A 57,671-nucleotide genomic window follows, 5' to 3' on the forward strand; every position below is an offset into this window, starting at 1 on the left:
AGCAAACTCTCTCACCAATCCATATTCAAAGTAGTTGGTGTCAGAACAAGGCGACAAGTTCATTCATTGCCATGAGCATTGTCAACTATGTGATTGGTGTGAATTAACGCAGTCAACGCAGTTATCACACCAAATACGAAGAATATCAGTGTTCGCGAGTCGCGCGGAACACCACATCAGGAAAACGCTCTTGAGCTAAATTCAAGTTCACCATTGTTGGCGCGATGTACGTGAGGTTATCACCACCATCTAATGCTAGGTTTGCTTGGTTCTTACGTTGGAAGTCGTCCATCTTCTTACCATCAGTACAGTCGACCCAACGTGCTGTTGCTACGTTTACGCCTTCGTAGATCGCTTCTACGTTGTATTCTGATTTCAAGCGAGCTACTACTACGTCAAACTGAAGCACACCAACTGCGCCAACAATTAGATCGTTGTTTTGCAATGGGCGGAATACTTGCACTGCACCTTCTTCTGAAAGCTGAACTAAGCCTTTTAGTAGCTGTTTCTGCTTTAGAGGATCGCGTAGACGAATACGACGGAACAATTCTGGAGCGAAGTTTGGTATACCAGAGAACTTCAATGATTCACCTTGTGTGAACGTATCACCAATTTGAATTGTACCGTGGTTGTGTAGACCGATGATGTCACCTGCGTATGCATTCTCAGCACGAGAACGGTCACCGGCCATGAAAGTTACAGCGTCAGAGATACTAACTTGCTTACCTAGACGCACATGGTTCATTTTCATACCTTGGGTATAAGTACCCGATACGATACGCATGAACGCGATACGGTCGCGGTGCTTTGGATCCATGTTTGCTTGGATTTTGAAAACGAAACCTGAGAATTTTTCTTCTGTCGCTTCAACTTCACGCTCAACTGCTTGACGAGTTTTTGGCATTGGAGCCCACTCAGTCAAACCATCTAGCATGTGGTCAACACCAAAGTTACCTAGTGCAGTACCGAAGTAAACTGGTGTTAATTCACCAACAAGGAAAGATTCTAGATCAAATTCAGGACAAGCGCCCATTACAAGCTCAAGCTCTTCACGCACGCTTGCGGCCAGATCTGCACCCACTTTCTCATCCAACTCTGGGTTGTCTAAGCCTTTGATGATGCGAACTTCTTGAATCTCATGACCATGACCTGATTCATAAAGAATCGTTTCATCACGGTGAATGTGATAAACACCTTTAAACTCTTTACCACAGCCGATTGGCCATGTAATTGGTGCACACATCATACCCAGTTCGTTTTCGACTTCGTCAAGAACTTCCATCGGGTCACGAACATCACGGTCAAGTTTGTTCATAAACGTAACGATTGGCGTATCACGCAGACGAGTAACTTCCATCAGTTTACGTGTACGGTCTTCGACACCTTTTGCCGCATCGATCACCATCAGACATGAGTCAACCGCGGTTAGAGTACGATAAGTATCTTCCGAGAAGTCTTCGTGTCCTGGAGTATCAAGTAGGTTTACAAGACAACCATTGTACGGGAACTGCATTACCGAGGTCGTTACCGAAATGCCACGTTCTTTTTCCATTTCCATCCAGTCTGATTTTGCATGCTGGTTAGAACCACGGCCTTTTACTGTACCCGCTTTTTGGATCGCGTTTCCGAATAACAGAACTTTTTCTGTAATGGTGGTTTTACCCGCATCTGGGTGCGAGATAATAGCGAAAGTTCTACGTTTAGAAACTTCGCCAATAAATGGTGTATTTGACATGAACTGGTCTTCTTTGATGGCAGATGGCCTTAATTAAGAAGGCAATCTTTTTTCGATTCAATTTTGTGCGGTATTTTCGCTTATTATTGACCAATGGGCAACTTTCAAGACAAGATGGGCTGATGAAAGTCACCTTAGTGAGCTTAAGATGTCCACTCTTCTACACCGTTAAGCCCCCAGGCTCTCTCTGCACAAGAAATCTGATCTCGTCCGTTATGTTTAGCGCAATACAATGCGTTGTCAGCTCGCTTCATCCATAATTCAGGTTTGTCGCTTGCCTGGCATTCCGCGACACCAATACTTAGAGTCACTTTGGCATTAGGTGGGCAATTAAGCATCTGGGCTTTACGTGTTATATGATTAAGAATTCGATACGCTGAAGTCGCATCTGTTCCCTCAAAGAGAATCAAAAACTCATCTCCTCCGAGGCGAAACAATCGGTCTAGTTTTCGGGTATTACGTTCAATCAATGCGACCAGCTGATTAATGACTTCATCGCCGATGTCATGTCCGTACAAATCATTAACTTGTTTAAAATGGTCAATATCAATAATCGCAATCGTTGAGCTTACACCCTGATTATCAATTGCACGCTCGAGCAAGATATCGAGCTGACTTCGATTTAACGCTCCCGTCATGGCATCTCTAATGGATAATTCACGTAATCGCTCTTGAAGTTGAGCTATTTTATAAACCGCAAGGTGTGCAATCGCAGTACAAAATATCATAGCCAAGATAAAACGCATTGCCACATCCCAATCCATATGTAATAGGGAAATGGATGCACAACTCATCACAATTGTACCATTGGCCAAAATGGCATCTTTAAACGGAATGATAAGCGCAAGAGCGATAACGATAGGAAAGACCCAAAAAGTACTCATTATCCCTAAGCCCCACACATTGAGAGTCAAAGAGATCACTAACAGCATTAATGGGATTCGGTAACCAATAAGGCTGCGTCTTAAGTAAAATAGCCCGCTTAACTCAGTAATAAAACTCAATTCAAAAATGAGTAATGATGCACCAAGTAATGGTTCACCAATAACGAAGTTCTTGATACCGAAGGGAACAAACGTCACTAAAGTTATCGCCATCATCAGCTTTAATAAACTGTCGCGACTTTGTTCATCAAATAATTGAGCTATGGATGAATCAAAGTTATGACGATAATCGCTCATCACGCCTCCACTTAGTGGTCGCAGTATGGTTCTTTTTAGATTAAATATGAAAGACTGCTAACCACATGTCTTATGTATTATAGATAGCTTTATCAGTATTGCGAATGAATCCTCCAAATGAACGATTCAACCATAGGTAATTTTTAGCGTTGTGAGACAAGGATCGCCTGAAATAAAAAACCTCTCAAAATGAGAGGCTTACTAGTACAGATATATGCGGCATTAATGAAAGATATTAACCAAAAAAGAAGTAACTCATGATAATGGCATCTTCACGCCCTTGAGCAGAGGGGTAATAATTAATACGACGATCAACTTCGTTAAAACCAGAATTTAGATAAAGTTGATGAGCTACTGTATTGCTTGCTCGAACCTCTAACCACGCACTTTCAGCACTGGCTTGTTCGCATAAAGTAACAAACTCCTCTAACAGAAACTTACCATAACCTTTACCTTGCTGGCCTGGATCAATGGCAATATTCAGTAGTGTCACTTCACCTACAATATTCTGCGCATAAAAGTATCCAACCACATGATTATCGATGATTAATACGTAATGCATCGCACCTCGGCTTTTAACATTGCGAATCATCGTTTCCGACCAAGGGTGGGTATGCGCTAGTTGTTCAATGCGCCAAACTGAGTCTAAATGCTCAGTGGATAAAGCTGTAATTTGTTGAGTCATAATTTATCAATAAGAACAAATCTGTTGCCACAATGCACGGCGATAATCATTATTACCGCCAATCTCAATCAACGCTGGTGAAGTTAATTTCTTTTTAACACTCACCATTTGCTCTACGCAACCCGCAAACCAAATCCACTCTAATTGGTGTTCACCAAGAAGTGGTAATTGCTCAGGTGTAATATGTAAAGCTTGATCAAGTGTTAATTGAATGCTTTTTAAAACACGCTCTAACAAGATTGCGCTCTCTCCCATTGGGATATCGTCGGCAATAAGTAGGAGTTTACACTGAGTGGGTAACGTCAATGTGGTCTGTTCAATACCCGTTAGTCGTTCTGGATGAAGTAACTGGTAGCATTGAATTCCCATCTCTTGAAGGTAGCTAATTTGATTGTGTGGCATAAAATAAACGCTAGAAAAAGAACACTGCCATTCTAGCATAGGATAATGAAATGAGAAAAAGGGGAGAGCTTTTCTCACCTTTTTCTCATTCAATTGGCTGGTCCTGAAGAGGTTTAATCAAGACTCTTATAGTTCAAGAAATTCGGCGCAGTACTCTATCGTTCCCTCTCTTTCAGAGAACTCACCATCTACTAAGGCCTTAACTTGGAATGCACCTTCTGGCACTTCCCATTGGCAACGCATTTGATGTTGTTCAGCAGCCACAAAACCTAAACGACCATAATAATTAGGATCTCCTAGCACAACACATGCTGGGTAACCAAACATTGCAAGGGACTCAAAACCTTCTTTTACCAGATCAGAGCCAATTCCCTGATTGCGGTATTCTTCTTTGACCACCAGTGGTGCAAGCCCCTGCCAATTATAATCCTGGCCATCTAACGTTACAGGGCTAAACATAACGTGAGCAATCACTTCTCCCTCGTCAGTACAAGCGACTAACGATAGCGTTAAATGTCCATTTTCCCTTAATTTCATTACCAAGTTAGCTTCCGCTTCCGTTGGAAATGTATTTTTCAATAATCTATCTATCGCTAACAGATCAGCGGGGGCTTCAGTTCGAATAAGCATGGGCTACCTCATTTTGCACTGGCGAAGATTGTACGCCTTTGTGCACAAAATCAGCTAGATGATTAAGCAACATTTGCAACGGCTTTGGCAAAAGATCCAAATCAACACTATCCATTAAGTTTTTAATTTCCAAACCTAATTCAGTATCCCCTTCAATGGAAAGTCGGCGTTGGAAGAACAACGTATCTGGATCTTCTTTACGTCCAGCAATCAGCACTAAGTCGTTCAAGTTGCCGCTAAAAGAGACATCTTCTTGCATTGGCATATCTGCGACAACTAATTTGTCGTCTTCGTAACTGATATACCAACACAACTGCATATCACTTATTTCAACTTTCAACCATTTCCCGTCAAGGAACTCAAAATCACCATCTTCTAGTGCTTCTTGAAAGACCATTTTCAGCCCATCAAGCAAGGCTTTTTTTTGTACAGAACGAGGCAATAAGTGGACTGGAGATCGCAAAATTGATGCCGCATTTTGAACTAATTGAGTGCGAATCTTGTTTATCACGCGTGTTATCCGTTACTTTGTTAAATCAATGGTTCATCATAAGGGATGAATATTCTACGATTACTGTTATGTATCAAAAAACTTCGTAAAGCCTCGACTCTTTTATCTCATAACAATCACGGCTATAGTAGTCACCTAACAGCGACGACTATGTAGACGGACTCTACAGCTCTTTGGAGACTTGGAAAACTGATGCCATCGCAACAACTACAGCACTGGTTTACAAAGATTACGGCTCATGGCCCATTCTTTTCAGCAATTTTGGATAACCAACACAAATATGTGATGGTCAATCAACGTTATTGTGAAATTGCCGGATTAAGTGAATCAGAATTGATAGGCATGAGCGATAGCCAGATCCTTGGACAGCAGTTTTATCATCATTTAAAGCCTTACTATGAGCGAGCTCTGCTTGGTGAAACGATTGAAGCAGAGATCATACTAAGTGAAATTAACCTCGAAACCAGTCTGCATATTAGCTTGAGCCCTCTTGAGGCAGAAGACAGCATTAAACATGTCGTCTTTCATGCTATTGATACGTCAGAAAAACATATTCTTATCCGGTCACTTGAAGAGTCCGAGGGGAAGTTTTCAACTCTGACATCATTACTTCCTGATGGGTTACTGCTTGTTGAAGATGACTGCATCATCTCTGCGAACCAATCTGCAGTGCGTCTACTTGGTTTTGAGTCCAACACAGACTTACTTGGTGAAGAGCTTTCTCGTTTGTTTGTGGATGAGAAAACAAAGACAGTATTCAATAACAAACTTGGACCAATTTTAACCGAATCTCCTATTGTTTGTTTAACAGGCCCTCGTTGTGGGTTTGAGCGTAGAGTTCAACTCCAAGCTGATAACACCTTACTACTTGGGCAGAACTCGCAACTCATCTTAATTCTCAACGCAGAAGACACACCGAAAAATCTATCCAACAAAACTCACGAAGACTCTCACATTGATTCGTTAACCGGTTTGTATAATCGCTTCGGATTTACTAAACGACTTGAACAACTCATTCACAATGAAACACCTCTGATTCTTCTTTATTTAGATATCGACAACTTTAAAAACATTAATGACTCACTTGGCCACCATATCGGTGACAAAGTCATCAAAGAAGTAGCATCTCGCCTTAAGCGCCTTTTACCACAACAAGCGGTTTTAGGGCATTTAGGAGGAGATGAATTTGGTGTTATTCTGCCTGAGCCAGAAAACAACCGAATGGCTGAAGTCTTATCTGAGCGAATTATTGGTTTAATAAACCAACCTTTTGATTTACATCATTTCAGCAAGCGCTTGGCTTGTTCTATTGGTAGTGTTATCTACCCTGGAGATGGTAACGACGCACGTATTTTATTGCAAAATGCAGATACAGCGATGTATGAAGCGAAAGACCGTGGCCGTAATCGCCTAATCAAATTCAATGATCAAATGAACAAAGAAGCGCGTATGCGCTTATGGTTGGAAATTGAGTTACAAAAAGCACTACAACAAAATGGTTTAGAAGTTTGGTATCAACCTAAAGTTAACGCACGTGATTTCAGCATTAATGGTGCAGAAGCTCTTATTCGCTGGAAGCATCCTGTTGAGGGTTACATAAGCCCAGGAGCTTTCATTCCTGTCGCTGAACGCGCTGGCTTAATTGAACATTTAGGTCGTGTCGTCATGCGCGAAGTTTTTTCGACAGTAAAGCGTTGGAAACTTCAGGGGATCTTACCGGGTCGTGTCGCTATTAACTTATCTCCAGAACAGTTTGGTAATCCAAAACTGATTGATTACATGGAAAAGCTGTTGCGTACCACTGAGCTTGACCCTAATTGCATTACTTTCGAACTGACTGAAAGTGCAGTAATGAGCGACAGTGAACACACTTTACAAATGCTTAATGCGATTAAAAAACTCGGGTTTTCACTATCGATTGATGACTTTGGTACTGGCTATTCTTCACTCTCTTATTTGGCAAGATTTCCATTAGATGAGCTCAAAATTGACCGTGCCTTTATTAATGAAATTGATATTCTGCCAAAGCAAATAACGGTTATCGAGAACATTATCAACCTAGGTAAATCTCTGAACTTATCTGTAGTTGCTGAGGGGGTAGAAACTCAACGTCAAGCAACCCTGTTATCAAATCTCAACTGTAACTCTATCCAAGGTTTCCATTTTTATCGCCCGCAACCGAAACAAGAAGTCGAAGAGCTATTTGTTCAAAATCGTCGCCATAAAAACTAAAATCAAGCTGATGTTATGATTTCACTCGCGTAAACCACTACTCCTGAATGGGTAAATCACGATTAACTCACTCAAACCTGCCTTACATCAAATTCCCCGTTCACATCTCTTCATAAAATACAGGACAACTTTGAAACAATTGCTTTAAGTGTCCTATGGAACTTTTGTGTCCAGCAGGTAATTTACCTGCTCTAAAAACAGCGATCGATTGTGGCGCTGATGCCGTTTATATTGGTTTTAAAGATGATACCAATGCTCGCCACTTTGCTGGTCTAAACTTCAACGGTAAAAAACTCGACAAGGCCGTACAATACGTCCACGACCATAAAAAAAAGATTCACGTTGCGTTGAATACTTTTGCTCATCCTGATGGATTTGAGCGTTGGACTAATGCTGTCGATTGCGCTGCTGATGTTGGCGTTGACGCGCTGATTGTCGCAGACATTGCTGTTCTTGATTATGCCGCGCGCAAATATCCAAATATGGAATTGCACTTATCGGTACAAGCTTCTGCAACCAATGTGGCAGCGGTAGAGTTTTACAAAAGTAACTTCAATATCAAACGTGTCGTTCTTCCTCGCGTGTTATCCATTCATCAAGTTAAACAACTTTCTCGTAATATGGTTGATGATGTTGAGTTGGAAGTTTTTGCGTTTGGTAGTTTATGTATCATGTCAGAGGGGCGTTGTTACCTTTCTTCCTACATGACTGGCGAATCTCCAAATACTGTGGGTGCTTGCTCTCCTGCAAAATATGTTCGCTGGCAAGAAACACCACAAGGGCTAGAGTCTCGCCTAAATGATATTCTAATTGATCGTTATAGTGCTGGAGAAAACGCAGGATATCCTACACTTTGTAAAGGTCGCTTTATTGCGGATATCGAAGGGGAGCCAAAACGCTATCATGCGTTAGAAGAGCCAACGAGCCTAAATACCCTTTCAATGCTTCCTGAACTCTTTGCTGCCAATGTAGCTTCGGTAAAAATCGAAGGTCGTCAACGTAGCCCAGCTTATGTCGAGCAAGTGACTCGGACTTGGCGCGCTGCGATTGACCGCTACCAAGCGAACCCTGAAGCATATCGTGTTGAAGCTGCCTGGGATGCCACTTTGGCGAACGTCTCAGAGGGTACTCAAACAACATTAGGTGCGTATCATCGCAAATGGCAATAGAGGTTCGAATGGACAATAAAATCAAATATGCATTAGGACCATTACTTTACTTTTGGCCTAAGCAAGACCTAGAAGCTTTTTACAAACAAGCTCAACAAAGCTCTGCGGACATTATCTACCTTGGCGAGTCGGTGTGCTCAAAACGCCGGGAAATGAAAACTCAGCATTGGCTAGATATCGCGAAAGAGCTTTCTTCAACTGGCAAACAAGTGGTGCTATCGACCATGGCGTTATTAGAGGCGCCAAGTGAAGTCACCATTTTGAAAAAGTACATCGACAATGGTGACTTTGCCATTGAAGCTAATGATGTATCAGCAATTCAACTGGCTGCAGAGCGAAAAGTACCATTTGTTGTTGGCCCAGCAGTCAATACCTACAACGCGCATACGCTAAACCTATTTCTAAAACAAGGGATGACTCGTTGGTGTATGCCTGTTGAGCTATCACGTGAATGGCTTAGCAATGTACTGACTCAGTGTGAAGAAGTGGGTATCCGGGGTCAATTCGAAGTAGAAGTGTTCAGTCATGGGTACTTACCTCTTGCTTACTCCGCTCGCTGTTTTACAGCCCGCGCTGAAAACAAAGCAAAAGATGATTGCGAGACTTGTTGTATTAAGTATCCGACAGGTATTCAAGTTCGTAGCCAAGAAGGACAAGAAGTCTTTAACCTTAACGGTATTCAGACACAGTCTGGTTACTGCTACAACTTAATCAATGACTTACCTAGCATGAATGGACTTGTAGATGTTGTTCGACTCAGTCCACTTGGCCTAGACACTTTCTCTGAGCTTGATAAGTTCCGCGCTAATGAATCTGGTAATAATCCAGAAAAAATCGCGGATCGCCAATGCAATGGCTATTGGCATCAACTTGCTGGATTAGCCGTTAAGCAAGACTAGCGACTATCAAAATAGAAAAAGCGAGGGTTTCCCTCGCTTTTTTATTCTTTATGTTAATGAACCGGTTATATCAATGAACTGATACCGGTTGATCTGGTGCCAAAATAATTTTCTTGGTATCGCGCCAAAGCATCCACATAACCACGACACTCAGTGCGATATTAGACAACGGATAAGCAATCCAGATTCCAGGAACGCCCATCAATTTTGGCATAATTAACAAAAACGGTAGCTGAATCAGCATATTTCCGATCGTCACAAACATAGCCTTGCTGCCTTTATTGACCGATTGATAATATGCCCCAGCAACAACTAAGAAACCATCAAGGAACATCGCGAACATATGTAAGCGGACACCAATGATGGCATTCTCAATCAACTGTTCATCACTAGAGTTGAATACCGATACAAATTCTCGAGGGAATAGATTCAGTAATACGACAAAAGCAATACCACCAAGCACTGCACTACCCATCGCGACTTTAAGTAACTTTCGGATATTATCCGTATTGCGAGCGCCATGGTTATAGCTCACCAAAGGCTGCATACCATTCGCAATCCCCTCAACCACTAAATAGTAGACCGTTACGATATAACCTAAAATTGCGTACGCACCAATTAGCAATGCATCACCATAGTCTGCAAACAAGTTGTTATGTAGCGCGACCATCATCGAACCATACGCATACATAAAGAAACTAGAAGCACCGATTACAACAATCTGAGGTACTACTGCAAACTGTATACGCATATCAGAGAAAGTTAATCGCATACTGGCTTTAGAAGAAAAGAAGTATCCAACACCCAGTAAAGTCACGACAAACTGAGCAATTGCAGTAGCAATAGCTGCGCCTCTCAACTCCCAACCCAACCAAGCAATAAAAATATAGTCCAGTACGATATTAATAATCGCACCGATGATCATAAGGATCGTTGCTAAGTTTGGACTACCATCATTACGCAATAAAAACGGAACTGCGATTGAACCTAACGAAAAGACACACGCATAAATTAAGATATGGAGGTACTGGGTCCCTAATTCATAAATACGCCCCGTCGCACCTTGCCACAATAAAAAGCTATCGGAGAACAAGAACAGAATGGTAGCCACAATCGGGGCAAGGACCGCGAGCAAAACCAAACCTGTCGCAAGAATACTTTTTGCTTCAGACTCTTTTTGCTCACCTTGCTTAATGGAAGCAAGCGCTCCGGTTCCGACACCAACTAACATACCAATACCGAGAATCGAGCCGATCACTGGCCACGACACATTGATACCTGCTAATCCCTCAGCTCCTACGTAGCGGCCGATAAAAATACCATCGACCACTTGATATAAACCATTGACGAGCATCGCCGCTACGGTTGGAATTGCGTATTTCCAAAACTGTTTATAAATGGATGTTTGCATGACTCTTACCAAAGTTAGCAAGGCTAACTAAATAATTAAATTTTTTAATCGTGAAGGGCTTTTTCTAGTAATAACACTAACTGCTTTGCTTCTTCTTCATTCAATCGACTTGTCATCTGAGCCGCCATATCCTTATATACGACTGTTTCTAATGACATATTTTTCATTGCACTCTCACTCAAAACAACACGCTTTGAACGAGCATCATCCTCACAAGCAATACGATTAACTAAACCTTTTTTCTCAAGTCTAACCACCATATTTGAAGCCGATGGTTTCGTTACGCGTAACTCTTCCGCTAGATCGGTAATTCGAATACCGCCCTCGCTATCTTGGATTACTTTCAGATAATCGTATTCATTAAAACTGAGTAAACACAATGGATCCTCTTTCCCATGAACACGCCATGCTTTATAAGAAAACCGCTCTAAATTACTCAAACTTTTGGCTAGCATTGCTTTTCCGCAAAAATAGTTAGTCAAGCTAACTATTTTACGGAAAGTACATTGAGATGCAATAAAAAAACCGCTGTGAAAAACAGCGGTTTTTATTCATTTGAAAGCCTCAACACTATTGTATTTTTGCCTGAGCGATACGCTCTGCTTGTACTTGCTCAAAAATGCGTCCTAATTCAAGGAAAGCATAGCGATGTTCTACATACTCATAGACGTTAAACGAAATGGCTAATTTGTACATAGCGATTGCACTAGAAAACTCACCAGCTCGTTGATAACGCTTACCTAGATAAAAATACGTTTCCGTTAATCTTTGCGCCAATAACGTATTATCACCACGAGACTCAGTGAGAATAAAGCGGAACGCTTCTTCTTCAGATATTTGTCCTAAGCTTATTCCAACTAACATCCAACCCCACTGCGTATCACGCGCTTGGTATTGTTGTGTTAACGTCTTAGTCGCTTGCTCTGGTTCCTTTTCGTATTGAATGATATAAGTCCATAACGCTCGAAAAGGATCGCTTGGGGAATCAGAGTAATGCGTGTTGATCTCTTCCAACGCTAAATCAATTCGATCGCCATAGTATAAAGCTATCGCTCGATTTCTCGCGGCATAGGAGTTCTCTGGATCAAGCTCTAGCGTAGAATCAAATGCTTCATAAGCTAAGTCATACTCTCCAACCTCGGTGTAATACACACCCAGTAGATTAAATAATTCTGGTTGTGCGGGGTCGAAAGAGAGTGATTGATTATAGTCGAGTCTTGCTAGGCTTCTCATGCCTAAGCTATCGTAATAATTGCCTCGTTCGAACAACATTTTTGCTCGTACTTCATCGGACAAATTAGGACGAAGCAAAAGTTGACTCAAGCGTGCAATTTGCACTTCTTGCTGTGGATTGGCTTGTAATGGCACAGCCATCGGGGGATATAACCATCGACCATCTTGATTAAAAGTTGAAGCACACCCAGAGGTAAGCAAAATAGTGAGGCCTAATGTCGCGGTTTGAAACCATTTCACAAATAATTACTCCTGTTAACAAACTAGAGTCTAGTCGGTTTTGTCCGCAGTCGTACCACTTTGCACAAACAATCCTGTAAATTTGTTCTTGCCGTTGTCTATAAGCGGAAAATGAATTTCATGATGCAATAAAATCACTAAATAACATTTTCAAAATGGTATAAAAAAGGGAGCTTAATGCTCCCTTTATATCATGCTTTGCCTAGATTAGGCGAATAAAGCCAGTAATACAAATTACTCAGCGTCAGCCGCTGGTTTTGCTTCAGCTTCAGCTTCCGCTGGTTGCTCTACTGCTTCTTTCATGCTTAGACGTACACGGCCTTGACGGTCGATTTCAAGAACTTTAACTTGAACTTCTTGACCTTCAGTCAGGTAGTCAGACACTTTCTCAACACGCTTGTCAGCGATTTGAGAGATGTGAACTAGACCATCTTTACCAGGAAGAATTGTTACGAACGCACCGAAATCAGCTAGACGTGCAACTTTACCAGTGTAGATACGACCTACTTCAACTTCAGCAGTGATCTCTTCGATACGACGAATAGCTTCTTTCGCTGCAGCGCCTTCAGTTGCTGCAATCTTGATTGTGCCGTCATCTTCGATTTCGATTGTAGTACCCGTCTCTTCAGTTAGAGCACGAATAACTGCGCCGCCTTTACCGATAACATCTTTGATCTTCTCAGAGCTGATCTTCATCATGTAAATACGTGGAGCGAATTCAGAAATTTCTTCACGAGCACCAGAGATAGCTTCATCCATTACAGAAAGGATGTGCTTACGTGCACCTTGCGCTTGGTTAAGAGCAATTTGCATGATTTCTTTAGTGATACCTTCGATTTTGATGTCCATTTGAAGTGCAGTGATACCAGCATTAGTACCCGCTACTTTAAAGTCCATGTCACCTAGGTGGTCTTCGTCGCCAAGGATGTCAGAAAGAACAACGAAATCGTCGCCTTCTTTAACAAGACCCATTGCGATACCCGCAACAGATGCTTTGATTGGTACACCAGCATCCATAAGTGCTAGAGAAGTACCACATACAGAAGCCATTGAAGATGAACCGTTAGATTCAGTGATTTCTGATACTACGCGTACAGTGTATGGGAACTCTTCAACAGATGGCATTACAGCAGCAATACCACGCTTAGCCAGTTTACCATGGCCGATTTCACGACGCTTAGGTGAACCTACAAAACCAGTTTCACCAACACAGTATGGAGGGAAGTTGTAGTGTAGTAGGAAGTGATCTTTACGCTCACCAGTTAGCTCATCGATGATTTGAGCATCACGTTGAGTACCTAGAGTTGCTGTTACGATTGCTTGCGTTTCACCACGAGTGAACAATGCAGAACCGTGTGTACGAGGAAGAACACCAGTACGTACGTCTAGTGCACGAACCATGTCTTTTTCACGGCCATCGATACGTGGGTGACCAGCGATAATACGGCTACGTACTACTTTCTTCTCTAGAGAACCAAGCATGCCACGGATTTCGCGTTCTGCTAGGTTTTCATCTTGTGCTAGTAGTGCAGCAACAACGTCGTTCTTGATTGCGCCAACTTGCTCGTAACGAGCCATTTTCTCAGTGATTTGGTATGCATCAGCAAGACGAGTTTCAGCTAGGTCAGCAACTAGAGCTTTAAGCTCAGCGTTTACTACTGGAGCTTCCCAGTTCCAAGCTGGAGTTGCAACTTCAGCTGCAAACTCGTTAATTGCTTTGATAACAACTTGCTGTTGTTCGTGACCAAATACTACTGCAGAAAGCATTTCTTCTTCAGTTAGGTTATCTGCTTCAGATTCAACCATTAGTACTGCGTTTTCAGTACCAGAAACCACTAGGTCTAGTTTAGACGTAGCTAGTTCAGTCATGCTTGGGTTAAGTACTAGTTGACCATCGATATGACCAACACGCGCAGCACCGATAGGACCATTGAATGGTAGACCAGAGATAGCAAGTGCCGCAGAAGTACCAATCATTGTTACCATGTCTGGTTGAACGTTAGGGTTCACAGACATAACTGTAGCGATGATTTGCACTTCGTTTTTGAATGCAGATGGGAATAGTGGGCGAATCGGACGGTCGATTAGACGAGCAGTCAGAGTTTCACCTTCAGAAGGACGACCTTCACGCTTGAAGAAACCACCAGGGATTTTACCTGCAGCGTAAGTACGCTCTTGGTAGTTCACTGTTAATGGGAAGAAGTCTTGACCTTCAACTGCTTCTTTCTTACCTACTACAGATACGAATACAGCAGTATCGTCCATAGTAACCATTACAGCAGCAGTAGCTTGACGTGCGATTACGCCGGTTTCTAGAGTAACGGTGTGGTTACCGTACTGAAACGTTTTAACAACTGGTTTTTCGAACATTATTATTCCTTGTACTAGGTAGTAATACCCAGACTAAGTTAAGTAAAAATCCAAAACATTACGAATCGCGACTAGTGAAAAGACACTGTTTAAACGTGCAGTGACCTTTGAATAGTCGCGACCTGTTGGCCGACATCGGTGACTGTAATGAGATGAATCATCATGATTTTATTTGGCGTCAACAAGAACAACTGTTTTAGCCGGACAGTAGTATAAACTACTTAGAGGGAATTGGGGGATTTTCACCAATAAAAAAAGGGGCATAAGCCCCTTTTTTACAAACTGTTCTATGCAATCACTAATTAGCGACGTAGGCCTAGACGTTTGATTAGGTCTTGGTAACGAGCAAGGTTTTTACCTTTCAAGTAATCAAGAAGCTTACGACGGCTAGAAACCATACGTAGAAGACCACGACGGCTGTGGTGATCGCCTTTGTGAGCTTTGAAGTGACCTTGAAGGTGGTTGATAGAAGCAGTAAGTAGTGCTACTTGTACTTCTGGTGAACCAGTATCGTTTTCACATTGCGCGTATTCTGCAACGATTGCTGCTTTAGTTTCTGCATTCAGAGACATAATGCTCTCCTAATAAGAGTAGGTTTATAATTTGTAGCAGCCAATCTCTGATTCAGCCGCTACGCGAAGCGCGGATTATAGGTGAATCCCCCATCAACCGCAATAGCAATTTATTCAGGTCATTGCCGGTTTTTAACCCAGTAGGACAGAATCGAAACTCGATAATGAGTTCAGACAAGCAAAGCTTCATGGTAAACTTCGGCCACTTTGTTTATTACCTAGGTTTAGCCCATTATGAAAATCGGCATTATCGGCGCGATGGAACAAGAAGTTTCCATCCTAAAAGACTCAATCGACAACTGCCAAGAAGTGAAAAAAGCGGGTTGTACTTTCTTTTCAGGCCAAATGAATGGCGTAGATGTTGTACTGCTTCAATCAGGCATCGGTAAAGTAGCGGCTGCAATTGGCACCACCATTTTGCTTGATGAATTCCAACCTGATGTTGTGATCAATACCGGCTCTGCAGGTGGTTTCGATTCAAGCTTAAATCTAGGCGACGTGGTGATTTCAACTGAAGTTCGTCACCACGATGCTGATGTAACGGCATTTGGGTATGAAATGGGCCAAATGGCTCAACAACCAGCAGCTTTCATGGCTGATACAAAACTGATGGATATCGCAGAGCAAGCTCTTGCGACTATGGAAGACAAGCATGCTGTACGCGGTCTAATTTGTACTGGCGATGCTTTTGTTTGTACTGCTGAGCGCCAAGCGTTTATCCGCCAATACTTCCCATCTGTAATCGCAGTTGAGATGGAAGCATCAGCAATCGCTCAAACTTGTCACCAATTTAAAGTACCATTCGTTGTCGTTCGTGCTATCTCTGATGTAGCGGACAAAGAAGCAACAATGAGCTTTGATGAATTCTTGCCACTTGCTGCGCAAAGTTCTTCTGAAATGGTGATCAAAATGGTTGAACTGCTGAAATAAGCCACAAAAATCATGGAAGATTTATTCAATCATTTTTATTCTAATGGTGCACTCCTCGTATTATGGGGTGCACTCATTTTTCATCTCATTCTTCCTTTCCCACGCGAGGCTCACCCGGCCGTTCTATGGCATAAATTTGCAGAACAACTCGCAGAAAAAGTAAATACCAATCAACCTTATTCACAACGTTTACTCTCAGGAACACTCGCTTGGCTTCTTATGATGGTGCCGCTGTTTATTGTCCTGATAGCCTTAAAGCCTTTGGTTTGGCAACCACAACTCTTTGAATTAGCGTTACTACTATTAGCAATTGATTGGCGTAATACCGATAAGTTTGTGGCGCCTTTTATTGCCGCTCTTGCTCGTGAAGACAAAGAACACGCAAAAATGCTACTCAAACCCATTGTCAATCGTTCTACGCCACAACTCTCATTATTAGGCCTTGGAAAAGCAGGAACCGAAACGCTAACCATGGCTTATGGTAGAAACGTTATTGGGGTTCTATTTTGGTATGCGGTTGGTGGTGGCATTGGCGCGCTAATCTACCGGATGGCTATCGAATTATCTCGAGCGTGGTCACCATCCCGTCAACGTTTTTCCCCTTTTGGGTTAGCCGCAATCCGAGCCGCCGCAGTATTAGATTTTGTTCCTTTACGTTTATTTGCGCTACTCATCGCTTGTGGTAATCAATGCTTTACTGTCATCACCCAGATTAAGCAACAGGCTCGTAGTTGGCCCCTTCCTGGCCCATCATGGCTACTAATTGCGATAGGCACAAAATTAGAATTATCGCTTGGTGGCCCAGCAATCTATGATGGTTCAAAAATGGTCCGAGCAAAACTAGGAGGACGCATCGCTCCCTCTGCTTTTCATATAGCACAAGCTCAAAGGTTACTTGCCTGGCGCATTTTTGCTTGGATTGTCATCCAAAGCGTTATCATGTCGATAATTTATCAAGGATTTTAGATGTTACGCCTTTGCTTTCTCTGCTTATATTTTCTTTCTCAATGCATTCAAGCGCAATCCATCCAAACGCACGCAGTTCAACGAGTGATTAGCCTCGCACCGCATTCTACTGAAATTGCATTTGCCGCTGGTCTTGGAGATAAAATTATCGCTGTCAGCGAATACAGTGATTACCCACCACAAGCAAACCAAATTGAAAGAGTCGCCAACTACCAAGGGATAAAAGTAGAACGTATTATCGCCTTACAACCCGATCTTATCATCGCATGGCCATCTGGAAATCCTGCGCGTGAACTCGAAAAACTAAAACAGTTTGGCTTCAATATCTACTATTCAAAAACAGAATCGCTGCAAGATATTGCCGATAATATTGAATACCTTAGTCAATATGCCAATGACCCATCGGTAGGAAAAATGGCAGCCCATAATTTCAGGCAGCAATTAAATTCGATAAAACAGCGCTATGATACCCAAGATGAAGTGAGTTATTTCTACCAACTCAGTGAAGCCCCTATTGTCACGCTTGCTCAAGGAAAATGGCCAAGTGAAGTTTTTCAATTTTGTGGGGGCAAAAATGTCTTTTCTGACAGCTCAGCCCCTTACCCACAAGTTGGTAAAGAGCAAGTACTCATAAAAAACCCTGATGTGATCTTTACTTCTGAACACGCTATCGCCAATGGCAATATGTGGATCGATTGGAAAGAACAACTCAATGCAATAAAAAACCACCATATTTGGTCTTTAAAATCCGATTGGATAAACCGCCCAACACCGAGAACTTTACTCGCAATTGAGCAAGTTTGTGATCACTTCGAAACAGTGAGACAAAAACGCTAACGATTGCTCATTAGATCTCGTACAATCCGACGCCATTTTTTGCTTCATTTATTTGTAAGAGACGTTAGTAACATGGACTCCATGCTGCTCTATATTATTGACCAATTTGGTACGGCTATTTTTGCGATTTCAGGTGTTCTTCTTGCTGGTCGTTTAAAAATGGACCCCTTTGGTGTCATCGTTTTAGGGAGTGTCACTGCTATTGGCGGTGGGACAATTCGTGATATGGCGCTTGGCGCGACCCCAGTATTCTGGATAACAGACAACAATTATCTGTGGGTGATTTTTATCACTTGCCTGCTAACGATGTTAATTGTTCGCCGTCCTAAGCGTCTTGCTTGGTGGGTACTGCCGGTTTGTGATGCGATTGGACTTGCGGCATTTGTCGGTATTGGTGTTGAAAAAGCCATGATGTATCAAGACTCATCAATGGTCGCGGTAATCATGGGCGTAATAACTGGTTGTGGTGGCGGTATCATTCGCGATGTGTTGGCCCGTGAAGTGCCAATGGTGTTACGAAGCGAAGTCTACGCGACGGCGTGTATCATTGGTGGTGTTTGCCATACGACAGCGTTAGCGATGGGTTTTAGCAATGACGTTTCATTCCTTATTGGAGTTATGTCGACTCTCATCATCCGATTAGGTGCAATTCGCTGGCACCTCTCTCTACCTACTTTTGCCTTAAATCGCTAAACCGATTATACAAGAACATCAAAAAGGTCGCATAAGCGACCTTTTGTTTTTTAATCATTCAATGATTACTGGTGGGCTTTACGAAGTACCACTTTTAGTGCATTAAAATCATTGGCTAAGTCTTCAGACAATAATTCCATCACCGCATGTTTGGCTAACGGTGCTGGTAAATCGATATCTGTTTTTAATATATCATCAACCACTTCTTTAAACTTAGCAGGATGAGCAGTACATAAGAACAACCCTGTTTCGCCCTCTGCTAGTTGCTCATTCAGCACGCGATATGCGATGGCTCCATGAGGTTCACATAAGTAACCGAGATCATTAAGCTCTCTCACCGACTCAGCGCTTTGCTCATCAGAAACCACGCCTTTACCTAACGTGTCTAAACCCCATTGCTTAATACCACACAACTCTTCAATACGAGGCCAGTTGTTCGGTTGACTTACATCCATCGCATTAGATGTTGTCGCAACCGTCGGCTTTGGAGCCCATTGTCCCGTTTCAAGATAGCGAGGCACGGTATCATTCGCGTTGGTTGCCGCTATAAAACGTTTGATTGGTAAACCTAAAGCTTTTGCTAATAGGCCTGCCGTCAAGTTCCCAAAATTACCACTTGGCACTGACACAACTAAGTTCTCTCGTTGCACTTTACTTAGCTGAGAAGCGGCTTCAAAGTAGTAGCAAATCTGTGCCATTAAACGAGCAATATTGATTGAGTTCGCCGAATTTAGACCAATCTCTTCACGCAGTTCTTCGTCATCAAAAGCTTGTTTTACTAATGCCTGGCAAGCGTCAAAGTCACCATCAATAGCAACCGTGTGAATGTTGCCTCCCAAGGTACAAAATAGTTTTTCTTGCAGTGGGCTGATCTTTCCTTTCGGATATAAGATCACTACGTTGATCTCTTCCATGCCGTAAAAAGCATGCGCCACAGCAGCACCTGTATCACCAGAGGTCGCTGTCAGAATCGTGATTTTGCCACCATTCGATACTGCCGCTAATGATTGCGCCATAAACCGACCACCAAAATCTTTAAAAGCTAGTGTAGGACCATGGAATAGCTCTAAAGCATACACATTGTCTTTAACTTGTTTAATTGGTGCTGGAAATTGGAATGCGGCATCAACCATGGCATTCACTTGCTCAGAGGGCAGCTCATCTCCAATCAGAGCTGATAGAATTTTAGTGCTACGCGAGATGAAATCTTCATCTAATAGCGCATTGACATCATCAAATTGAGGTAATTGAGATGGGAAAAATAGGCCTTGATTACGACCTAATCCTTGGCGGACCGCTTGGCCAAAGGAGACTTGTTCGTCATTTTCTTTGATATTATACAGCTTCATAGCTTACTTCCTGTAACAATCGAACCTTGCTTGTTTAAACGACAAACATGAACGAATCCTTCTTCATTTTGTACGTAGTTTTGTTCTAGCCATCGAGCTACACGCTCTGCGGTATCTTTCTCTTTGCAGATACTAAATAACGTTGGTCCACTACCAGAAATTCCAGTAGCGAGCGCTCCAGCTGACGCCGCATACTTACGTGCATCAGCGAAACCGGGTAATAGTTTCTCACGATATGGTTCTGCGATCACGTCTTTGATCATTTTTGCAGCAAGTTCAGGTTGATTCGAATGGCAAGCATGGATAAACCCAGCAAGGTGTCGCCCATGTGCAATCACATCTTGACGGCGATACTGCGACGGTAAAATAGAACGAGCTTCGGCGGTTGAAACTTTAATTCCCGGATAAGCCATCACCCAGAACCACTCATCAAAGCATGGGACTTCTTGACTGATAATACCCAACTCTTCCAGCATCAACTGCAGGCCACCTAAATAACAAGGTGCCACATTGTCATAGTGAATGCCGCCAGAAATCTGCCCCTCCATTTCCCCCATCAAAGCAAGGAGTTCCGTCTCATTCAAAGGCTCAGCATGAAAACGGTTTAGTGCATCGAGAGCCGCCACAATAGAACATGCACTGGAACCTAATCCGGAACCTATTGGCATGTTTTTCTCTAATGTCATAGCGACTGGTAAAAGTTCAATCCCTTTACGATCAAGCTCACGGGCAAAAACTCGCCAACAATCGTAAACAATGTTCTCTTTAGGATCAGTCGGTAGCTTCGCGACAAAGCGACCCGCGGTCTCTAAACTAAACGCCTGCTCACCTTTACTGACTAAGACTCGATCTCCCAATAGGGTGCCGTCGATTGGAGACACTGCGGCCCCCAATACATCAAATCCAACACTGACATTGCCAATTGACGCCGGAGCGTAGACTACAACATCCATCTCACTGCTCATCGATTATACTCCCAACTTCCAGCCTAACGTACGCATTACATCGGCAAAAACGCCCGCAGCCGTCACTTCAGTACCAGCACCATAGCCTCGTAATACCAAAGGAATTGGGTTGTAGTAGCGGCTAAAGAATGCCAAGGCATTTTCGCCATCTTTAATCTTAAACATTGGATCGTTTTCATCTACCGCAGCAATACTAACTCGACATTGACCATCTGAAATCTCACCGACGTAACGCAGTACTTTACCCTCTTCAGCGGCTTTAGCGACTTGCTCTTGGAAATACGCATCTGCTTCTGGTAAACGCGCCATGAACTCTTCGACGCTGCCTGAATCATCAAAACCTGGTGGTAAAGCTTGGTCAACAATCACATCTTCAAGCTCTAACGCCATCCCTGCCTCACGAGCCAAGATTAATAACTTACGAGCGACATCCATTCCTGACAGGTCATCACGAGGATCTGGTTCAGTAAAGCCATTATCTTTTGCGATATTAGTCGCTTGGCTTAGTGTCATCCCCTCATCAAGCTTACCAAAGATATAGGAAAGAGAGCCGGACAAAATGCCACTGAAACGCTCAAGTTCATCACCCGCCGAAATTAGGTTTTGTAAGTTTTCAATAACCGGTAAGCCAGCACCAACCGTCGTTTCATACATAAGCTTGCGGCGAGAATTACGCGCCACTTCGCGAAGTTGATGGTAATAAGCCATGCTCGCCGTATTTGCTTTCTTATTCGGTGTAACGACATGGAAACCCGCCGCTAAGAAATCAGCATATTGATTAGCTATTTCTTCACTTGAAGTACAATCGACTAGGACAGGGTTAATAATATGATTGCGTTGTACCAGTGACGTTAAACGAGCAACACTAAATGGTTCACTTGCGCTCATCATACGATCGCGCCAATGCTCTAATGGCAAGCCTTTCCCATCCAGCAATAAACCTTTACTGTTCGCAAGACCACATACTCGCAAAACAATGCCTTTGTCCGCTAACTTCGCTTGCTGACGTTGAATCTGGTCGACTAACTCACCACCGACACCGCCAACACCAACAACAAACACGTCTAAGAAGTGTTTAGAGTTAAAGAGGTTCTCGTGACAGGCTTTAATAGCTTCCGAAATTTTATCTTCTGGAATCACGGCAGAAATAGCGCGTTCCGATGAGCCCTGTGCAATAGCCACAATGTTCACGTTCACTTCTGCAAGCGACAAGAAGAATTGTGATGCGACCCCGCGAGAAGTGCGCATGCCATCCCCGACTAGAGTCACAATGGCAACGTTATCCATAAACTCAACTGGCTCTAGCAGCCCATCTTTCAATTCTAATTCAAATGAATCAGACAATGCTTGCTGCGCAAGAGCTTTATCTTCCGCCTCAATACAGAAGCTAATACTGTATTCCGAAGAAGATTGAGTAATAAGAACAATTGAAACACCCGCAGAGGACATGGCTCCAAAAACGCGGCTCGCCATACCGACCATACCTTTCATCCCAGGGCCTGATACGTTCACCATCGTCAAATCACTTAGCGTCGTGATTCCTTTGATAGCTAACTTGTCTTCGCCAGTGTCTTGACCAATGAGGGTGCCCGCACCTTGCGGGTTAAAGCTGTTTTTAATTAAACAAGGGATGTGGAACTGAGCAATTGGTGCGATAGTCTTTGGATGAAGTACCGAAGCTCCAAAATAAGAGAGTTCCATCGCTTCTTGATAACTTAAAGATTTGAGTAAACGAGCGTCATCAACCAAACGAGGATCACAGTTATAAACACCATCCACGTCAGTCCAAATTTCACAGCAATCAGCACGTAGACACGCAGCAAGGACCGCAGCTGAGTAATCAGAACCATTGCGTCCGAGAGTTACAAGCTCGCCTTTTTGATTCCCAGCAGTAAAGCCAGGCATGATGTTCACATGATTTTTAGGTAGTGGTTTATTGCGGAAATTTTGAGTTGAAATCTCGACATCCACCATTGCTTCAAGATGCTCACCTCGAGCGAACAAGTATTCGACAGGATCAATTAAGCTCGCCGCTTGCCCTTTTGCTTCAAGTACCGCTTTCATCAACTGAATAGAAACACGCTCACCTTTACTGATAATTCGAGCATTCACGTTATCAGGGCACATACCTAATAAATTAATACCGTGAACAAACTGCTGTAGTTGAGAGAGTGAAGCTTTCACCTGATTATTGTAGTCACTACCATCAATATTCGGCAGTAATTGCTTGATGTCTTGAAACAAGTCGCGAAAAGAATCTTCTAAATCGGCAACTTGTAAATCAACCTCACCATTTTTCAATGCCGCTTCAATAACCGCGACCAACTTATTGGTTGTTTTACCTGGAGCTGATAGCACAACGGCTACTTCTTCCTGTTGAGCATTATTAGCAATGATATCCGCCGCCCGTAAAAAACGATTTGCGTCCGCTAATGATGAACCTCCAAATTTTAAAACTCGCATCCATTCCTCCAAAAACTCAATAAATAGGCATAAAAAAAGGCCTGTATCTCAATTTGAGTACAGGCCTTTTTTTGAATTTTTTCCGTTTAGCAGCCTGCCCCAACGCATGTAGTGTCGGTAATAATAATGGTTGTGGTCATTACTGTTTGGCTGCTATTTAACATATCGTATTAATACACTTTCTGTTGGCTTCCCCATACGTTTACCTTATTTATTCACAAGTCGTCAATGAAAATCTTCTATTTTTTGTTCTGATAATGCATAAGTTTTCATCTAATCGACCATTTTTATGCCCAATGTGACTAATGAAACCATAAGCACATATCGTAATAACGAATTGCTATATAAAACTCGACACTAGTTCCTTAGTTTTATGCTTTAATTGTGGGTGTGGTAAGGATACCGATACTCAAGGAAGGGAAATGAAAAGAATTATTAGCCTAGCAATTACCCTTTTTGCGTCTTCATGCTATGCAGAAGCATTGCCTGTCCTCCCGTCCCAAACAAAAAGCTCGCCTCACCGACTGTTCATTACCAGTGAGTCCGATCAGCACACTTTTGATTCATGGAAAATAGATAGCGGCTACGCCTACAACGTGTTTGACCGTGTTGATTTATATGTAGGGACCCGCCTCAACAATAATAAACAACACAACGATAGTGGCTTTTTAAGCGGTGTAAGTTTTCAGGTGTCCCCTCGACTATCCCTTAAAAGCACTTTGCACTCATATAGTGAGGAACAAACGGAATCATCTGGTAAGGAGTCTAAACTCTCTGCCGAGATATCAAGTCGTATGAAGTTAACCGACAATCTTGATATACATGCCACTCTCGATTACCAAGAGTGGCAGCAAGGTGTTGAAGTCGGTTTAGGGTTCCGATTTTAAGACCATGTGAGTAGCTCATCAGATATTAATACGCCGTTCCAATCCGCGTAGATATAATCGCCAGGCTGAACCATTTGGCTGTGAATAGTAAGCGCTACATCAATTTCACCAACACCGCGCTTTTCTGTTTTCAATGGACAGGTTCCTAGCGCCTGAACACCTAAATCCATTTTAGCAATAGCAGCAACGTCTCGAACCGCACCATTGACGATAATTCCTTCCCAATGATTCTCAATCGCAAGCAAAGCGAGTTGGTCACCGAGCAACGCTCTTTGACATGAACCGTTACCATCAACAAATAGCACTTTTCCTTTGCCATTTTGTCCCAGCATTTCACGGACTTTTGAATTGTCGTGAAAACAACGAACAGTCACAATTTCACCCCAAAACGCTGATTTCCCACCAAAACTTCTCAGTGGCAATACAAAATGAGTGATCTGACGCTCAAATTGATCACATATATCCGGTGTTATATCCATAATTTCCTCCTTGATTCTACTGCTCAATGACATGGTATGCATAAGCAGTATTGTTAATTCCTTAAACTCTTCGGTAATCCCATTCCCCAAGATCTTTCACTATGCCGTCATCTAAACAAGAAAGTAAAAAAAGATGTTTGTTAACAGCATAGTAAATTGCATTTTGTCGATATTTCCTCGCTAGAGCGATTGCCTCGCTTCTATCTATTTTTGCCGCATAGCTATTTTCTACCCAACTAAATGTGCGATTACCAACCTGAACTATCACAAAATCATACGGCTCCAAATCTGACATTAACCTTTGATTTTCAATGCGATTCACTCCATATCGCTGGCGTATACTCGCTGGGTTTTCAGCGGTAATAATAGCAATGCCGTCATAAGAGAATGGCTCACTAAACTTAAAATATGGCTGACAATAACTGTCCCATAATTGCGCATCTACCATCATATATTCAATAACTTTACATTTACCTGATACTATTAATATTTGTTACATCAGAACTCTTGACATAAATCAACAAAGTGCATGGTATTAACATTCTGCCGTTGTTAGCATGGTGTTAACATTATAAAATCGCAACAAAGCCAAGTAGAGACTCGAGGATGACGGAGCCTCATTAATTTAAGGCTTGACCAAGGACGGCGGTCAGCTAAAGTCAGTATTTTTTTTACAGTCTTTAGTTTATTATCAACATCCAATTACCTGTATGTAATATTTTTGCCTAGAATTTATTCTATTAGCACGGTTTTTTCACAAGTTTAGGTACCGCCAATGCAAACCCCGCAGATTCTTATCGTTGAAGATGAGCAAGTAACTCGTAACACTCTTAAGAGTATTTTTGAAGCAGAGGGATACGCTGTTTTCGAGGCCAGTGACGGTGAAGAGATGCACCAAGTGCTGTCTGATAGTCAAATTAACCTAGTAATTATGGACATCAACCTACCGGGTAAAAATGGCTTACTACTTGCGCGTGAACTACGTGAACAAGCGAATGTTGCGCTGATGTTCCTGACGGGTCGTGACAACGAAGTCGATAAGATCCTTGGTTTGGAAATCGGTGCAGATGACTACATCACTAAGCCTTTCAACCCTCGTGAGCTTACTATTCGTGCTCGTAACCTTCTAAACCGTTCAATGAACGCTAGTGCAGTACAAGAAGAGAAACGTAGCGTAGAAAAATACCAGTTCAACGGTTGGGTTCTTGACATCAACAGCCGCTCTCTTGTTAGCCCAAGTGGTGACGGTTATAAGCTACCTCGTTCAGAGTTCCGAGCTTTGCTTCATTTCTGTGAAAATCCAGGAAAGATCCAAACTCGTGCAGATCTACTGAAAAAAATGACAGGCCGTGAGCTTAAGCCACACGACCGTACTGTAGACGTAACGATTCGTCGTATTCGTAAGCACTTTGAATCAGTATCTGGTACGCCAGAAATCATCGCAACTATTCACGGTGAAGGTTACCGTTTTTGTGGCGATTTAGAAGATTAGTCTTCAACCAGTTCAGAAAAATGGAGCTCTTAAGCTCCATTTTTTTATGTCTGTAATTCCTATATTTATATAAGAAATAGACATAAAAAATGCCCATCAAATGATGAGCATTTAAAAGATAAAAAAGAGGGTAAGCTATGAGTTAGCCTTTGCCACCTTTGATCGCATTGATGATTTCACTTGTTGAACAGCCGTCTTCAAAATTAAGAACTTTAACTGCCCCGCCATTAGCGATAACTTCTTCGCCACCAGCAATCTCTTCTGGTTTATAATCACCACCTTTCACCAATAAATCAGGTAAAACAGCTGCAATTAAACGCTGTGGTGTATCTTCAGAGAATGGCACAACCCAATCGACTGCACCTAAGCCAGCCAAAACTGCCATACGACGATCTGTTGGGTTTACCGGACGACCTGGCCCCTTTAAGCGCTTTACTGACTCATCAGTATTCACCGCCACAATTAGACGTTGGCCTAATTGTGCTGCGTGATTAAGGTAAGAAACATGACCAGCATGTAAAATATCAAAGCAGCCATTAGTCATGACGACTTTCTCGCCTTTTGATTGCGCTTTTTTTACTGCTTCGATAAGAGCTTGCTCACCGATTACACCAAAATCAGTATCCTGACTACCATGAACCGCTTCTGCTAATTCAATCGTTGATACCGTTGATGTGCCAAGCTTACCAACTACCACACCTGCCGCCGCATTAGCGAGTGCACATGCTTCATCAAGTGGTTTTCCTGAAGCAACAGACGCGGCAAGCACCGAAATAACGGTATCACCAGCACCCGTTACGTCATAAACTTCTTTTGCTTGTGTTGGTAAGTGGAATGGTGCTTGACCACGACGTAGTAGTGTCATGCCATTTTCACTTCGAGTAACTAATAGCGCTTCAAAATCAAATTGTTCAATCAGAGCAGAACCCTTTTCAACCAATTCTTGATCTGATTTTACTTTACCAACAACCTGCTCAAACTCAGCCATATTCGGTGTCAGTAACGTCGCACCACGGTAACGTTCAAAATCCGCACCTTTAGGATCGATAAAAACAGGAACATTAGCGGCACGTGCTTTTTGAATAAACATTTGCACATGCTCTAACGCACCTTTTGCGTAATCCGATAGAACAACCGCATTTACTTTTGGTAATGCAGAATCCATGCGTTGAAGAATTAACGCTGGATCGGTATTTTCAAATTGGTCTTCAAAATCAAGACGAATCAATTGCTGACCTCGACTCAATACACGTAATTTCGTGATCGTCGGATAATCAGGCAACTCAACAAAATCACATTGCACTTTCAGTGCTGATAACGTGTCATTTAGTACTTTCGCTGGCTCATCAACACCAGTTAAACCTACGATATGAGCATGTCCACCAAGTGAGGCAATATTCATTGCAACGTTCGCGGCTCCACCTGGGCGCTCTTCGTTATTTTCTACTTTCACTACAGGGACTGGCGCTTCTGGTGAGATGCGGCCAGTCGGGCCATACCAATAACGGTCTAGCATAACGTCACCGATAATCAGTACGCCAGATTGACTGTAGTCAGGTAGGATTGGTTTCATGATGGATCTCCACAATGTTGTTCTAGGCCAAGTTTATCATAGCCAATTCTTGGCCTAAACCTTTGTATACTTAAATGACCTTCCGTCACGTTAAGTAAAATCACATCCATACTTAAAAAATGAGCACTCTCATGTTCATTCTAACCATTGCTGCCATGCGCTTACGACCAAGGCTCGTTCTTCGATGAATTTCTCTTCGGTTAGATCAGCATCGAGATTCAATAGATTTCGATGATGTATTTGATCCCGCATGCTTGTATACGCAGCGGTCACTTCCATCGCTTGTCTTTCATCCATAATACCCTGCGCAATCATGGTTTCAAAAATACGCACGTTATCTGACCATCGGGTTAACTTAGGTTTATCATGGCTATAATTTAACACTAGGTATTGGGCTAAAAATTCGATATCAGTAATACCGCCAGGATCTTGCTTTAACATGAATCGACCCGCTTTTTTCCCACCTAAATGATCCCGCATTTTCGTACGCATATTCACGACATCACGCTTAAGCGTTTCGCTATCTCGTTCGAGGGTCAACACTTGATGTCGAATCTCAGCAAAAGCGGCTTGCAGTAAGCCATCACCATAGATCATTCGAGCTCGCACCAAGGCTTGATGCTCCCAAGTCCAAGCATCTTCATTCTGATATTGTGAAAACGCATCAGCAGGGCTCACTAACAAGCCCGAAATACCCGATGGGCGTAATCGTGTATCAACCTCATATAGGATTCCTGATGCGGTACGAGTCGAGAATATATGAATAATTCTTTGCGCAAGTTTCAAATAGAACTGGCGACCATCAATCTCTTTTTTACCATCGGTATTAATATGAACAGGGCAATCATGCATGAACACAATATCAAGATCTGAGTTATACCCCAACTCCCAACCGCCCACTTTGCCATAACCAATAACAGCGAATCCTTTCCCATCTCTTTCGCCAAGATGCGTTGGTTCACCATACTTTTCTTTCATTTGTAGCCAAGCTTGATTCACCACTGACTCAACGATCGCTTCAGCTAAATAAGTTAAGTGATCGCTCACTTTCATTACGGGAAGCACACCTGCTATATCGGCCGCTGCAATTCGAAGAATACTGATTTGTTTAAATTGACGAAGAGCCTCCATCTGTTGCTCCATATCATCTTCAGGGATCCGCGCTAGAAAATCGCGTAACTCCGTTCTGTATGCCTCAAGAGGTATTGGGTTATAGAGCTGTTGAGGATCAATCAATTCATCAAGCAAAATCGGGAAACGGCCCAGTTGTTCTGAAATCATCGGGCTTGCCGTGCATAAACGTACAAGCTGAACTAAAGCCGCTGGGTGTTCATCGAGCAGCTCAAGATAAGTGGTTCGCGTGACGATTTTATGTAGTAAATGCAATACTCGAGACAACCCAAACTCTGCGTCCGGGTGGGCGAAAACCGCAGAAAATATTTTAGGCATCAACCGAGTTAACACTTCTCGACCTCTTGGCCCGAGTGTTTTCTTGGCTAAATCGGCTTTGAATTGAATAATTTGTTCGGCCATTTGGCCAGGTTGAGATACTTGGATATCCTGCTCTAAGATATGTTCTACTACGCCTTTATCACGCGCCATATCCCACAGTTCATGATAGTGTTTGGCAACATCAGAAGACTCTTCTTCATCATCACCAATTAGCTGAGTAAAGACTTGATGGACTCGCTGCATATGATTTTGAACGTTTTGCCATAGTGCTTCCCATGACTCATAGTTCATTGCAGTCGCTAGTTGCTGCTGCTCTGTCTCTCCCTCTGGTAAGGTTTGAGTTTGCTTATCAGCTAGGGCTTGCAATATGTTTTCTAAGCGACGTAAAAACTTATAGGCATCTCGTAAATTATGGGTGTCGCTGACGCCAAGTAACTCTAACTCTTGAATTGCGTCCAGAGTTTCAAGTAGACCTCTCTTGCGCAAACTAGGCTCTCGCCCACCACGGATTAACTGAAATACCTGGGCAATAAACTCAATTTCTCGTATGCCACCAGCACCAAGCTTAATGTTATTGCTCAAGCCACGACGACGAACTTCGCTACTGATCATTGATTTCATTCGGCGCAGTGATTGAATGGCACTAAAGTCAATGTAACGACGAAATACAAAAGGTCTGAGCATCTGACGAAGCTCTTGGTATTCCGGATACATTTCCCGCCCCATCACTCGTGCTTTGATCATCGCGTAACGTTCCCAATCACGTCCTTGTTCCTGATAATAATCTTCTAAAGCGGCGTAACTCATCACCAAAGGCCCGCTATCGCCAAATGGGCGTAAACGCATATCAACGCGGTAGCAAAAACCATCGAATGTTGGTTGGTCCAGCGCCTTAATAATGCGTTGACCTAGACGGGTAAAAAACTGAGCATTGGCAATACTACGACGTGTCCCAACCGTTTCTCCGTTTTCAGGGTAGGTAAATATCAAATCGATATCAGAAGAGAAGTTCAGCTCACCGCCACCAAGTTTTCCCATACCAATAATCAACATTGGCTGAGCTTCACCTTGTGCATTTGAGGGCGTCCCCCATAATGCGCAACATGCCTGATATTGCCATTGATACGTTTCAAAAATCATCGCCTCTGCGAGCTGTGAAAGGTGCTCTAGGCTCTCTTCTAATTCCCAAGAGCCTAAGAAATCACGCCAAGCGATATAGACCATTTCTCGGTTGCGAAACTGACGCAGTACCCGCTGCCCAGTGGTCTCGTCTGTACATTCTTTAAGACTATCCGCTAGTCTATCGCGATACCCTTGAGCACGTGATGGCTCACAGAGCATCGTTGGTAAGTCGGATCGTAGCTGCTCATCTTGCTGTAAAACACTGACGACAAATTTACTTAACCCTGCAACATATCGCAGCTCATCAATTCGCGATTCAGGCCAGTGAGATAGGGAATCTGTATCCGCCAACGAGAGCAAGGCTGATTCAGAAATAGGCGAGAGATTAGCAGGCAGTTGCATGTTTCTTCCTTGTAATAAAATACCAACGACAATTAAGTAGGCTCAAACGTTTACTCTGAGCTTATTTATACCAAAGTTACACCAATAAAAAACGCCCACTAATCATTAGTGAGCGTTTATCCGAGAAGAAGAACTGTTATACCCGAATTGCGGTAATTTTCTCATCCAGTTCTTCGGCATTTTTCTGCATCATTTCCGATGTTTCTAAAAGTTCAGACACAACCACCACTGACGCTTCAACCAGTTCTCGTACATTGGTTAGGTTCTGGCTCATTTCATCGGCCACACTGCTTTGTTGGCCCGCTGCCGTCGCTATTTGGAAGTTCATATCGTTAATCTGATTAACTTGACTCACGATCCCCTCTAACTCATTACCTGCATTGGTCACCAACTCCACCCCTTCTGCGGCTTCAACAACGCTCTTCTCCATTAAATCCACCGCTGAGTTTGCACTAGATTGAAGCTGAGCAATCATTTCTTGAATTTCGATAGTGGCTTGTTGGGTACGTTGCGCCAAATTACGAACTTCATCGGCAACAACAGCAAAGCCACGACCAGCCTCTCCTGCACGAGCCGCTTCAATCGCCGCATTCAACGCCAATAAGTTTGTTTGTTCTGAAATCCCTTGAATCGTACCGACAACACTACCGATTGCATCTACGCTGTCTTCAACGTCATTCACCGCTTGTGCTGATGCACTAATGTCTTTTGACAACTCACTAATTTTTGCAACGGTATCAAGAACAAAACGCTGACCTGTAACAGCCTGAACCGATGCTTTTTCTGTTAATGAAGACGCACTACTTGCATGTTCAGCAACCGTTTGAACGGTTGATGTCATTTCATTCATTGCCGTCGCTAGTTGGTCAATTTCCAGAAACTCTTCTTGTGAGGACTCTTTAGTTTCTTGCATACTGATCGTCATGACTTCCGTCAATTCTGATAGCTCGCGAGAAGATGAAACTTGCAGTTTAATCAATTCTTGTAATTGACTTCTTGTTCGCTCTAACTCTCGAGCGACATCACCATATTCATCTTTGCAATCCATTTTAATGGGATGAGATAGGTCACCCTCAGCCATACGTTTAATGGAATCATTTAAATACTGAGTCTGACGTAGCATGATGCTAGCGGCCGCAAATAAAATAACCACAAAAACAGCTATCAGCAGTGCAGTCTGCCACGCAATTTGAACTAGATAGGACTCATAGTGTTGCTGAGCAACAGCGGCACTTTCTGTGGCGGCCAACAATGAATCGTAAAATGTATTCGCATCCCATAGCTGCTTCGTGATGATTAATACGGTACTAAACACCATAAGCAAAACCATTTTAGGAACTAGTCGAATATTGGTAATTACTTTTTCCCATGACCTAAATGTCATCGTTGTCATTGTCAGTTCTCCGCTGAGTCATATATTCTAATTATTCACACTCTATACTGAATGCCCATTCTGGTTTCAGTATTTATTTCGAGCTTCGTATGAAAAGAAATAATATCAAAAATGATACAACGCCAATGAGTTTACTATCACTAATTCTGTCATTTATGGCGTTATTTGTGATCTCCGGCTTGCTCTTCCTTCCTATCAAGCCTGAAACACGTCAAGTCCTTATCGGCCTTGATTTTATAATCTGTAGCATCTTCATCATTCAATTAACGACAGACCTGATCCGCGCCACAGATCGTATGCAATTTTTGAAAGAACATTGGATCGATTTTCTTGCCAGCATTCCCATGATCGAACCACTACGATTTGCACGTATTTTCCATATTCTAAGAGTCATTCTTGTCATTCGCTCCGGTCGCTTTGTTTTAAAACAACTTTTTTCAAACCGAAGAGAAACGACTCTCGCATCCATTTTACTGCTACTCGTGATATTGCTAACGATTGGTTCAAGCATGATGCTTTTCTTAGAGGGAAAAAATCCAGAAGCAAACATACAAAGTGGCGGAGACGCCTTATGGTGGGCTTTAGTGACAATTTCTACCGTAGGATATGGCGATCATTATCCAGTCAGTGATGGTGGGAAAATTCTCGCCTCAGGGATCATTCTGTGTGGCGTCGGGATCTTCGGGATGATTTCTGGTCTTATCACATCTATGATCACTTCACCAACTAAACAGCAAGAGTTGCGTTCCGAAAATAAAGAGCGTTTACTCACCGCGATTATTGAACGACAAGATGAAATTTTACTCCGTCTTGGGAAAATTGAAGAACAACTAGATGGCGAATCTAAAAAGAATAAAAACAAAGGGGAGCACTAAGCTCCCCTACTATTTTTACTCTTCCCAATATGGCTCGGCTTCAATACTCATAATTCGAGTTTGTTCCATCGCATGCAATATTGAGGTTTCTTGACGGAACAACCAGCGTTCTAATTGCTCCCGCTCGTCGCCTTCCAGTTTCTCAACCAGATCTTCGAGCGGTTTCAACGTCAATAAATCATCAATGCCTTGTAACAAGTCAGCCCAAGGCAAACGGAAGCTATTGCGTTCCTCTGCATCGTATAAACTTGCAAAGCCAACACCCGTATAAAGATTTCGCATCAATCGATATTGCTGATCAATGAACTCTTGTCGTGAAAATAGCTTTTCAGGTGGAAAGGCCTCTATCAACTCAACCCATGTACGGTGTAATTGTTGAGCAGAGAACGTTTTTATACTCTCCGCCATTTTTTGACGTGCTTTATCATCTAAAAATGGTTGCCATCCACGAGCTAAAATCCAGCGACTCAGATCCAGAAGCAATCCGGTATAACGAGCTGAACTCAACAATTCCAAAGTGTCTTCACGCTTTGGTAGAGCATCTTGAACTAGCGTCAATTCTGAAATTAAGAACTTACGTGCATCCAGTTTTCGTAATGCATGACCTCTATCTTCAAGCAAATCTTCAAGGTAATCGAATTCTTTTATCCATTCGAGTTCTTGTTCAAGCCACTTTAGTTCTTGGCGCAAGATTGCACTGGCTCGACGAGGAATGATACCGCCATAAATCGTAAATGTTTGACGAATAAAGCTGATAGCATTTTTTATTTCATGCAATGCCGCGATAGACTCAGATTCCGTGTACATCTGTTCATGGTAATGCCAATGAGATAAGGCGTGCTCGAGAGAATTGATCAAGCAAGACTCGACAGTATCATCTTGTCCTGTATTCACCAATGCCATCGGTTTTGCCTCATCACCTTGGTAATTCATCGCTAAGCGATAGCCTTTAGCTGCCTTACTCAGGTTGCCTAAACGCATCCCACCAGCTTCACTAAAACTCCTTGCCAAAGTAAATAAGGCATCGGTTTGTCCCGATTTAAGTTCAAGCTCAACTTCACAGATTGAATCTTTCTTATCACCAGCGACAACTTCCCCTTGATCGAAAGCCACTTCAATTTGGCTGCCATCAGGCATTCCCACCAACCACTGTTCTCGTGTAAAATTAGTGGCGAATAAAGGAAAGAGTTCAGCTTGTAATATTTCGATATCTTTGCCCATAGGCCAAATATCTGATGGATGTAAGGTTAACTCAGGGCGATTACTTGAGTGTTCTGCGTTATACTCAGGACGTTGGTGCAATCCGGCAACGACTCGACCAGCCGTTTTAACGGTTTGTACGTAAACATCATCAAAACGACGAATGCGCAATCCAATGTCATGCTGTCTTAACCAATTATCGCGCGTGTCGAAATAGGTATTTCCGAGTTCACGACAACTGTGCTGAAGTACCTTGGTTTCAGAAATTTTATTATGTAAGGTTTCTGAAAAATCAGGAGAAACAAAAAACTTCAGTTCTATTTCGGTTTCCATAGTTATACCTTTCAAAGCAGATAGGGACAGGATATTGCCTAATTTCTCACACGGCAAGAGAGAAATATCGACGGAATGATGATCTAAAACAGTTTTAATGATGGATTTATTGGGTTAACATGCGCGCCTTTATAGCCATCGTTCAACATTTCACCATACACTGGTGATTGTTTTTTTCGGTTATATTAATTAGGTTGAATGACCATGCCAGTAAATACAATCATGGGGTTATTTGCAAAGTCCCCTATTAAGCCTTTGCAACGCCACGTCGTGTGCGTAAACGAATGTTGCTCTCACTTAGTCAACTTTTTTGAAGTTAGTTCAAAAGGTGATTGGGAGAAAGCATCTGAAATTCGTGCACAGATTTCTCACCTAGAGAAAGAAGCCGACGTTCTTAAGCGCGAAATTCGTCTTAAACTTCCTCGCGGTTTGTTTATGCCTGTAGATCGTAGCGATATGCTAGAACTACTAACGCAACAAGATAAACTCGCAAATCTTGCAAAAGATATTGCCGGGCGTGTATACGGTCGACAATTGAAAATTCCCGCTCCTATGCAAGAGAATTTTATTCTTTACGTTAAGCGTTGTCTTGATGCAGCGAACCAAGCTCAAAAAGTAATTAGCGAGCTTGATGAACTACTTGAGACTGGTTTTAAAGGTCGTGAGGTGACACTTGTCGCTGAAATGATTAATCAGCTTGATGTAATTGAAGATGACACCGATGCGATGCAGATCCAACTTCGTCAACAATTGATGGCGATAGAACACGATATGAATCCTATCGATGTGATGTTCCTATACAAAATTCTAGAATGGGTGGGTGGCATTGCTGATCAGGCGCAACGTGTAGGCGCGCGTCTCGAAGTTATGTTGTCTCGTTCATAAACCATAAATTAACTCAATAACGAAGAGCATTAAATTATTCGCACCCTCATCTAGGCGACGGTTATCGTCATGCTATGAGGGTTAATCGCGTCTAAAATGTTCCGCTTGTTATCAAACAACTAGGTATTACGATGGATATCCTTGCTAACTACGGCACTGTCCTGATTATTGTTGCAGCCGCTTTTGGTTTCATGATGGCTATTGGTATTGGTGCAAATGACGTTGCCAATGCGATGGGCACATCTGTAGGTTCAAAAGCTCTAACAGTAAAACAAGCAATCATCATTGCGATGATTTTTGAATTTGCTGGTGCATATCTGGCCGGTGGCGAAGTGACCGACACCATCCGTAAAGGTGTAATCGAAACCTCTCTCTTTGCTAGTCAACCAGATGTTTTGGTTTACGGCATGATGTCAGCTTTACTTGCAGCAGGTACATGGCTTTTACTTGCGTCGTACATGGGCTGGCCAGTTTCAACAACTCACTCTATTATCGGTGCGATCATCGGTTTCGCCTGCGTCTCTGTTGGTACAGAAGCTGTCGATTGGAGCAGTGTGCAAGGCATTGTTGGTAGTTGGATTGTTACACCCATTATTTCAGGTATTTTTGCTTACTTGATTTTTGTGAGTGCGCAACGACTGATCTTTGATACTGAAAACCCGCTAATCAACGCGAAACGCTTTGTTCCGGTATACATGTTCATTACTACAATGGTAATCGCTCTTGTAACCATCAAAAAAGGCCTTAAGCACGTTGGTTTGCACCTAACAAACTCTGAAGCTTGGGTTTGGGCTGCTATCGTATCTTCTATGGTAATGGTGGGCGGTTACTTCTACATTCAGAAGAAATTCGCAAGCCGTGAAGACGACCATAGCTTTGCTGGTGTAGAAAGTATCTTCAGCGTATTAATGGTAATTACAGCATGTGCGATGGCGTTTGCACACGGTTCAAACGACGTAGCAAATGCGATCGGTCCACTGTCTGCTGTTGTATCAACTGTTGAACATATGGGTGAAGTTACAGCGAAAAGTACTATCGCTTGGTGGATTCTACCTCTTGGTGGTTTTGGTATCGTAGTTGGTCTTGCGACTTTAGGTCACAAAGTAATGGCTACTGTTGGTACAGGTATCACTGAGCTAACGCCTAGTCGTGGCTTTGCAGCACAGCTTGCTACAGCATCAACCGTAGTTCTTGCTTCTGGTACAGGCTTACCAATTTCAACGACTCAAACACTAGTTGGTGCGGTATTAGGTGTGGGTTTTGCACGCGGTATTGCGGCTCTCAACCTTGGTGTTGTACGTAACATCGTTGCATCTTGGATTGTGACACTACCTGCAGGTGCTCTACTTGCTGTTGTGTTCTTCTATGCAATTCAAGCAGCATTCGCCGGATAAAGACGTCAGGGCAGTGTTAGTCCACTGTCATTAATTGGCTCTAAACCGCAGAAAGGGAGGCTTGGCCTCCCTTCTTTGTTGCAGACGCCTTAGAAAGTTTTTACTATTTGTTCCCAGAGAACACTCGAAGACTGTGAAAGGAATTATCGTGAAAAAACTGGTCTGTATGCTCTTGGCTTCTTTGTTCGTTGTTCCAACGGCATTAGCACAAGAACGTTATATTTCTGACAACCTATTTACCTACATGCACTCTGGCCCAAGTAACCAGTTTCGCATCATTGGTAGTATTGATGCAGGTGATAAAGTTAAGCTAATTAGTACTGACAAAAAAGCTGGATACACACAAATTGCGGACGAACGTGGCCGTAAAGGTTGGGTAGAAAGCCGCTTTGTGACACAGCAAGAAAGCTTAACTCTGCGTATGCCAAAACTTGAAAAAGAGCTGACGTTTGTTAAGAAAGAACTAGCAAACGCACAGTCAAATGCTAATCAAGAGAAAAAAGGATTAGCAGACTCTCTAGAGACTCGTAATCGTCAGATTTCTGAACTTGAAGAGAACTACAGCAACATGAGTAATCAACTTTCAGCATCTCAAGAAGAAGTGCGTAAACTGCGCGCTAAACTTGATACGCAAAAAGATGACCTTCTATTGAAGTACTTCACTTATGGTGGTGGTGTTGCTGGTATCGGTCTATTACTTGGTCTTGTGCTACCGCACCTTGTTCCTCGTAGAAAACGTTCGCCGTCTGGCTGGGCGTAAATACCAAAAATATTCTTAATAAAAAAGGTCACCTCGGTGACCTTTTTTATTATCCTTGCCAATCGTATAGTGCCGGAATCTGTATAAACTCACCTCTAAAACGAATTAAGCAAGCTTGAGGCTCTATAGCCACTAACTCAATACCATCTGCAATAGTGTGCCCTTCTTGATATTCAACACCATTGATCTTAACCCAACGTTTGGCCCTATCACTTGAATAGACATGAGTCTGGAAATTCAATGCCGGTAGTTTTCCATACCAACGTTCCGCTTGTTGTGACAAGTCAACACTTGTGGCCAGTTTTGATTCTAGCTCCGGTTCTAACTCAGAATCCCCTTCCCCACCAATGGCAGCTTCAACTCGCAAAGCAAGCTCAGGCGATAGTGACGACAGATCTAAACCTTTCAACATATCATCGCCCTCTTGCGGTTGCTGTGCTTCCAAGGTCTTTTTAGGTGCTGTTTTCTCAATTAAAGTACCATCGTTTGTCTCTAACGGTAATTCACTGTTAGACGCACTCAGTAGTCCGTTATCAACATCATTCAATACTGGCATAGCTAATCTTGTCTCCTCAAGGTGAGAAAATGACGGGTAGTCCAACTGCTGATAAACAATGGGAACCTCGACAATTTGTATTTCACCTTGATTGTTTGCTTGCCATGCTAGTTTGGTATTTTGGTATTGTTGATAACCAAGCCATATTGAGACCAATAAAACAGGAGTACACAACAACGTAAAGCAGACCTTGTAAGAAATCATAGCGCTACTTTCCACTCTACCTTGATGATGCATAGGAGCATGGCTTTGGTGGCTCATATAGGCATGTTCTGATTGCTCTAGTGCTTTCATTACGCCCATCATCTAAACCTCCTTCTCTGTTTGAGTGAGCTTAGGAGAATATTCTTGCGATAACAGCTCTAGTCTCTGCAATGTTTTTTTCCCTGCAATACCATCTACGTCAAGCCCCTGCCAACGTTGAAACAGCTCAACTTTGCGCTTCAACTCTGCTCCATAAACATCTGAAGTTGCTAAAGGCTGATCCAGGATCTCCGAAAGTTGATAATCCAAGCTAGCTACATGATGACCTGACATGCCTGGTTTTAAGGTGTTAAACCACAAACGCTGCCAAATAAGGTGGTACTCGCCATGCCAAATAGCATTTAAGTCGGTTTTATCCAACTCAATTCGCTCTCCTCCAACTAACAACTGAACCTTGTCAGAAGAGAGATGATAAAGCACTGCATAGCTTTTTTTTCCTGCTAACTCTAACGTTAGAACAATAGGAAAGTTAGCTTTAGCCACCTGATCGAGAGAACCTGATTTCTCTTCACACTGAAACATCCCTTGCTCATTTGGCAAACACAGCCCATCGAGTACAGAAGCATGATAGCCCCAAACTTTATAGAGCTCAGAAATCGCTGTCGGCAAATCAGCGCTCATCGCCAAAAGGGCTTGGAAGTCTTGACCAAAGACTTCTTCTTCTATACTAACATTAGGTTTCTCTGGATACTGCGACTCAACAAAATGCTGCACGCTAGGCTGTATTAATGCTGGAAGAAATTGAACACTTACCCAAGCAAGAGACAACCCCATCAAAGCCGAAACAATCAATGCACTGGTTCGGGTTATTTTGTTCGCTTTTCTTGTGCTAGGGTTACGCTGAAATGAATACTGTAAGCTCATTACATCATGGCAAGCAAAATGGACCGTTTCATAAGATGGCGTCGATTCGCCAAGGCTAAATGCACGCTTTAAAGCCCCATCACAAACCAAGTTAATGAGTCGAGGGATCCCCAAGGTTTCTTGACCAATCAATTTAAGTGATTTTGCGTTAAACAATTCAGCTTGCCCACCAGCGAGTTGAAGGCGAAACTGAATATACTTAGTTGCTTCATCAATACTGAGTGGTAATAAGTGATAACGACCTGTAATGCGCTGAGCGAGCTGGCGAAGCTGTGGCATTTGCAACTTGTGTTGTAATTCTGGTTGCCCAATAAGAAGTACTTTCAGAAGTTTCTGACTCTCTGTTTCTAAGTTTGTCAGTAAACGTAATTGTTCCAATACTTCAGCAGATAAGTGTTGAGCTTCATCGATGACGAGTAACGTCTGTCGGCCTTGTGCATAGCTATCTAGTAGGAAACGTTGAATGCTACTTGCTAATACTTTTAACGATGAATGCGGCTCGTAGGTGATAGCAAATTCATCGCAAATGGCTTCAAGTAGCTCTATATTGGAAAACGTAGGATTCAGAATCAGTCCCGTTTGTGTCTTACTATCAAGCGCTTTTAACATCGCTCGCGCAACTGTCGTTTTTCCAGTTCCAACTTCACCGGTCAACATAGCAAAGCCACCGCCATTACCAAGCCCAGCTTGTAAGTGATAGATCGCTTCTTTGTGTCGTTGACTTAAAAATAAAAAACGCGAGTTCGGGACTATAGAAAAAGGCAGTTCGACAAAGCCAAAATGAGTGTTATACATGCTCTTCGCCACTGGGAATTGATGGGTAAGGAAAGTAACATTGCTGGCTGAAATATCCAATGGCAATATCGAGAATTAGAGAGGCAAATGGTGCAAAGATACTTAGTCGGCGGCGCTGTCCGTGACAGATTACTGAATTTGGATGTTTATGATCACGACTGGGTCGTGGTGGGTTCAACACCAGAAAAAATGCTTAAACTCGGCTATCAAGCGGTGGGCAAAGATTTCCCAGTTTTCTTGCACCCCAAAAACAAAGAAGAGCATGCCCTTGCCCGAACTGAGCGTAAAAATGGCCGTGGTTATACGGGGTTTGACTGTTACTTCGCGCCGGATGTCACTCTCGAAGAAGATTTACAACGCCGAGACCTTACCATTAACGCAATGGCTGAAGACGAGACGGGTCGTATCATCGATCCTTATCACGGCCAACAAGACTTAAATAACCGCATTTTACGCCATGTTTCGGAGGCATTTTTAGAAGATCCCTTACGAGTATTACGTGTTGCCCGGTTTGCTGCAAAACTTGCTCATTTAGGCTTTACTGTCGCCCCTGAGACGATGCAACTCATGACGGAGATTGTCACTAGTGGTGAGCTAGAACACTTAACCGCAGAGCGAGTTTGGCAAGAATGGCACAAGTCACTAAATACTCAAGATCCTCAGGTATTTCTTTCGGTATTAAGAGATTGCGGCGCTCTTAAAGTTGTACTGCCAGAAATTGATCGACTCTTTGGAGTACCTCAACCAGAGCAATGGCATCCTGAAATTGACACAGGGATCCATACCTTAATGGTTGCTAAGCAAGCCGCCATTCTTTCGACATCTTTGATCGTACGTTTTGCTGCGCAAGTCCATGATCTTGGTAAAGGCGTAACACCTGAAACTGAATGGCCAAGTCATAAAATGCATTGCCACACTGGCGTTAAGATCATCAAGACACTTTGCGATCGTGTACGAGTTCCTAACGAGTATCGAGACCTAGCTGTAATGGTGTGTGAACAACATTCCAATATTCACCGTGCCGCAGAGTTAAAAGCAGAAACGAAACTGAAAATCCTCAACAAATTTGATGTATGGCGTAAACCAGAACGCCTCAATGACATTCTTCTATGCTGCATCGCTGACAGTCGCGGAAGAACCGGTCATGAAGAGTGTGAATACCCACAAAAAGGTATCTTTGAACGAGCCTACCAAGCTGCTCTAAGTGTACGAGTGCAAGATATTATCAGTGACGGTTTCAGTGGTGCTGCCATTAGAAGTGAAATGGAACAACGTCGAATCGCCGCCATTAAAAATCAAGCATAAGGTTGCCGCGCTTTCCGCTCATCAAGCAGAGGCGCGCTCACTGCGAATTTTACTCCAAATACAAAAACGCCCCACCGAAGTGGAGCGTTTTTAAAAGCTATCTAGCTAAGTTAACTCAATTAAGAATTAAGCTTGACCTTTAACTTCTTTAAGACCGTTGAAAGGAGCGCGCTCACCTAGAGCTTCCTCGATACGGATAAGTTGGTTGTACTTAGCAACACGGTCAGAACGGCTCATAGAACCAGTTTTGATTTGACCTGCAGCTGTACCTACCGCTAGGTCAGCGATAGTTGCATCTTCAGTTTCGCCAGAACGGTGAGAGATAACTGCTGTGAAACCAGCATCTTTAGCCATCTTGATTGCAGCTAGAGTCTCTGTTAGTGAACCGATTTGGTTGAACTTGATAAGGATTGAGTTAGTGATGCCTTCTTCAATACCACGAGCAAGAATCTTAGTGTTAGTAACGAATAGATCGTCACCAACTAGTTGGATTTTGCCGCCTAGAAGTTCAGTTTGGTGTTTGAAACCAGTCCAATCAGACTCGTCAAGACCATCTTCGATAGAAACAATTGGGAATTGCTCAACTAGACCAGCTAGGTAGTGGTTGAACTCTTCAGCAGTGAACGTTTTGCCTTCACCTTTCAGATTGTAAATTCCAGCTTCTTTGTCGAAGAACTCAGATGCAGCACAGTCCATAGCAAGAGTGATGTCTTTGCCTAGCTCGTAGCCAGCAGCTGCAACAGCTTCTGCGATAACTTCTAGCGCTTCAGCGTTAGATTTTAGGTTAGGAGCGAAACCACCTTCGTCGCCAACTGCAGTGTTGTAGCCTTTAGACTTCAATACTTTAGCTAGGTTGTGGAATACTTCAGCACCCATGCGAACTGCTTCTTTCAGAGTTTTAGCGCCAACTGGTTGGATCATGAACTCTTGGATGTCAACGTTGTTATCAGCGTGCTCACCACCGTTGATGATGTTCATCATTGGTAGAGGCATAGAGAACTGACCAGCAGTGCCGTTTAGCTCAGCAATGTGCTCGTATAGAGGCATGCCTTTAGCAGCTGCAGCTGCTTTAGCGTTTGCTAGAGAAACAGCTAGGATAGCGTTCGCGCCGAATTTAGATTTGTTTTCAGTGCCGTCAAGCTCGATCATTACTGCGTCGATTGCAGCTTGATCTTTAGCATCTTTACCAACTAGTGCATCAGCGATTGCGCCGTTAACAGCTTCAAGAGCTTTAAGAACGCCTTTACCTAGGAAACGTGATTTGTCACCGTCACGTAGCTCAAGAGCTTCACGTGAACCAGTTGATGCGCCAGATGGAGCAGCAGCCATACCTACGAAACCGCCTTCTAGGTGTACTTCAGCTTCTACAGTTGGGTTACCACGTGAATCGATGATTTCACGACCTAGAACTTTAACGATCTTAGACATTGAATGTTTCCTTCTCGTTGAATATATAATGTCAAAATTAAAGGCAGCAACACAACTTGAGTTACTGCCTGTATTCCTTACTTACTTCTCAAATTCGCCACGCTGGAACTGGCCAGCAGCTTTCACGAAACCTGCAAACAATGGGTGACCATCGCGAGGAGTTGAAGTGAACTCTGGGTGGAATTGAGCCGCTACAAACCATGGGTGGCCTGGGTTCTCAATAACTTCAACCAGTTTCTTGTCTGCAGATAGACCTGATACTTTCAGACCAGCTTTTTCAATTTGCGGACGAAGATTGTTGTTCACTTCATAACGGTGACGGTGACGTTCATGAATCGTTGCGTTTCCGTACAGTTCACGAGCTTTTGTTCCCTTCTCAAGGTGACATAGTTGTGAGCCTAGACGCATTGTGCCGCCAAGATCTGATTTCTCAGTACGCTCTTCAACTTTACCTTCGCCATCAACCCATTCAGTAATTAGGCCAACAACAGGGAACTTGGTTTCTTTATTAAATTCTGTTGAGTGTGCACCTTCCATACCCGCAACGTTACGCGCGTATTCAATCAGTGCCACTTGCATACCTAGACAAATACCTAGGTAAGGGACGTTGTTCTCACGTGCGTATTGAGCAGCAAGAATTTTACCCTCGATACCACGATCACCAAAACCACCAGGAACGAGAATCGCATCAAGATTCTCTAGAATCTCAACACCTTTGCTTTCTACATCTTGAGAATCAACGTATTGAATTTTCACGTGTAGACGGTTCTTAAGACCTGCGTGTTTTAGTGCTTCGTTAACTGACTTGTATGCATCTGGAAGTTCGATGTACTTACCAACCATACCGATAGTAACTTCACCAGTTGGGTTCGCTTCTTCGTAAATTACTTGTTCCCATTCAGAAAGGTTTGCCGCAGGAGCGTCAATACCAAAACGAGAACAAACGAGGTCATCTAGACCTTGAGCGTGGATAAGCTGAGGAATTTTGTAGATAGAATCTACATCTTTCATCGAAATAACTGCTTTTTCTTGTACGTTACAGAACAGAGCAATCTTCTTACGTTCATTAGCAGGGATCGCACGATCACTACGACAAACAAGAATGTCAGGCTGGATACCGATAGAAAGAAGTTCTTTAACAGAGTGTTGAGTCGGTTTAGTTTTCACTTCACCAGCCGCTGCTAGGTAAGGAACTAGAGTTAGGTGCATGAACATTGCACGCTCACGGCCTAGCTCAACTGCTAGCTGACGAATCGCTTCCATAAACGGTAGAGACTCGATATCACCAACCGTACCACCAACTTCAACGATCGCAACATCGTGGCCTTGAGAGCCTGCGATTACGCGGTCTTTGATTGCGTTAGTGATGTGTGGAATAACCTGGATAGTGGCGCCTAGGTAGTCACCGCGACGTTCTTTAGCAAGAACATCTGAGTAAACACGACCTGCAGTAAAGTTATTGCGTTTGGTCATTTTAGTACGAATGAAACGTTCGTAGTGACCAAGGTCAAGGTCTGTTTCTGCGCCGTCTTCTGTAACGAATACTTCACCGTGTTGAGTTGGGCTCATTGTGCCTGGGTCAACGTTGATATAAGGGTCAAGCTTCATCATAGTCACTTTAAGACCACGAGCTTCTAGAATAGCCGCAAGAGATGCAGCAGCAATACCTTTACCTAGAGAGGATACAACCCCGCCAGTAACAAAAATGTAATTTGTCGTCATGTTTAACCTGAAGTTGGTTGGATGAGGGAAATAGATTTCTTCTGGACGGGATGAAAATATACCAGAAGCACTTAACCGCCACAACGTGAAATCTATCACACCCCTCTTTTTTATTTTTTGCTTCAAATCAAAGTGAGTGAACAGACTGACATCACTTTGTTGCTTCGCTATTCTAAGCTAGCGATAAATTAAGCAAAAATCGCTAATAGTGTTTTAAATTTAAACTTTTTCATCGCGTTTCACTTCATCCCAGAAAGCATCCAACTCATCTAGGGAATAATCTTTTAATGTGCCACCAGCCTGCGCAACTTTCGTTTCTACCCCTTTAAAGCGACGCACAAATTTTAAATTTGCTTTCGCCAGGGCAACATCTGGGTCTTTACCAAGATGACGGGCTAGGTTTACGGTGGCAAAAAGTAAGTCTCCAAGCTCCAATTCAATATTGTCTTGGTTTGGTGAGGCTTGTAAGACTTCCTCCATTACTTCGTCAATTTCTTCATGAACTTTTCCGACCACAGGCCCTAAGGTGTCCCAATCAAAGCCAAATTTTGCGCATTTTTTCTGAATCTTTGTAGCACGAGAAAGTGGCGGCAGAGAGCTTGGTATTGAGTCTAGAATACTTTGTTCAGATTTGCCTAATTGTGCTTTCTCTTTGGCTTTTTCAGCTTCCCAATTCGCATTAATTTGCTCATCAGAATCAAACTCAACATCGGAGAAAACATGTGGGTGGCGACGAGTTAGTTTTTCATTGACGGTTTCAACAACATCAGAAAAATCAAATAACTCTTGTTCTTTGGCTAGCTGACTATAGAAAATGACTTGAAATAGCAAGTCACCCAACTCTTCTTTCAAGTTTGGCCAATCTCGGTTTTGAATCGCATCCACTACCTCATACGTTTCTTCAATCGTGTGTGGCACTATGGTGTCAAAACTCTGTTTCAAATCCCAAGGACAGCCGCTCTCTGGATCACGCAACTTCACCATGATTTGTTCTAACTGTTCAATTGGATGACTCATTTTCTGTTCCTTTAAACCTTTCTATCTAAAGAAAAAGGTGAGCAGTCAAAACCACTCACCTTCTACATTATTTTATTTTCTCAGCGGCTTTCACTAAGTAATTGTTACTTTGACAAGGCAACAAGTTTTCGCGACTCCTGAGCATAGCTCGCCTATGTGATGGAGCAAGAAAACGCAGTTAACGCAGTAAAAGTGACAAGTACGACGTGAAAGTTAGCCTAAGCGTTTCACCGACATAACATCTTTAATTTGTTCCACTCGCTTTGATACCCGTGAAAGTACTTCAACATTGGTCACTTCGAGATCGAAATCCAAAATTGAAAGTTGAGTACGGTAATCAACCCTACTCTTCATGCTATTCACTTTCACTTTTTCGTTAGCAAATAATGTGGTGATTTCTTTTAATAAACCGCCACGTTCCATCGCCTCTACACGAAGTGTTAGCATGTATGAACCGGCAAAACCACTTCCCCACACGGTATCTATAATTCGCTCAGGAGCATGATGGCGTAGCTCTTCTAGCTGTTCACAATCAGCTCGGTGAACAGAAATACCTCGACCTTGAGTAATGTAACCACAGATTTGATCTCCGGGAATCGGTTGGCAACAACGAGCCAGATGATTCATCAAGTTATCAACGCCCTCCACAACCACTGCATCTTTATTTGGTCGTGTTGGTGTGGATGGTTTGCTCTCAGCTTCTAACAATTTTTCGAGCGCTTGCTGGTCTTCTTCTTCTGCGGTCGGCTTATTCACCAAGGCATTAATATGATTAACAATTTGGTTAATTCTTAAATCACCACTACCGATACCAACATATAACTCATCAGCAGTGTTCACATTGAAGCGCTTCAATGCATATTGCTCAGCATGTTTCAGCGTCGCACCGATTCGGCTTAATTCGTGCTCGAGAATTTCACGACCCGCTTCTAGATTTTTCTCACGACTTTGCTTACGGAACCATGCATTAATTTTGGCGCGTGCACGACCAGAAGTCACGAAGCCTAGTGACGGATTCAGCCAGTCACGTGATGGATTCGGCTCTTTTTGTGTGATGATTTCAACTTGATCGCCCATTGATAGTTTATGGGTGAATGGCACTATGCGCCCTGCCACTTTAGCACCAATACAGCGATGCCCAACCATCGAGTGAATATGGTATGCAAAATCAAGTGGTGTTGCGCCCATCGGTAAGTCGACTACGTCACCGCGAGGAGTAAAGGCATAGACACGGTCATCAAATACTTGGCTACGAAGTTCATCCAACATTTCGCCAGAATCAGACATCTCTTCTTGCCAATCAATAAGCTTACGCAGCCAAGTGATCTTTTCATCGTAACCGCTGCGACCTGCACTGCTACCCTCTTTATACTTCCAGTGTGCCGCCACGCCCAATTCAGAATCTTCGTGCATGTCTTTAGTACGGATCTGAATCTCAATAGTTTTACCTTCCGGCCCCAAAACGACGGTATGTATCGATTGATAACCGTTTGGTTTAGGGTTGGCGACGTAATCGTCAAATTCACTCGGTAGGTGTTTGTATTTAGTATGAACTATACCTAATGCCGCGTAGCAATCTTGCAGTTTGTCAGCGATAATTCGCACAGCTCGAACATCAAAAAGCTCATCAAACTCCAAGCCTTTTTTCTGCATTTTGCGCCAGATACTGTAGATGTGTTTTGGACGACCGCTCACTTCAGCATTAATACCCGTGGACTGCATTTCCTCGGTTAAGTCATCGACAAAATCTTTGATGTATTGCTCGCGCACGATACGACGCTCAGACAATTGCTTAGCGATCTGTTTATAGGTTTCAGGTTGTTGGTAACGGAATGCGTAATCTTCGATTTCCCATTTCAGCTGACCAATGCCGAGACGGTTCGCCAAGGGTGCATAGATATTGGCACACTCTTGTGCTGCGGCTCTACGCACTTCATCCGGCGCTTTTTTAACTTCAATAAGGTTGCAGATTCGTTCAGCTAACTTAATGACCACGCATCGAAAATCATCCACCATCGCTAACAGCATGCGGCGCACATTATCAACTTGAGAAGAGGCGGCGCTGCCCTCTAGTGTAATATTGAGCTGCCCAAGAGCAGCCATTTCATCCACCCCATCAATCAGCTTAATGATCTCATTGCTGTACAACTCTTCAAGCTGCTCTCGACCAAGAGCGCCACTGGAAACAAGCGGGAATAACTGCGCCGCTATTAACGTCGCTTTATCCATCGATAGCGTGATCAAAATTTCGATCATTTCTCGACCACGCCAAAGTAGCAGAGTAGCTTGCTCGTTACCTTGCAAGAAAGTCTCACACTGGTGATAAACTTCCGTTAAGCTCTGAGCGACTTTGGGATCTTGTTTTAAGCTAACAATCCACTTGTCTAACTCAAACTGTTCGTCTTGATTCAAATGTGCGCTTCTTACCGCAACCATCTTCTCGTCCTGTTATATTTGTTATGTTTGACTAACCATGTCTTCGTTAAATAACGCCTGGTTAGCTTTTCTTTGAAGTCTTCACAAATAACGCCATCGACTCTAGATGACCGGTATGAGGGAACATATCCAACATACCTAACTTCTCTAACTGGTAACCTTGGTTTAGCAAGCTTTGACTATCTCTGGCAAGGGTAGCAGGATTACACGAAACATAAACCACTCTTGTCGCTCCTAAACTCGACAATTGCTCAACCACGCCACTCGCCCCCGCGCGCGCTGGATCAAGGAGTACTTTACTAAACTGCTCTTTTGCCCAAGGTTGTTGAGCTAGAGTTTCTTCTAAGTTTGCTTGATAAAATATTGCATTATCAAGATGGTTAAGCTTGGCGTTTTCAGCCGCTTTATCCACCATACTTTGAATACCCTCCACACCAACAACGCTGTTCACTTGTTGAGCGATAGGTAAACTAAAGTTACCCAAACCACAGAATAAATCGAGTACGCGATCTTGTGTATCTAATGCGAGCCAATCTATCGCTTGTGCCACCATTTTTTTATTTACTTCCTGATTGACCTGAATAAAGTTATTTGGTTCAAACGGAATGGTAACACCCGACTCTAGGTAATAAGCTGCATCACCTGACACACGATCTAATTGCTCATTACTTGGCATCAAATATAGCGAAGCATTGTGGCGCTCAGCAAAAGCCATCAATTCACTCTTTTCGTTCTCAGCTAGCGGTTGTAAATGACGCAATACAATCACATTCGTGTTGTCGCCTTTAACTAACTCCACATGACCTAATGCTTCAGGGTGAGCGAAGCTTTGCAGTAGTTGATGTAGCTCTGGCAACATATTATCCAGTTCAGTGACTAAAACTGGACAGTGATTAACAGTAACAATTTGTTTGCTTTGTTTCTTACGGAAACCAAATTGAAGTTGTCGGCTCTTTCTATCAAACATCAAGCTAATTCGAGCTCGTCGACGATAAGCTTGTTCATCACCAATAATCGGAGCATCAAGCTCCAACGTTTGGCCCGCAAACTTTTTCATTAGCTGGCTGAGAGTTTGTTGTTTATTACTCTGCTGCTGAGTGATACCAAGATGCTGCATATTACAGCCACCACATTCGTCATAATAACGGCAGAACGGTTCAATACGCTCTGCGCTTGGTTTTTGAATTTTAATTAAATTTGCGCGTGAGAATTTGCTTTTGCTCTCAGTTAACTGGATGAGTACTTGCTCACCTGGAAGCGCGCCTTCCACAAACACAGGTTTGTTGTTTTGATAGGCAATACCGGCACCATGATGATCCAGTTTTTCGATCACCACCGATTGATGCTTGGAATTGAGTTGTGTTTTCTTCTTTGGTTGGAAAAAACGCGCCATGTTCTGTGCCTGTAATTTATTGCTTCAAAATGCTATTCAGGCGTCATCTTTTAGAACCTGAATCATTGTGTGAACCGAATGAGTTGATTATGCTTATCGTTTAGACGGTCTTATTTTGCCCAATATCAGCCTTTGATTAAAAATCGCCTAGGCTGTCATGGTAATCTTGGATCTATTTTCCCATATCCATACCACGATGTTTAGACAATAATGACCAGATATGGCTTGCGCGCCCGCGTTATTTCACTGACTCTCGCCCCTACCTTAATTATCGGATTGATTTTAAGCGCTATTTTCTCTTTTAACCGCTATCACGATCTAGAAAGACAGGTAATTAATTCCGGTTTTAGTATTATTGAACCCTTGGCCATCGCCGCGGAAGAAGGGCTTAAGAACAACAGTCGAGAGTCTGTAAGACGCATTATTAGTTATGCGCACCGCAAAAACTCCCGCTTTGTTCGTAGTATCGCAGTGTTCGATTACAATCATGAACTTTTTGTAACCTCAAACTTTCATCCAAGCTTTGAATCTTTAATGTTCCCGCGCAATGCGCCAATCCCGCTATTAGTCGATTCAGATATTCAAGAAAACACCTTGGTATTACGAGCGCCTATTATCAGTGAGTCTGGCATTTTTGCGTCACCAAACAGTCAAGAAAGCACTCCTGCGCTTGGTTATGTTTCTATCGAGATAGATCTTTCATCTCTACGCCTACAGCAATATCAAGAAATTTTTACCGCTTTCATTGTGCTACTGTTTGGTATCAGCCTCTCTGCCTTTTTTGCTTTCCGTTTAATGCATGATGTCACTCGCCCGATTTCTCATATGAAGAATATGGTTGATCGAATTCGTCGTGGGCACCTCGATGTGCGTATTGAGGGGAAAATGCATGGCGAATTAGATTCGTTGAAAAATGGTATCAATGCGATGGCGGTTTCCCTATCGGAATACCATGTAGAGATGCAGCACAGCATTGACCAAGCGACATCCGACTTACGTGAAACTCTCGAGCAGTTAGAGATTCAAAACGTCGAACTGGATATCGCAAAAAAACGAGCACAAGAAGCTGCTCGCGTAAAATCTGAGTTCTTAGCCAATATGTCTCATGAACTTCGAACGCCACTCAATGGTGTGATTGGTTTTACCCGTCAAATGCTCAAAACCAAGTTAACCAATAGCCAAAATGATTATCTACAGACTATTGAAAAATCGGCGAATAATTTACTGACTATTATCAATGACATTCTCGACTTCTCTAAACTTGAAGCGGGTAAGCTCGCACTTGAGAATATTCCATTTGAATTCCAAGAAGCACTAGAAGAAGTCGTGAGCTTACAAGCCACCAGCGCACATGAGAAAGGGCTTGAGATTACCCTTAAAATCGATCCTAAGATCCCGGTTGGCCTTGTCGGCGACCCGCTTCGAATTCAGCAAGTGCTTACTAACTTAGTCGGTAACTCAATTAAGTTTACTGAGCGCGGTAATATCGATATTAGTATTGAAATGCGCTCACAAAAAGAAGATCACGTTGAGTTGCAATTTATGGTTCGTGATACTGGCATAGGTATATCTGAACGACAACAAGCTCAACTATTCCAAGCCTTTAGCCAAGCTGACGCGAGTATTTCTCGTCGCTATGGTGGTACAGGGCTTGGTCTTGTTATCACCCAAAAATTAGTGAGCCAAATGGGTGGTGAGATTAGCTTAACCAGTCGCTTGCACCAAGGGTCGACATTCTGGTTTACGTTACGTCTTCACTCGACTGAAATGCCAGTAAGTGACTTAATTGAAACTCAGGTACTTAATCAACGCTCTCTGTTACTCGTTGAGCCAAATTTACAAGCAGCATCGGTCATCCAACAAACGCTAAACCAGCATGGATTACTTGTCACTTACCGCTCTACATTGCCAGATGATGCCTCTAACGAGCTTTCTGGAGAATTGGAACGTTACGACTATATTCTGTTGAACTTAGCACCAAATAAAACCAATGCCGTTGAGCGCGTTGAGAAATGGGTAGAAAAAGCACGTAAGCTTGCGCCCCATGTCGTCATTGGTATTCCAAGCACGGCGCTCGCGTTGTCGGATCATTTGATTCAAAAATATCCGGTTCACTGCATTACAAAACCACTATCACGCAAAAAATTGCTGCAAACCTTAGTCGCCAATCAAGACCGTTTACCGGAAATTGAGATCATTCCACAGCCGGTCAATCGAGAGACCTTACCTCTCACTGCAATGGCGGTGGATGATAACCCAGCAAACCTAAAGTTAATCAGCGCCCTATTAAAAGAACGCGTTGAGAAAGTCATCACTTGTAACAATGGCTTAGACGCCGTGAAGCAAGCAGAGAAGATGCACTTTGATATTATTTTGATGGATATCCAAATGCCGCATATGGACGGGGTTACTGCCTGTGCCAAAATCAAACAAACGGCACTCAATAGCAAAACACCAATTATTGCCGTTACCGCACACGCAATGAGCGGAGAACGGGATCGTCTATTGAAAGCTGGAATGGATGACTATCTGACTAAGCCAATTGAAGAACACGTATTGCAACAAGTACTGATGCATTGGAATCCACATACCAGTAAGAATGAGCTAGAAAAATTAGATATAGCTAGCCAACCAGAAGCATTGGTGACGAGCCACTCTACTAATAATGAACACAGTAATATGATTATTGATTGGCAATCGGCTCTTAAGCAATCGGCGAATAAAGAAGATCTCGCTAAAGATATGCTTAGAATGCTTGTAGAATATATTCCTGAGGTTAGTGCGATTATTGAGGGGGCATTGGAAGATGACCATTTCGATATAACGCAGCTGATTCATCATGTCCATACTCTACATGGCAGTTGTTCTTACTGCGGAGTACCTAGATTGAAGAAAGTATGTGCAACAATTGAACAAGCTCTACGTTCAGGCAGCTCGATTGAGGATATTGAGCCGGAGTTATTTGAATTAGAAGATGAAATGGAAAAAGTGACTGCGAGTGCGGCCCCATATATTGGTGAGTTAAGCTAGCTAATCAAGACTCATAAATGACAGTCGCCATTGCATAATGGCGTTCATCGGAAATAGACAGGTGGATACTCTCCACCTGTTTTTTTTGTGCTATTTCTAGAGCTTTGTTGGAAAGCGTTAATTCGGGCTTACCGTATTCATCATTAGAAATATTGAAGTCATGGAATGTCACCCCCATCGCAATGCCTGTTCCAAGCGCCTTCGAGGCTGCTTCTTTGGCCGCAAAACGTTTTGCTAAAAAACGCCCCTGTTGCTTTAATGAATGAAATTTTGCCAGTTCACTATCCGTAAGAATACGACGAGCGAATGCCTCACCACTTCTTTCTAATGCTTTTTCAATACGGGTAATCTCTGCAATATCAGTACCCAATCCAACAATTGCCATCTTTATTTTCGCGCAGCTACAATCAGAGCTTTCATATCAGCTACTGATTTTTCCAAGCCATCAAATACCGCACGACCAATAATAGAGTGACCGATATTCAGCTCATAAATTTCCGGGATCGCGGCAATAGCAGCTACGTTATGGTAAGTTAAACCATGACCAGCATTAACGATAATACCTTGCTCTGCTGCATAGCTAGCGCCAGCTGTAATTCTTTTCAGCTCATTGAGCTGTTCTTCTTCCGAAGTCGCATCAGCATAGTGGCCAGTGTGTAATTCAATGTATGGCGCACCACATGCTTTAGCGGCATCAATTTGGGTACGTTCAGCATCAATAAACAGAGAAACTTTAATACCTGCTGCCGTTAATTTTTCTGTGGCTGCTTTAATTTTCTCCAACTGACCCGCGACATTAAGACCACCTTCCGTCGTCAACTCTTCACGTTTTTCCGGTACTAAACATACATACTCTGGTTGAGTTTTCAGAGCGATGTCTACCATTTCGTCAGTCACTGCCATTTCCAAATTCATACGTGTTTGGATAGTTTCACGTAGGATTCGAACATCACGATCATTAATGTGACGACGATCTTCTCTTAAGTGAATAGTGATCCCATCAGCGCCTGCACGCTCTGCAATTTCCGCTGCATGCACTGGGTCTGGATATTTAGTACCACGTGCATTACGTAATGTTGCGATATGATCAATATTTACACCTAGGTAGATTGAGCTCATTTTTCAATACTCCTTGCTCCGGGAACTTCTCGCTTTATTCGAAATAGTTCCCTGCTTTTTAATGGTTTACCGCCAAGATACGGTTTCAATGCTATTCGTGTAAAGCGCTTTGCCGCTTTCAATTGCTCTTTTGTGGTAAAGCGCCGTTCACTGATTGCGATCAGCTCGTCACCGAGGAACGTCAGATTATCTCTTCTTACCGATGCGATAAACCCCCTCTGCTCACGATATCGATAAGTCATAGTAGAATCGACTGGCTCACCAGTCCCAGCGCAGTGTAAAAAATCAACTCCATAGCCTAATGAAGACAATAAAGCTAATTCAAAGCGACGCAATGCTGGTTCAGGGTTTTCATTTTGAGCGAGTTCAGTCAACGCATGAAGATAATCATAGAAAAGAGCGGGCATCGGCACTTCTGCCATTAAAATACGACCAATCAACTCATTTACGTACATTGCTGAGTAAAGTGAGATACCACTAAGTGGCAAACCTAAGCTAATCGGTTCAGCTTGTCGCAACGTCTTCATTGAGCCATTGCCCGACCATTTTAGAAGTAATGGCGTAAAAGGTTGCAGCGCTCCTTTTAAATTTGAACGCTTACCTCTCGCTCCCTTGGCCATCAAAGTGATTCGACCGTATTCTTCAGTAAATACATCCAGAATCAAACTCGATTCACTGTAAGGTCGACGATGAAGAACAAAACAGCGCTGTAAGCCTTCAGAAGACATTTCCTACCATCCAATTGCAAAATAAGGAGCCATAGGGCTCCTTATTATTACTCACATATCGAAGCAAAGTTTGCTTACTGCTCGTAATTATAAATCGTCGATGTAACCTAGAGAGCGTAATGCACGCTCATCATCAGCCCAACCTGATTTCACTTTTACCCAAGTTTCTAGGTAAACTTTACGGCCAAACAACTCTTCCATATCTAAGCGAGCTTCACGACCGATTGTTTTAATCTTGTCGCCACCTTTACCAATAACCATTTTTTTCTGGCCATTACGCTCAACAAGGATAAGTGCGTTAATATGGAAACCGTCAGTTTCAGGGTTGTAGTCAAAACGTTCAATTTCAACTGTCACTGAATAAGGCAGTTCTTCACCAGTAAAGCGCATTAATTTTTCACGCACGATTTCCGATGCCATGAAACGCTGAGAACGGTCAGTCACATACTCTTCAGGGAAGTGATGCGTCGCTTTAGGTAAATGGTCACGTACATGCTTACGCAAGACATCTACATTTTTACCTTGCTTAGCTGAAATTGGCACAATATCGACAAAATCCATCTTTTGTGACATTTCTTGCATATGTAACATAACATCATTACGGTCTTGGACGTTATCTACTTTGTTGATACATAGCACGACTGGGAAATTCGCATTTCGCAGTTTGTTCAGTACCATTTCGTCATCGGCGGTCCAATGGGTACCATCAACAAGGAAGAATACCAAGTTAACATCACTCAGTGATGAACTCGCCGCGCGGTTCATCAAACGGTTAATGGCACGTTTCTCTTCAATGTGTAGCCCAGGGGTATCCACATAGATTGCTTGATAACCACCCTCAGTATCCACACCCATAATACGGTGACGGGTTGTCTGTGGTTTACGTGAAGTGATCGAAATCTTCTGACCCAAGATGTTATTCAACAAAGTGGATTTACCCACATTTGGGCGACCAACAATAGCAATAAAGCCACAATGTTGGTTTTCTGGAGAACTCGGTTTACTTGGTGTATCAAAATACGCATCAAGATCGAATTCGTTGTTATCTACTGATTCAGCCATTAGTCAATTGCTCTAGTGCAGTTTCTGCAGCCGCTTGTTCTGCCTTGCGGCGGCTGGTGCCTTTACCAATTACAGGGGATCCAACACCTGCTATTTCACACGCTACAGTAAACTCTTGGTTGTGTGCTTCACCTTTAATATTAGTCACTGTATAGACAGGTAGTGGTTTTCTTCGACCTTGAAGAAACTCTTGCAGGCGCGTTTTCGGGTCTTTTTGAGATACACCTGGCTTAATCGCGTCTAAACGCGTTTTATACCAGCTCAAAATGATCGTACGAGCCATTTCGATATCGCTGTCTAAGTAAATAGCACCAATAATGGCTTCAACCGCATCAGCAAGAATCGAATCACGACGGAAGCCGCCACTTTTCAACTCACCTGGACCTAATTTTAAGTAATCTCCCAGATCGAACTCTCGACCTAGTTCTGCAAGCGTATTACCACGCACCAAGGTTGCGCGCATACGACTCATGTCCCCTTCATTCACTTTAGGGAAGCGATGATAAAGATCATCAGCAATGACAAAACTTAAAATTGAATCGCCCAGAAACTCAAGACGTTCATTGTGTTTTCCATTAGCGCTGCGATGAGTCAGCGCTAAGTTGATAAACTCGGCATCACGGAATTGATAGCCGAGTTTTTTCTCTAGTTTTGCAATAGGAGAATTCATACTCTCTCGATTTAATTAGTTAATACCACCGATGCGGTTGAAACGCACATCAGTTGGAATCCAAGTAGGCAGAATGCTGTTTGCATCTCGATCAAATTCAAAACTGATCCAAATACCAACGGCCTTACCCACTAGGTTGGCTTCTGGAACAAAGCCCCAGTAGCGGCTGTCAGCGCTGTTGTCACGGTTATCACCCATAACAAAGTACTGACCCTCTGGAACAACCCATTCATTGACACCGTTGCGAGGTTCATAAGCCTCAACTCGATCTCTACGTAAAGGATTGATCAAAATTTGATGTTCTTTGGCTCCGAGTTTTTCATCTAGTTGAATCATCGGCACACCATTTTGGACAAATGGACTTTCAATAACGTTAGACAATTTAACTGGTTTGCACTGACTCTCACCTTTCGTTTGAATACACAGATCTTTGTCGCTGCTATAACGAACGGTATCACCTGGTAAACCTACTACTCGTTTAATGTAGTCAATACTTGGCTGTGGTGGGTATTTAAAGACCACAACATCGCCACGCTCCGGTTTCCCAGTTTCAACCAACTGTGTACGCCAGACTGGATCTTTCAAGCCATATGCGTATTTCTCTACCAAAATAAAATCACCCACCAATAAGGTCGGCATCATCGATCCTGATGGAATCTGAAACGGTTCGTAGATAAAGGAACGTAAGATCAATACAAACGCGATCACTGGAAAAATAGAGACGCTGTTTTCAATCCACCATGGCTGAGCTTGTGCTTTCTTTAATGTCAGCGCATCTAATCCATTGGTCTGTGCTTCAATCTCTGCAACATGAGCTTGACGCTTCTTCGCAAAAACCAGCTTTTCCAATAGCCAAACAATGCCAGTTACTAAAGTAACAATAACCAAGAGCAGTGAGAATGTATTCGCCATCAAATTCCCTTATCTAAAAATGCGAAAGTGAAAGAGCCGAGACCCTTTCACTTATCTTAACTAGCGAGCGCTGGGTAAGCTCCCAGCAGTCTAATCTTTACCAACGTGAAGAATAGCTAGGAACGCTTCTTGAGGCAGTTCTACGTTACCGATCTGCTTCATACGTTTCTTACCTTCTTTCTGTTTCTTCAACAGTTTTTTCTTACGGCTGATATCGCCACCGTAACATTTTGCGATTACGTTTTTACGTAACTGCTTCACGGTAGAACGTGCGATGATATGGTTACCAATCGCCGCTTGAATTGCGATATCAAACATTTGACGAGGGATGAACTCTTTCATCTTCTCAACCAATAGACGACCACGGCTTTGTGATTGGTCTTTGTGAGTGATGATAGCCAATGCATCCACTTTGTCGCCGTTCAATAGTACGTCTACGCGTACCATGTTCGACATTTCAAAACGTTGGAAGTTGTAATCCAGTGATGCGTAACCGCGTGATGTCGATTTCAAACGGTCGAAGAAGTCGAGAACCACTTCAGCCATTGGAATATCGTAAGTCACAGCAACTTGGTTACCGTGGTAAACCATGTCGACTTGCATGCCGCGTTTTTCAACACACAAGGTAATTACGTTACCTAGGTAATCTG

General features: G+C 42.9%; 49 protein-coding genes and 1 other annotated feature (1 of these 50 only partly in view). Of the genes, 15 read left to right on the plus strand and 34 right to left on the minus strand.

The genetic code is table 11. The features are described from left to right. Window positions 1-145 precede the first annotated feature (145 nt). The 6 genes from prfC to ubiT form a co-directional block, all read right to left on the minus strand. Window positions 146-1,735 carry a peptide chain release factor 3 gene (gene prfC / locus DZ860_RS12915; RefSeq protein ID WP_120031913.1) on the minus strand — a complete coding sequence of 530 codons (1,590 nt, stop codon included), beginning with the start codon at window positions 1,733-1,735 and terminating at the stop codon, window positions 146-148. A 143-nt stretch (window positions 1,736-1,878) separates the two neighbouring features. Next, window positions 1,879-2,916: a GGDEF domain-containing protein gene (locus DZ860_RS12920; protein ID WP_120031915.1), complete on the minus strand. Its 1,038-nt coding sequence runs from the start codon at window positions 2,914-2,916 to the stop codon at window positions 1,879-1,881. 235 nt (window positions 2,917-3,151) lie between these two features. Further along, entirely contained in the window at window positions 3,152-3,601 is a 450-nt protein-coding gene (gene rimI / locus DZ860_RS12925) for a ribosomal protein S18-alanine N-acetyltransferase (RefSeq protein ID WP_120031917.1), read from the minus strand. Window positions 3,602-3,607: 6 nt separating this feature from the next. Continuing rightward, window positions 3,608-4,003: a DNA polymerase III subunit psi gene (locus DZ860_RS12930; RefSeq protein ID WP_120031919.1), complete on the minus strand. Its 396-nt coding sequence runs from the start codon at window positions 4,001-4,003 to the stop codon at window positions 3,608-3,610. Window positions 4,004-4,129: 126 nt separating this feature from the next. Continuing rightward, window positions 4,130-4,633, minus strand: coding sequence for a GNAT family N-acetyltransferase (locus DZ860_RS12935; protein ID WP_120031921.1), 504 nt, complete (start codon window positions 4,631-4,633; stop codon window positions 4,130-4,132). After that, window positions 4,617-5,144, minus strand: coding sequence for a ubiquinone anaerobic biosynthesis accessory factor UbiT (gene ubiT / locus DZ860_RS12940; protein ID WP_120031923.1), 528 nt, complete (start codon window positions 5,142-5,144; stop codon window positions 4,617-4,619). Before ubiT ends, DZ860_RS12935 begins: the two co-directional genes overlap by 17 nt. A gap of 192 nt (window positions 5,145-5,336) precedes the next feature. On the opposite strand from ubiT, the gene DZ860_RS12945 reads away from it, so the two are divergent. From DZ860_RS12945 to DZ860_RS12955, 3 genes are all read left to right on the plus strand, one after another. Beyond that, window positions 5,337-7,376: a sensor domain-containing protein gene (locus tag DZ860_RS12945; RefSeq protein WP_120031925.1), complete on the plus strand. Its 2,040-nt coding sequence runs from the start codon at window positions 5,337-5,339 to the stop codon at window positions 7,374-7,376. Window positions 7,377-7,531: 155 nt separating this feature from the next. Next, window positions 7,532-8,545: a ubiquinone anaerobic biosynthesis protein UbiU gene (ubiU, locus tag DZ860_RS12950; RefSeq protein ID WP_120031926.1), complete on the plus strand. Its 1,014-nt coding sequence runs from the start codon at window positions 7,532-7,534 to the stop codon at window positions 8,543-8,545. Window positions 8,546-8,565: 20 nt separating this feature from the next. Then, window positions 8,566-9,444: a U32 family peptidase gene (locus DZ860_RS12955; RefSeq protein WP_165862900.1), complete on the plus strand. Its 879-nt coding sequence runs from the start codon at window positions 8,566-8,568 to the stop codon at window positions 9,442-9,444. A 70-nt stretch (window positions 9,445-9,514) separates the two neighbouring features. Here the strand turns inward: DZ860_RS12955 and DZ860_RS12960 are convergent, their stop codons facing one another. The 5 genes from DZ860_RS12960 to rpsO all read right to left on the minus strand — a co-directional run bounded on the left by DZ860_RS12960 (window position 9,515) and on the right by rpsO (window position 15,270). Then, window positions 9,515-10,855, minus strand: coding sequence for an MATE family efflux transporter (locus DZ860_RS12960; RefSeq protein ID WP_120031930.1), 1,341 nt, complete (start codon window positions 10,853-10,855; stop codon window positions 9,515-9,517). A 44-nt stretch (window positions 10,856-10,899) separates the two neighbouring features. After that, window positions 10,900-11,310: a MarR family winged helix-turn-helix transcriptional regulator gene (locus DZ860_RS12965; RefSeq protein WP_120031932.1), complete on the minus strand. Its 411-nt coding sequence runs from the start codon at window positions 11,308-11,310 to the stop codon at window positions 10,900-10,902. 115 nt (window positions 11,311-11,425) lie between these two features. Beyond that, window positions 11,426-12,328 carry a lipoprotein NlpI gene (gene nlpI / locus DZ860_RS12970; protein WP_120031934.1) on the minus strand — a complete coding sequence of 301 codons (903 nt, stop codon included), beginning with the start codon at window positions 12,326-12,328 and terminating at the stop codon, window positions 11,426-11,428. 234 nt (window positions 12,329-12,562) lie between these two features. After that, window positions 12,563-14,698 (minus strand): polyribonucleotide nucleotidyltransferase, encoded by a 2,136-nt coding sequence (gene pnp, locus DZ860_RS12975; protein WP_120031936.1) that lies wholly within the window; start codon window positions 14,696-14,698, stop codon window positions 12,563-12,565. A 302-nt stretch (window positions 14,699-15,000) separates the two neighbouring features. Further along, window positions 15,001-15,270: a 30S ribosomal protein S15 gene (rpsO, locus tag DZ860_RS12980; protein ID WP_120031938.1), complete on the minus strand. Its 270-nt coding sequence runs from the start codon at window positions 15,268-15,270 to the stop codon at window positions 15,001-15,003. Between the two features lie 234 nt (window positions 15,271-15,504). Here rpsO and mtnN point away from each other — a divergent pair, with 234 nt between their 5' ends. The 4 genes from mtnN (at window position 15,505) to DZ860_RS13000 (ending at window position 18,696) form a co-directional block, all read left to right on the plus strand. Further along, the gene (gene mtnN, locus DZ860_RS12985) at window positions 15,505-16,200 is read left to right on the plus strand and encodes a 5'-methylthioadenosine/S-adenosylhomocysteine nucleosidase (protein ID WP_120031940.1); all 696 of its coding nucleotides are present in this window, start codon (window positions 15,505-15,507) and stop codon (window positions 16,198-16,200) included. A 12-nt stretch (window positions 16,201-16,212) separates the two neighbouring features. Next, a complete protein-coding gene (locus DZ860_RS12990) occupies window positions 16,213-17,166 on the plus strand; it encodes a cobalamin biosynthesis family protein (protein WP_120031942.1) in 954 nt (317 codons plus the stop codon). Then, entirely contained in the window at window positions 17,167-18,003 is an 837-nt protein-coding gene (btuF, locus tag DZ860_RS12995; RefSeq protein ID WP_120031944.1) for a vitamin B12 ABC transporter substrate-binding protein BtuF, read from the plus strand. Window positions 18,004-18,075: 72 nt separating this feature from the next. Further along, window positions 18,076-18,696: a TRIC cation channel family protein gene (locus DZ860_RS13000; protein WP_120031946.1), complete on the plus strand. Its 621-nt coding sequence runs from the start codon at window positions 18,076-18,078 to the stop codon at window positions 18,694-18,696. 65 nt (window positions 18,697-18,761) lie between these two features. On the opposite strand, the gene thrC is transcribed toward DZ860_RS13000, so the two are convergent. Genes thrC through thrA form a run of 3 tightly spaced genes read right to left on the minus strand, consistent with a single transcriptional unit; the run spans window position 18,762 to window position 23,473 of the window. Further along, entirely contained in the window at window positions 18,762-20,045 is a 1,284-nt protein-coding gene (gene thrC / locus DZ860_RS13005) for a threonine synthase (protein ID WP_120031948.1), read from the minus strand. Further along, a complete protein-coding gene (gene thrB / locus DZ860_RS13010) occupies window positions 20,042-20,998 on the minus strand; it encodes a homoserine kinase (protein ID WP_120032051.1) in 957 nt (318 codons plus the stop codon). Before thrB ends, thrC begins: the two co-directional genes overlap by 4 nt. 15 nt (window positions 20,999-21,013) lie before the next feature. Further along, window positions 21,014-23,473, minus strand: a complete 2,460-nt coding sequence (gene thrA, locus DZ860_RS13015) for a bifunctional aspartate kinase/homoserine dehydrogenase I (RefSeq protein ID WP_120031950.1) — start codon at window positions 23,471-23,473, stop codon at window positions 21,014-21,016. A gap of 30 nt (window positions 23,474-23,503) precedes the next feature. Beyond that, window positions 23,504-23,621: a sequence feature (Thr leader region), on the minus strand. Window positions 23,622-23,895: 274 nt separating this feature from the next. On the opposite strand from thrA, the gene DZ860_RS13020 reads away from it, so the two are divergent. Then, complete coding sequence (locus tag DZ860_RS13020) at window positions 23,896-24,360, plus strand: hypothetical protein (protein WP_120031952.1); 465 nt, start codon at window positions 23,896-23,898, stop codon at window positions 24,358-24,360. Here the strand turns inward: DZ860_RS13020 and DZ860_RS13025 are convergent. After that, window positions 24,357-24,842, minus strand: a complete 486-nt coding sequence (locus DZ860_RS13025) for a putative 4-hydroxy-4-methyl-2-oxoglutarate aldolase (RefSeq protein WP_120032053.1) — start codon at window positions 24,840-24,842, stop codon at window positions 24,357-24,359. The genes DZ860_RS13020 and DZ860_RS13025 overlap by 4 nt on opposite strands. A 58-nt stretch (window positions 24,843-24,900) precedes the next feature. Continuing rightward, complete coding sequence (locus tag DZ860_RS13030; RefSeq protein WP_120031954.1) at window positions 24,901-25,290, minus strand: DUF3293 domain-containing protein; 390 nt, start codon at window positions 25,288-25,290, stop codon at window positions 24,901-24,903. A gap of 324 nt (window positions 25,291-25,614) precedes the next feature. Here DZ860_RS13030 and arcA point away from each other — a divergent pair, with 324 nt between their 5' ends. Beyond that, window positions 25,615-26,331, plus strand: a complete 717-nt coding sequence (gene arcA, locus DZ860_RS13035) for a two-component system response regulator ArcA (protein ID WP_120031956.1) — start codon at window positions 25,615-25,617, stop codon at window positions 26,329-26,331. A 142-nt stretch (window positions 26,332-26,473) separates the two neighbouring features. Here arcA and hldE read toward each other — a convergent pair whose 3' ends face one another. From hldE to DZ860_RS13050, 3 genes are all read right to left on the minus strand, one after another. Next, window positions 26,474-27,904, minus strand: a complete 1,431-nt coding sequence (gene hldE, locus DZ860_RS13040) for a bifunctional D-glycero-beta-D-manno-heptose-7-phosphate kinase/D-glycero-beta-D-manno-heptose 1-phosphate adenylyltransferase HldE (protein WP_120031958.1) — start codon at window positions 27,902-27,904, stop codon at window positions 26,474-26,476. Window positions 27,905-28,039: 135 nt separating this feature from the next. Continuing rightward, window positions 28,040-30,880: a bifunctional [glutamate--ammonia ligase]-adenylyl-L-tyrosine phosphorylase/[glutamate--ammonia-ligase] adenylyltransferase gene (gene glnE / locus DZ860_RS13045; RefSeq protein ID WP_120031960.1), complete on the minus strand. Its 2,841-nt coding sequence runs from the start codon at window positions 30,878-30,880 to the stop codon at window positions 28,040-28,042. Between the two features lie 136 nt (window positions 30,881-31,016). After that, window positions 31,017-32,273: a methyl-accepting chemotaxis protein gene (locus DZ860_RS13050; protein WP_120031961.1), complete on the minus strand. Its 1,257-nt coding sequence runs from the start codon at window positions 32,271-32,273 to the stop codon at window positions 31,017-31,019. An 89-nt stretch (window positions 32,274-32,362) separates the two neighbouring features. Here DZ860_RS13050 and DZ860_RS13055 point away from each other — a divergent pair, with 89 nt between their 5' ends. Then, window positions 32,363-33,148, plus strand: coding sequence for a potassium channel family protein (locus DZ860_RS13055; protein WP_120031963.1), 786 nt, complete (start codon window positions 32,363-32,365; stop codon window positions 33,146-33,148). 15 nt (window positions 33,149-33,163) lie between these two features. On the opposite strand, the gene DZ860_RS13060 is transcribed toward DZ860_RS13055, so the two are convergent. Beyond that, window positions 33,164-34,681 (minus strand): CYTH and CHAD domain-containing protein, encoded by a 1,518-nt coding sequence (locus DZ860_RS13060; protein ID WP_120031965.1) that lies wholly within the window; start codon window positions 34,679-34,681, stop codon window positions 33,164-33,166. 204 nt (window positions 34,682-34,885) lie between these two features. Here DZ860_RS13060 and DZ860_RS13065 point away from each other — a divergent pair, with 204 nt between their 5' ends. The 3 genes from DZ860_RS13065 (at window position 34,886) to DZ860_RS13075 (ending at window position 37,720) form a co-directional block, all read left to right on the plus strand. After that, window positions 34,886-35,566: a TIGR00153 family protein gene (locus DZ860_RS13065; protein ID WP_165862898.1), complete on the plus strand. Its 681-nt coding sequence runs from the start codon at window positions 34,886-34,888 to the stop codon at window positions 35,564-35,566. A 131-nt stretch (window positions 35,567-35,697) separates the two neighbouring features. Then, entirely contained in the window at window positions 35,698-36,960 is a 1,263-nt protein-coding gene (locus tag DZ860_RS13070; protein ID WP_120031969.1) for an inorganic phosphate transporter, read from the plus strand. A 148-nt stretch (window positions 36,961-37,108) separates the two neighbouring features. After that, the gene (locus tag DZ860_RS13075; RefSeq protein ID WP_120031971.1) at window positions 37,109-37,720 is read left to right on the plus strand and encodes a TIGR04211 family SH3 domain-containing protein; all 612 of its coding nucleotides are present in this window, start codon (window positions 37,109-37,111) and stop codon (window positions 37,718-37,720) included. A gap of 49 nt (window positions 37,721-37,769) precedes the next feature. Here the strand turns inward: DZ860_RS13075 and DZ860_RS13080 are convergent, their stop codons facing one another. Continuing rightward, on the minus strand, window positions 37,770-38,582 hold the full coding sequence (locus tag DZ860_RS13080) for a general secretion pathway protein GspB (RefSeq protein ID WP_120031973.1): 813 nt from the start codon (window positions 38,580-38,582) through the stop codon (window positions 37,770-37,772). Next, window positions 38,583-40,199, minus strand: a complete 1,617-nt coding sequence (locus tag DZ860_RS13085; protein ID WP_120031975.1) for an ExeA family protein — start codon at window positions 40,197-40,199, stop codon at window positions 38,583-38,585. It abuts the gene before it with no gap. Window positions 40,200-40,289: 90 nt separating this feature from the next. On the opposite strand from DZ860_RS13085, the gene DZ860_RS13090 reads away from it, so the two are divergent. Continuing rightward, a complete protein-coding gene (locus DZ860_RS13090) occupies window positions 40,290-41,504 on the plus strand; it encodes a multifunctional CCA addition/repair protein (RefSeq protein ID WP_120032055.1) in 1,215 nt (404 codons plus the stop codon). Window positions 41,505-41,630: 126 nt separating this feature from the next. Here DZ860_RS13090 and eno read toward each other — a convergent pair whose 3' ends face one another. The 5 genes from eno to rlmD all read right to left on the minus strand — a co-directional run bounded on the left by eno (window position 41,631) and on the right by rlmD (window position 49,500). Continuing rightward, a complete protein-coding gene (eno, locus tag DZ860_RS13095; protein ID WP_005593069.1) occupies window positions 41,631-42,932 on the minus strand; it encodes a phosphopyruvate hydratase in 1,302 nt (433 codons plus the stop codon). A gap of 81 nt (window positions 42,933-43,013) precedes the next feature. Further along, window positions 43,014-44,654, minus strand: a complete 1,641-nt coding sequence (gene pyrG / locus DZ860_RS13100) for a CTP synthase (protein WP_120031977.1) — start codon at window positions 44,652-44,654, stop codon at window positions 43,014-43,016. A gap of 219 nt (window positions 44,655-44,873) precedes the next feature. Further along, entirely contained in the window at window positions 44,874-45,671 is a 798-nt protein-coding gene (gene mazG, locus DZ860_RS13105) for a nucleoside triphosphate pyrophosphohydrolase (RefSeq protein WP_120031979.1), read from the minus strand. A gap of 213 nt (window positions 45,672-45,884) precedes the next feature. Continuing rightward, window positions 45,885-48,107 (minus strand): GTP diphosphokinase, encoded by a 2,223-nt coding sequence (relA, locus tag DZ860_RS13110; RefSeq protein WP_120031981.1) that lies wholly within the window; start codon window positions 48,105-48,107, stop codon window positions 45,885-45,887. 61 nt (window positions 48,108-48,168) lie between these two features. After that, window positions 48,169-49,500: a 23S rRNA (uracil(1939)-C(5))-methyltransferase RlmD gene (rlmD, locus tag DZ860_RS13115; RefSeq protein WP_120031983.1), complete on the minus strand. Its 1,332-nt coding sequence runs from the start codon at window positions 49,498-49,500 to the stop codon at window positions 48,169-48,171. Between the two features lie 210 nt (window positions 49,501-49,710). On the opposite strand from rlmD, the gene barA reads away from it, so the two are divergent. Continuing rightward, window positions 49,711-52,530, plus strand: coding sequence for a two-component sensor histidine kinase BarA (gene barA / locus DZ860_RS13120; RefSeq protein WP_120031985.1), 2,820 nt, complete (start codon window positions 49,711-49,713; stop codon window positions 52,528-52,530). Window positions 52,531-52,534: 4 nt separating this feature from the next. On the opposite strand, the gene acpS is transcribed toward barA, so the two are convergent. The 7 genes from acpS to lepA form a co-directional block, all read right to left on the minus strand. Next, a complete protein-coding gene (gene acpS, locus DZ860_RS13125; protein ID WP_120031987.1) occupies window positions 52,535-52,915 on the minus strand; it encodes a holo-ACP synthase in 381 nt (126 codons plus the stop codon). Between the two features lie 2 nt (window positions 52,916-52,917). Next, complete coding sequence (gene pdxJ, locus DZ860_RS13130) at window positions 52,918-53,649, minus strand: pyridoxine 5'-phosphate synthase (protein WP_120031989.1); 732 nt, start codon at window positions 53,647-53,649, stop codon at window positions 52,918-52,920. Beyond that, a complete protein-coding gene (recO, locus tag DZ860_RS13135; RefSeq protein WP_120031991.1) occupies window positions 53,646-54,377 on the minus strand; it encodes a DNA repair protein RecO in 732 nt (243 codons plus the stop codon). Before recO ends, pdxJ begins: the two co-directional genes overlap by 4 nt. An 87-nt stretch (window positions 54,378-54,464) precedes the next feature. After that, window positions 54,465-55,439 carry a GTPase Era gene (era, locus tag DZ860_RS13140; protein ID WP_120031993.1) on the minus strand — a complete coding sequence of 325 codons (975 nt, stop codon included), beginning with the start codon at window positions 55,437-55,439 and terminating at the stop codon, window positions 54,465-54,467. Next, the gene (gene rnc, locus DZ860_RS13145) at window positions 55,432-56,109 is read right to left on the minus strand and encodes a ribonuclease III (protein WP_120031995.1); all 678 of its coding nucleotides are present in this window, start codon (window positions 56,107-56,109) and stop codon (window positions 55,432-55,434) included. Before rnc ends, era begins: the two co-directional genes overlap by 8 nt. A 15-nt stretch (window positions 56,110-56,124) precedes the next feature. Next, entirely contained in the window at window positions 56,125-57,021 is an 897-nt protein-coding gene (gene lepB / locus DZ860_RS13150; RefSeq protein WP_120031997.1) for a signal peptidase I, read from the minus strand. A gap of 90 nt (window positions 57,022-57,111) precedes the next feature. Further along, a protein-coding gene (gene lepA / locus DZ860_RS13155; protein ID WP_120031998.1) for a translation elongation factor 4 crosses the window boundary here: on the minus strand, window positions 57,112-57,671 show its end. The gene runs 1,234 nt beyond the window's last position; 560 of the gene's 1,794 nt are visible here — the last part of the coding sequence; its start codon lies off the right edge, out of view; the stop codon is at window positions 57,112-57,114.

Origin of the sequence: Vibrio sinensis, from assembly GCF_003605645.1 — a bacterium.
GTDB lineage: Bacteria > Pseudomonadota > Gammaproteobacteria > Enterobacterales > Vibrionaceae > Vibrio > Vibrio sinensis.

Excerpts from the sequence above, each read along its gene's own strand:
- pnp (WP_120031936.1), bottom strand. The coding sequence starts at position 14,698 with ATGTTCGAAAAACCAGTTGTTAAAACGTTTCAGTACGGTAACCACACC.
- recO (WP_120031991.1), bottom strand. The coding sequence starts at position 54,377 with ATGTCTTCTGAAGGCTTACAGCGCTGTTTTGTTCTTCATCGTCGACCT.
- relA (WP_120031981.1), bottom strand. The coding sequence starts at position 48,107 with ATGGTTGCGGTAAGAAGCGCACATTTGAATCAAGACGAACAGTTTGAG.
- DZ860_RS12960 (WP_120031930.1), bottom strand. The coding sequence starts at position 10,855 with ATGCAAACATCCATTTATAAACAGTTTTGGAAATACGCAATTCCAACC.
- DZ860_RS12920 (WP_120031915.1), bottom strand. The coding sequence starts at position 2,916 with ATGAGCGATTATCGTCATAACTTTGATTCATCCATAGCTCAATTATTT.
- thrC (WP_120031948.1), bottom strand. The coding sequence starts at position 20,045 with ATGAAGCTGTATAATATCAAAGAAAATGACGAACAAGTCTCCTTTGGC.
- rimI (WP_120031917.1), bottom strand. The coding sequence starts at position 3,601 with ATGACTCAACAAATTACAGCTTTATCCACTGAGCATTTAGACTCAGTT.
- prfC (WP_120031913.1), bottom strand. The coding sequence starts at position 1,735 with ATGTCAAATACACCATTTATTGGCGAAGTTTCTAAACGTAGAACTTTC.
- era (WP_120031993.1), bottom strand. The coding sequence starts at position 55,439 with ATGGCTGAATCAGTAGATAACAACGAATTCGATCTTGATGCGTATTTT.
- rlmD (WP_120031983.1), bottom strand. The coding sequence starts at position 49,500 with ATGGCGCGTTTTTTCCAACCAAAGAAGAAAACACAACTCAATTCCAAG.
- arcA (WP_120031956.1), top strand. The coding sequence starts at position 25,615 with ATGCAAACCCCGCAGATTCTTATCGTTGAAGATGAGCAAGTAACTCGT.
- DZ860_RS12930 (WP_120031919.1), bottom strand. The coding sequence starts at position 4,003 with ATGCCACACAATCAAATTAGCTACCTTCAAGAGATGGGAATTCAATGC.
- DZ860_RS13070 (WP_120031969.1), top strand. The coding sequence starts at position 35,698 with ATGGATATCCTTGCTAACTACGGCACTGTCCTGATTATTGTTGCAGCC.
- DZ860_RS12935 (WP_120031921.1), bottom strand. The coding sequence starts at position 4,633 with ATGCTTATTCGAACTGAAGCCCCCGCTGATCTGTTAGCGATAGATAGA.
- DZ860_RS12965 (WP_120031932.1), bottom strand. The coding sequence starts at position 11,310 with ATGCTAGCCAAAAGTTTGAGTAATTTAGAGCGGTTTTCTTATAAAGCA.
- thrA (WP_120031950.1), bottom strand. The coding sequence starts at position 23,473 with ATGCGAGTTTTAAAATTTGGAGGTTCATCATTAGCGGACGCAAATCGT.
- glnE (WP_120031960.1), bottom strand. The coding sequence starts at position 30,880 with ATGCAACTGCCTGCTAATCTCTCGCCTATTTCTGAATCAGCCTTGCTC.
- DZ860_RS13050 (WP_120031961.1), bottom strand. The coding sequence starts at position 32,273 with ATGACAACGATGACATTTAGGTCATGGGAAAAAGTAATTACCAATATT.
- btuF (WP_120031944.1), top strand. The coding sequence starts at position 17,167 with ATGTTACGCCTTTGCTTTCTCTGCTTATATTTTCTTTCTCAATGCATT.
- acpS (WP_120031987.1), bottom strand. The coding sequence starts at position 52,915 with ATGGCAATTGTTGGATTGGGTACTGATATTGCAGAGATTACCCGTATT.
- thrB (WP_120032051.1), bottom strand. The coding sequence starts at position 20,998 with ATGGATGTTGTAGTCTACGCTCCGGCGTCAATTGGCAATGTCAGTGTT.
- lepB (WP_120031997.1), bottom strand. The coding sequence starts at position 57,021 with ATGGCGAATACATTCTCACTGCTCTTGGTTATTGTTACTTTAGTAACT.
- DZ860_RS13020 (WP_120031952.1), top strand. The coding sequence starts at position 23,896 with ATGAAAAGAATTATTAGCCTAGCAATTACCCTTTTTGCGTCTTCATGC.
- mazG (WP_120031979.1), bottom strand. The coding sequence starts at position 45,671 with ATGAGTCATCCAATTGAACAGTTAGAACAAATCATGGTGAAGTTGCGT.
- DZ860_RS13060 (WP_120031965.1), bottom strand. The coding sequence starts at position 34,681 with ATGGAAACCGAAATAGAACTGAAGTTTTTTGTTTCTCCTGATTTTTCA.
- mtnN (WP_120031940.1), top strand. The coding sequence starts at position 15,505 with ATGAAAATCGGCATTATCGGCGCGATGGAACAAGAAGTTTCCATCCTA.
- eno (WP_005593069.1), bottom strand. The coding sequence starts at position 42,932 with ATGTCTAAGATCGTTAAAGTTCTAGGTCGTGAAATCATCGATTCACGT.
- hldE (WP_120031958.1), bottom strand. The coding sequence starts at position 27,904 with ATGAAACCAATCCTACCTGACTACAGTCAATCTGGCGTACTGATTATC.
- DZ860_RS13055 (WP_120031963.1), top strand. The coding sequence starts at position 32,363 with ATGAAAAGAAATAATATCAAAAATGATACAACGCCAATGAGTTTACTA.
- DZ860_RS13065 (WP_165862898.1), top strand. The coding sequence starts at position 34,886 with ATGCCAGTAAATACAATCATGGGGTTATTTGCAAAGTCCCCTATTAAG.
- DZ860_RS12945 (WP_120031925.1), top strand. The coding sequence starts at position 5,337 with ATGCCATCGCAACAACTACAGCACTGGTTTACAAAGATTACGGCTCAT.
- rpsO (WP_120031938.1), bottom strand. The coding sequence starts at position 15,270 with ATGTCTCTGAATGCAGAAACTAAAGCAGCAATCGTTGCAGAATACGCG.
- DZ860_RS13030 (WP_120031954.1), bottom strand. The coding sequence starts at position 25,290 with ATGATGGTAGATGCGCAATTATGGGACAGTTATTGTCAGCCATATTTT.
- rnc (WP_120031995.1), bottom strand. The coding sequence starts at position 56,109 with ATGAATTCTCCTATTGCAAAACTAGAGAAAAAACTCGGCTATCAATTC.
- DZ860_RS13085 (WP_120031975.1), bottom strand. The coding sequence starts at position 40,199 with ATGTATAACACTCATTTTGGCTTTGTCGAACTGCCTTTTTCTATAGTC.
- DZ860_RS13080 (WP_120031973.1), bottom strand. The coding sequence starts at position 38,582 with ATGATGGGCGTAATGAAAGCACTAGAGCAATCAGAACATGCCTATATG.
- DZ860_RS12990 (WP_120031942.1), top strand. The coding sequence starts at position 16,213 with ATGGAAGATTTATTCAATCATTTTTATTCTAATGGTGCACTCCTCGTA.
- DZ860_RS13000 (WP_120031946.1), top strand. The coding sequence starts at position 18,076 with ATGGACTCCATGCTGCTCTATATTATTGACCAATTTGGTACGGCTATT.
- barA (WP_120031985.1), top strand. The coding sequence starts at position 49,711 with ATGACCAGATATGGCTTGCGCGCCCGCGTTATTTCACTGACTCTCGCC.
- ubiU (WP_120031926.1), top strand. The coding sequence starts at position 7,532 with ATGGAACTTTTGTGTCCAGCAGGTAATTTACCTGCTCTAAAAACAGCG.
- pyrG (WP_120031977.1), bottom strand. The coding sequence starts at position 44,654 with ATGACGACAAATTACATTTTTGTTACTGGCGGGGTTGTATCCTCTCTA.
- pdxJ (WP_120031989.1), bottom strand. The coding sequence starts at position 53,649 with ATGAGCTCAATCTACCTAGGTGTAAATATTGATCATATCGCAACATTA.